Raw genomic sequence first — 48,733 nt, forward strand, 5'->3', positions numbered from 1 at the left:
CGCGGGCGCGAGCGGTGTGGTGAGTGCGCGAGACTCTGGGGGTGGGGGTGCGGGGGGGCGAGCTGGTGGGGGGGCTGCGCGCCGCGACCCCCCCCCCCACGCCGGAGTCATACGCCGCTGACCCGTCCGGCCCGCCTGACCCGCCTGACCCGCCTGACCCGCCGGGCCGGACGGGCCGGACGGAGTCAGTCGCTCGCCAGCAGCTCGTCCGCGTCCATGATCCGGTAGGCGTAGCCCTGTTCGGCCAGGAAGCGCTGGCGGTGCGCGGCGAAGTCCTGGTCGATGGTGTCGCGGGCGACGACCGAGTAGAAGCGGGCCTCGTGGCCGTCCGCCTTCGGGCGCAGGACGCGGCCCAGGCGCTGGGCCTCCTCCTGGCGGGAGCCGAAGGTGCCGGACACCTGGATGGCGACCGTGGCCTCGGGCAGGTCGATGGAGAAGTTCGCGACCTTCGAGACGACGAGCACGCTGATCTCGCCCTCGCGGAAGGCGTTGAAGAGCTTCTCGCGCTGCGCGTTGGAGGTCTCGCCCTTGATGACGGGCGCGTCCAGGTGCTCGCCGAGCTCGTCGAGCTGGTCGATGTACTGCCCGATGACGAGGGTCTGCTCGCCCGCGTGCTTGCGCACGAGCGCCTCGGTGACCTTGCGCTTCGTGGCCGTCGTCGCGCAGAAGCGGTACTTCTCCTCCGTCTCGGCGGTCGCGTACGCGAGCCGCTCCGACTCGGTGAGGTTCACCCGGACCTCGACGCAGTCCGCCGGCGCGATGTAGCCCTGCGCCTCGATCTCCTTCCACGGGGCGTCGAACCGCTTCGGGCCGATCAGCGAGAACACGTCCGACTCGCGCCCGTCCTCGCGCACCAGGGTGGCGGTGAGCCCCAGCCGCCGCCGGGCCTGGAGGTCGGCGGTGAACTTGAACACCGGCGCCGGCAGCAGGTGCACCTCGTCGTAGAGGATCAGGCCCCAGTCCCGGGAGTCGAAGAGCTCCAGGTGCGGGTAGATGCCCTTCCGCTTCGTCGTCAGGACCTGGTACGTGGCGATCGTGACGGGCCGGATCTCCTTGCGCGTGCCGGAGTACTCGCCGATCTCCTCCTCCGTCAGCGAGGTCCGCTTGATCAGCTCGTGCTTCCACTGGCGGGCCGAGACGGTGTTCGTGACCAGGATCAGCGTGGTCGCCTTGGCCTTCGCCATCGCGCCGGCGCCGACCAGCGTCTTGCCCGCGCCACAGGGCAGCACGACCACGCCGGAGCCGCCGTGCCAGAAGCCCTCGACGGCCTGCTGCTGGTAGGGGCGCAGCGCCCAGCCGTCCTCGTGCAGGTCGATCGGGTGCGCCTCGCCGTCCACGTACCCGGCGAGGTCCTCGGCCGGCCAGCCCAGCTTGAGCAGGGTCTGCTTGATCTGCCCGCGCTCGGAGGGGTGCACGGCGACGGTGTCGGCGTCGAGCCGCGCACCGACGAGCGGGGCGATCCGCTTGGACCGCAGGATCTCCTCCAGGACCGGCCGGTCGGTGCTGGTCAGGACCAGCCCGTGGACGGGGTGCTTGGAGAGGGTGAGGCGGCCGTAGCGGGCCATGGTCTCGGCCACGTCGACCAGCAGCGCGTGCGGGACGGGATACCGGGAGAACTCCACGAGCGCGTCCACGACCTGCTCCGCGTCGTGTCCGGCGGCCCGGGCGTTCCACAGGCCGAGCGGGGTGATCCGGTACGTGTGGATGTGCTCGGGAGCGCGCTCCAGCTCGGCGAAGGGCGCGATGGCCCGGCGCGCGGCTCCGGAGAGCTCGTGGTCGATCTCCAGGAGGAGCGTCTTGTCACTCTGGACGATGAGGGGCCCGTTCACGCACGTCCCTTTCCGGCATGGGAGGACCGCCCGGACGCGGACGGCCAAACCTCCAGTCTGCCGTATCGCTCCGCGGGTTTGGTGGTTCTGGGCTGTACGGGGCTCCGGCGCGGGGGCCGAGCCCCGTGGCCCCGGGGTGATCGGGTGCGGCGCCGTTGCCGGGGCTCCGCCCCGGACCCCGCGCCTCAAACTCCCCCAGCTACCGCTGGGAGGGACCCCCGGGCGGGGCTGGATTTCGCGGAGGCGGCGCCCGGGAGGGCCCCGGCCGGCGGCCCGATATCCGGTGGGCGCCGGGGGAGGGGCTGCGTAGGGTCGCCGGATGAGTACTGATCGACAGGGTTTCGTGCCGGCGGCGGACGTGTTCGAGGTGCCCGTCGGGCTCGTTGGGGAGGGGTTCCGGCTGGAGCCCCTCGGGCCGGAGCACAACGAGCGGGACCTCGCCGCCTGGAGCGGGAGCATCGCGCACGTGCGGGCGACCCCCGGTTTCCTGGGGAACTGGCCGCCGCTGGAGGGAATGAGCGCCGAGCAGAACCTCGCCGACCTGGTGCGCCACGCCGGGGACTTCGCGGGCCGGCGGGGATTCACGTACAGCGTCCTGGAGGGGGAGGGGGAGGCGGCCGAGGTCGTCGGGTGCCTCTACATCTATCCGTCGAAGGCGGATCCGGAGCGCGTGCAGGTCAGTTCCTGGGTGCGTGCCGACCGGGTCGCGTTGGACAAGGCCGTGTACGACGCCGTCACGGACTGGCTCGCCGAGTTCTGGCCGTTCGCGGCGGAGCGGATCGACTACGCGGCCCGGTGAGGTGAGACGGGAACACGAAGGCGCGGGGGGGGGGCGCCAGGGGGGGGGGGGGGGGGCGGCTGGGGTTCCGGCCCGGCACATGGTGTGCCGGGCCCCGCGCCGTTCGTTGCGGGGTGGGACTAGCCGCGGACGGCCTTGCGGCGGCGGGCGCCGAGCCAGGCGGCCGCGCCGCCGAGGGCGATCAGGGCGGCGGCCAGTCCGGTGTACAGGCCGGTGTTGGAGTCCGCGCCGGTGTGCGCGAGGGAGCCGGTCGCGGCGGGGGCGTTGGCGGTGGTCGGGGCGGCCGTGGTGGGCGCTGCGCTGGTCGGGGCCGTGGTCGGGGAGGCGGGCGCGGGGGAGGTGGGCGCCGGGGTGGTCGGGGCCGGGGAGGTGGGCGTGGCCTTCGGGACGAAGATGATCTTCTGTACGGCACTCCCGAACAGGTAGTCGTTGCCCTCGGCGAGGCCGATGTTCGTGGTCAGTACGACCGCGAAGGCCTTGTTGGTGGGCGCCTTCGGGCCGAGCTTGACCTGCAGGCGCACGACGCGCTCGCCGGAGGCGGCGCCGAAGCCCTTCGGGATGACCGGCAGCTGGCTCCCGCCGTTGCCGCCCGTCACGTCCTTCCACGTGCCGTCGACCTTGACGCGCGTCTGGATGTTGGCTCCGGCCTGGCTGCCGTCCAGGTTGGTCACGTCGAAGTACGTGGCGAGGGCGCTGGTGAACTCGCCGTCACCGGTGACCTGGTAGTGGAGGTTCATCTCCTGGCAGGCGGAGTCGTCGGTGCCCTGGCAGGCCGTGACGCCGTCGAACCAGTTCTTCAGCTCGCCGGGCTTGGTCTGCGGGCTCGTCTTGAAGGACAGGGAGGACTGGCCGTCCTTGGCGATCTCGTTCGAGCGGGAGGCCGCCCGCAGGGTGAAGTCGCCGTCGACGGTCGGGTAGTTCTTGTCGAGGCCGATCGTGAGCTTCCAGACCATCTTGCCGCCGGCCGGGATCTCGAAGCCCTCGGACAGCTTGCCACCGGCCGGGTAGAACATGCCCTGCCAGCCGCCGTCCTGCGAGCCGACCATGTACTCGGTCGCCGGGGCGCTCACCGCTTCGACCTTGTAGACCACGTCGGTCCGCTGGAGCGGGCTGCCGCCGGTCTGGTCGAGCAGCATCCACGGGTGGTAGGAGGAGACCTTGTCCGTCGTGTTGGTCACCGTCAGCTCGAAGGTCTCCGTCGCCCCGCCCCGGGTCAGCGGGCCGCTCGGCGCCGGGGCGCTCATCGTGGTCTTCAGCGCCTGGTGGTTGCCCTCGTCGGCGGAGGCCGACAGCGGCATCAGGACGGTGCCGGCGATGGCGGCGGCGACGACGGCGGCGGAGGCGTTGCGGAGGGCGGCGGTGCGAGCGGACATGGTGGACTCCCCCAGGAATCAAGCAAGATCAGACGGCAGTGGCGGCCGAGAGGGCCGAGAGGCAGAGCAGAGGTCGAGCGGCCGAGCGAGGTGGCCGGCGCCGAGCGCCTGGCCGGTGGTGCGGGTCTCGCCGGCGGTCCGGTTCATTTCCTCCCGGTCACTGCTGCGATGAGCTGATCTTCACACAGGGTGTATCTGTAATCCATCCTCGGAATGTCACCGCCGTGCAACAGGCCGCGCAGCCCCTTCCGTACGCTCTGACCTGCGATAACGGAACCATCTCGGCCGGTTTCACGGCCCCGACGGGTAGGGGGTTTCCACCGGGAGGAGGGCGCGCGCCGCCTCCGTCTCGCCGGAGCGGAGCAGGCCGTGGATCTCCCTCGCGAGCGGGGTCACATCACGGATGGAGACGGTCCACTCGTCGGCGTAGGCCCGCGAGGCCGGCCCGGACAAACCGAGCTGGAGCGAGCGGTACGGCAGCGGGTCGAGGTGCAGATCGCGCTCCGGGTCCCACTGGACGCGGACGGGGGAGGCGCGCAGGGCCTGCTTCCAGGCCGCCCGGTCCGCGTGCACGGCCGGAGCGTAGTGGGACAGGCAGGCCTCGGCCACCGCCCCGTCGAAGCCGGCGCGGGTGATCTCGATGGCCAGGACCGTCTCCTGGCCGGCCTTCGTGGCCCAGCCGCAGCGGTACATCATCCACAGGAACGAAGGCTTGATCCACGTCATCCGCTCCCGGCTCCAGTCGGGCGGGAAGCGGCCGTCGCGGGCGGCGGGGGGCCCGAGGCGGGGGCCGTAGGCCTGGTAGACGGTGATCGTGGTGTCGGTGTGGGACGCGCGGATCTGGTGCTGCGGGGTCGCCGCGGTCAGGGTTTCGGACATGCGCCCAGGGTGCGGGGCCCGTGGGCCCCGCAGCCAGTGGATTTAGCCCCGCACGCCCTCGGACCCGCCCTCGGACCCGCCCTCAGACCCGCCCTCGGACCCGCCCTCAGACCCGCCCTCAGACCTGGTCCTCCGCCAGTTCCGCGACCCCCGTGATCCGGTGCAGCGCGTACGTCCGTACCTCGTCCGCCGTGTGGTCGTAGCCGGTGACGAAGCCGCCCTCCACCCGGACCGGGGCGATGACCCGCTGGCTCGCCGCCCCGTCGGCGTTGACGTAGCCGATCCACACCGCCGATCCGATCATCGCGGCCGCCTGCACGGTGGCCAGGGTCTCCGCCGCGCTCGTGCGCGGGAGCTCGCCCGGGACTCCGGCGGACGCCGTGGAGGGTTCCTTGCGGACCGCCGTCGCCGCCGCGTCGCCCGCGCGGATGGCCCGTACGGCCGCGCCCAGCAGCGTCGCGTCCGGCACCGGCGGCCCGTCCGGGACCGGTACGGGCGCCGAGCGGGCGGGGGTGCGGTGGGCATGGGCGCGGGCCACGAGGACGTCGCCGGTACGGGATTCCGCGGCCGGGGCGTACCCCATGGCCCGCAACCCGTCGAGCAGCGCGCCCGGTTCGGCCTGCGCCGCCAGCACCGTGGGCGCGAGGCGGCGCAGCCCCAGACCCGCCGAACGCTTGTCGGCCATGATCTCGTTGAGCATGCCGTCGTCGTCGCAGCGCACGTACGAGGAGGCCGAGCCGACCCGGAGGTGCCCGTGGCGCCGGGCGACGTCGTCGATGAGGTACGACAGCGGCTGCGGCACCGGCGTGCGGCTGTGCTCGGTCAGGAAGGCCTGGAGGTCCACGGCGGTGTGCCCGGCGTCCAGCGCCCGGCGCACCGACCCCGGCGTGAACCGGTACACCGTGGCCCCGCCCTTGGACTCCACGTCCGCCAGGACCGCCAGCACCTCGGCGAGCGGGCGGCGCAGCGGCCCCGGGGCAACCGCCGTCAGGTCGGCCTGGAGCAGTACGTGGTCCACCGGCTCGGGCAGCAACGGGGCCAGCAGGGGCGCCGGTTCGCGGCCCTCCAGCAGGGCGCGGCCGTGCGCGGAGAGCGCGCCCCGGCCGGTGACGCCGAGGACCTCGGCCTCGGTCAGGGTCCAGTGCGCGAGGCGGGCGCGCAGCTCGCTCGTACCGCGCACCGGGCGCTCCCAGGCGAGGCGGGCCTGGAGCGCGGCGATGTCCGGGGAGCCGCCTTCGGGGAGGGCGGCGAGGAGGCGCAGGACGCGGCGGCGCACCTCGGGCGCGGCGGAACGGTCCAGGTCGGAGCCGAGGACCGACAACGTACGGCCCTTCGCGTCCTGTTCGCCGGCCAGCCCGGCGGTGCGGGTCGCGGACAGCCAGGCCGCCGCCAGCACCGACCAGCGGTCGGCGGGCGGCAGTTCGCACCAGCCGTCGAAGGCGGGGGTCGGGGCGTACCGTTCGTCGGCCTCGCCGTCGCTGGCCAGCAGTCCGGCCGCGTAGGCGAGTTCGATCCAGAACGCCGCCGACGGCTCGTCGGTGTCCAGGGCCGCCGCGGTCCGCTTCAGATCGCGTACGGAGAGCCCGCCCGCCCGGAGCACCGGCGGGCCGGTGTACTCCCAGGACTTCACCAGCTCCTCGACGGTCGACAGCGCCGCCAGCGCCTGGCCGGCCGCGTTCGCGTCCACAAGCTGTGGACGGTGCTCGCGCAGCGCCGGAACGGCCGGCGGCTGCGGCTCCGTCACCCGGTGCGCGAGCCCGCCGCGCAGGTACAGCGCCACCTCGCGCGGCAGTACGACCGTGCGCGCCGAGGCCGGCAGCAGCAGACCTCGGTCGCGCAGCCAGCGCACCGGAGGCGTCGGATTCGGGGTCACCTCCCCGTACGGCGGCCCCCACACGAGCCGGCCCAGCACCTGGTGCGCCTCCGCCGGAGCCTCGTCGAGCAGCGCGGACATCCGCTCCGGGTCGGTGAACAGGCCCGTCAGCGCGGTCACCGCCGACACCGGGTCGTGCGTGGCCGTCAGCCCGGCCGCCGCCACGATCTCCTGGATCCGGGTCGGGGACATGCCCGCGGTGGCCTCGGCGACGGTCGGGCCCAGCCCGGTGGGGGAGGGCCGGGACGCGGAGGGGGCGAGCAGCTCGCGGGCGGTGCGCACCAGGCGCAGCCGGTCCTCGTCGCCCCAGACGAGGGCCTGGTCGCGCAGGGTGGCCACGGCCCGGGGGAGTTCGGCGCGGGCCCCGTTGTCCTGCCCGGACGTGGTCCCGGTGTCCCCGCTGAGCAGCGCCTCCAGCACCGGGTACGGGCACGGCTCCGGAGCCACCGCGAGGGCCTCGGCCGTCTGCAGCGCGAACCGGTCCAGGCGGTCCAGCGCGCGCACCACCGAAGCGCGGGTCCCGGCCCGCGTCGCCAGCTGCGTCACGTCCCCGGGAACCGGGCTCAGCAGGTCCGGACGGGCGCGCAGCAAGGCTGCGAGGGACTCGTCCTCGCGGGCGCGCAGCGCTTCGGCGAGGGAGCGCGGAGCGCTTCCCGCGGTGCTCGGGTCAGGCACGGTCGTCGCCTCCTGGTCGCGTCGGCCGGTCAGTCGGCCGGTCCCCATCCGGTCAACGGTATCCGCTGCGCCCTCCCCGGCTCCACGGGCGCACGCGCTACCTTCGGGGCAGTGGTCCGGGAGGAGCGCGGGGAGGAGCCGGGGCGTGGGGATCGAGAGCGACCATCTGGTCTACGAATATCTGAGCCGGGTCGGGGACTTGGCGCAGCGCAGGCAGCTTTCCTCGGGCGACCGGATGCGGTTGGTGTCGGGGCTGCGGGACGAAATCGACCGGCGGCGGGCGAAGTACGAGCCGGAGACGCCGGCCGCGGTACGCCGGATCCTGGACCGGATCGGCACCCCGGAGGAAGTCCTCGACACCCTGTCGGCGGCGCCGGCCCGCTGGTCCGGGACCGGGGCCGGTGCCACCGCGGACCCCGGACCGGCCGTCCCCGCCCAGCGGGAGCCGGGCCGGCTGCGCCGCAAGCAGGTGCCGCCGCCGCGCCCGGCGCAGGCCCCGGAGCCGGCGCCGCCGCACCTGGCGGGGCTCGACGAGCTCGGCGGGCCCGGAGCGGGCGAGAAGATGGAACCCGACTGGTGGCGGGTCGCGCCGGGCCTGCCGGGCTCGTCGGTGGAGGGGTTCGCGGGCGGGATCGAGATCCCGGACCTGTTCAAGGACCCGGCCGGGCCGGACCCTGCCGTGGATGCCGATGCCGATGCGGACCCTGCCCCGGAACAGCCTCCGGGGAACCCGACCCTCCTACGGTTCCTGCGCGAGCGGCGGCGCGCCGCGAAGGCCGGGGCCGCCGTCGAGGATCCCCCGGCGGCGGCCCCGGCGCCGGCCCGGCCGAAGCCGCACGCGTTCCTGCTGCTCGCGGCGATCGCGCTGGCCGCGGGGGCCGTCTCCGGCTACTGGCTGCTGCTCGCCGCGGGCTGGCTGCTCGCGTACGCCTCGCGCGTGCTGGGTCCCGCGGAGCGGAAGCTGGTCGTCTTCGGGCTGCCGGGGGCCGTGTTCGCGACGGCCGTGGTGTGGGTGTGGGGGCGGCTGAACGAGAAGTGGGGCGCCCCTCTGACCGACGAGGGCATGGGCGGTGTCTTCCACGACATGTGGCCCTGGCTGGCCCGTGGTGCGGCCGTCGCCTCGGCGCTGTACCTGTTCTGGCGCTCCCGCCGGCGGGGCTGATCCGGTCGGCGGTCGCGCGAAGCCCAACCCGGGCTACGCCCGGGTTGCCGCTGCGCGGAGCCTTCCCCCACCCCGCCCCTTCCCGAAACTGGGGCTCCGCCCCAGACCCCGCGCCTCAAACGCCGGCGAGGCTGGATGTTTCAGCCCGTCCCGGGGGCCCCTCCCAGCGGTAGCTGGGGGAGTTTGAGGGACCGGGTCCGGGCAGCGCCCGGGGAACGGTGGAAGGGTGGGTAGGGGACCACGCCCCGCAGGGCCAAGCTACGGTGCCCAAGGGGCCGACGGGATGATCAGGGGGGAGCCCGTCACCGGGTCGGGGATGACCATCGAGTCGAGGCCGAAGACCTCGCGGACCAGGTCGGCGGTGACGACCTCGGACGGGGGGCCTTCGGCGACCACGCGGCCCGATTTCATCGCCACCAGGTGATCCGCGTACCGGGCGGCCTGGTTGAGGTCGTGGAGGACCGCGACCACCGTGCGGCCACGGTCGTGGTTGAGGCGCCGGACCAGGTCCAGGACCTCCACCTGGTGCGCGATGTCCAGGAAGGTGGTCGGCTCGTCGAGCAGCAGGATGTCCGTGTCCTGGGCGAGAGCCATCGCGATCCAGACCCGCTGGCGCTGACCGCCCGACAGCGCGTCCACCGGACGGTCCGCCAGGTCCGAGACCGAGGTGCGGGCCATCGCGTCCACGACGGCCTTCTCGTCCGCCTCCGACCACTGCTGCCACCAGTGCTGGTGCGGCTGGCGCCCCCGCGCCACCAGGTCCGCGACCGTGATCGCCTCCGGGGCCACCGGCGACTGCGGGAGCAGGCCGATGGTCCGGGCGATCCGCCGGGTGGGGAGGGAGGCGAGGGCCTCGCCGTCCAGCACCACCGCGCCCGCGCGCGGCCTCAGCAGGCGCCCCAGCGCCCGTAGCGTCGTCGACTTGCCGCACGCGTTCGGGCCGACGATCACCATCACCCGGCCGTCCGGCACGGACAGGTCCAGGTCCTCCACGACGACCCGGTCCTCGTACGCGAGGGTCAGCCCGTGGGCGGCCAGCCGGCTCCGGGCCGGGACGGCGGAGGCCCCCGCCACCGGGGCCGGGGCCGGGGCCGGGTCCATGTCCACATCGCGGCTCAAGACTTGCCTCCAGTGCGGCTGCGCATGATCAGCCAGATCAGGTACGGGGCCCCGACGGCGGCCGTCAGGACGCCCACCGGGAGTTCGGTCGGGGACAGGAGCCGGCGGGCGAGCAGGTCGCCGGAGACGACGATCACCGCGCCCGTCAGCGCCGAGCAGAGCAGCGGGATCTGGGCCGTCCGGGTCGTCCGGCGGGCGATCTGCGGGGCGAGGAGGGCGACGAAGTCCACGGGCCCGGCCGCGCCCGTGGCCACCGAGGCCAGGACCACGCCGAGGGCCACGAGGCCGAGGCGGACCCGGCCCAGCCGGACGCCGAGCGCCGTCGCCGTGTCGTCGTCGAGCGAGACCGTGCGCTGGGCGCGGGCCGCCCACAGGATGCCGGGGAGGAGGACGAGCAGGACCCAGGCCAGGGGGGTGGCGACGTCCCAGCCGCGGCCGTTGAGGGAGCCCGTCATCCAGATCTGCGCCTGCTGCGCCACCAGGTAGTCGCCCTTGGTCATCAGCAGGGTCGTCACCGACCGCAGGGCGATGGCGAAGCCGATGCCGATGAGGACGAACCGCGTTGCGTTCAGGCCGCCCCGCCACGCGAAGACGTACACGAGCGCGGCCGCGACGATGCCGCCGAGCACCGAGAGGTACGGGAGCACCGAGTACGAGGTGACGCCGAAGGTCAGCGCCGCCACCGTGACGGCGCTCGCGCCCTGGCTGATGCCGATGATGTCGGGGGAGGCGAGCGGGTTGCGGGCGACGGTCTGGATCAGCGCGCCCGCGACCCCGAAGGCCAGGCCCACCAGCAGGCCCACCGTCATCCGGGGCAGCCGCAGCGTGCCGACGACCAGTTCTTCGGGCGAGGGCTGCCCGAGCAGGACCTTGACCACCTCGCCGGGCCCGACGAAGGACTCGCCGACCGACAGGTACGCGACGCAGACCGCCGCCAGCAGAGCGGCCAGGGACACCGCCACCACGGCCGCCCGGCGGTGCAGGAGGAACGAGCCCCGGCCGGGCCGGACGAGGGCGTAGCCGGAAGGGACCGTAGGGGCCGTGCTCATGCGGCCACCGCCTTGCGGCGGACCAGCGTGACCAGGAACGGCACCCCGATCAGCGCGGTCATCACCCCGGCCGGGACCTCGCCGGGCGGCACCACGACCCGCCCGAGCACGTCGGCGACGAGCAGCATCACCGGGCCGATCAGCGCCGCCATCGGCAGCACCCAACGGTGGTCGCTCCCGACGACGGCCCGCGCGATGTGCGGTACGGCCAGTCCGATGAAGGCGATCGGCCCGGCCGCCGCGACCCCGGCGCCCGTGAGCACGGTGGCTCCGAGACCGCCGACGATCCGGACGGCGGCCACGTTCTGCCCGAGCCCCTTCGCCACGTCCTCGCCGAGCGCGAGCGCGTCCAGGCCGCGCGCCACCGACACCACCAGCACGGCGCCGACGAGGAGGAACGGCCAGATCTGGTGCACGACGGTGAAATCGCGGCCCGCTACCGAGCCGACCTGCCAGAACCTGAACTCGTCCAGCGTCGAGGCCTTCGTCGTGAGGACGCCCATGGTGACCGACACCAACAGGGCGTTGATCGCGGCCCCGGCCAGCGCCAGCTTCACCGGCGTCGCGCCGCCGCGCCCGCTGGAGGCGACGGCGTACACGGCGACCGAGGCGAAGGCGGCGCCCGCGAAGGCGAACCACACGTACCCGCTCAGCGTGTGCACCCCCGCGAACGCGATGGCGCAGACGACCGCGACCCCGGCTCCCTGGCTGATGCCGAGGATGCCGGGGTCGGCGATCGGGTTGCGGGTGATGCCCTGGAGCGCGGTCCCGGCGAGGGCGAGGGCCGCGCCGACCATCAGGGCTATGAGGGTGCGCGGTACGCGCAGGGTGCGGACGACCTCGGCGTTCGGTCCGCCCGCGCCCCGGAAGAGCGCGTCGAAGACCTCGCCCGGCGGGATGGCGCGGGCGCCGACCGCGAGACTGAGGAGCACCGCGCACAGCAGCGCGGCGAAGCCGGCCGCCGTCCACGCGATGCGACGGGCCGTCAGGGCGCGCCGGGCCGCGGCGGGGGCCGTGGGTCCAGGAGCGGGGCCGGGAGCCGTGGGGCCGGGGGCCGTTGAGGCGGTGGCTGACATGTCACCAAATTTCACTGTCTGGTAAGGCGAGGCTAAGTCTACGTTCCCGTCCAGCGCGCCCGTCTCGGCACAATGGCCGTATGAGCTCCCCATCGCTTCTGACCGTCGGCTTCGACCTCGACATGACCCTCATCGACTCCCGTCCGGGCATCAAGGCCGCCTACCAGGCACTTTCGGCCGAGACGGGGACCTTCATCGACGCGGACGAGGCCGTCACGCGCCTCGGTCCGCCGCTCGACGAGGAGCTCGCGTTCTGGTTCCCGGAGGCGGAGATCCCCGCCATGGCCGACCGCTACCGGGAGATCTACCCCACATACGCCATCGCGCCGACCCCGGCGATGCCCGGCGCCCGCGAAGCGGTCCGGGCCGTCCAGGCCCTCGGCGGCCGGGCGATCGTGGTCACGGCCAAGCACGAGCCGAACGCCCGCCTGCACCTGGCCCACCTGGGCATCGAGCCCGACGCGGTCATCGGCTGGCTGTGGGCGGAGGCCAAGGCGGGCGCCCTGCGCGAGTACAACGCCCAGGTCTACGTCGGCGACCACGTCGGCGACGTACGGGGCGCCCGCGCGGCCGGGGCGCTGTCGGTCACGGTTCCGACCGGCCCGTGCCCGGAGGCGGAACTGCGGGAGGCGGGCGCCGACGTGGTCCTGGCGGACCTCACGGAGCTCCCGGCCTGGCTGTCGGAGTACGCCCGCACGCGCACCGCGTAGCCGGGTACGCGGGTAAGGCCGTACGCGGGTACCCGCGTACTACGCCTGCGACGCGCGGGCGGCCCTGCGCTGCGCCGAGGCCGAGCGGACCACGCCCGCCGCCGAGATGGCGAAGCCGACGCCCATGAGCATGCACACCGCCCACGCGTACGAGGGGAACGGCTCGGTGTGCAGGAACAGCGGAGCCATCGTGGCGAGGGTGGCCGCGGCGCCGGCGATGAAGACGATGCCGCCCGCCTTGACGAGCCCGTCGCCGGGGCGGGCCGCGTCGGGGTCGGTGTGTGCGGACCCGGGCTGAGGAGTAACAGTCACTCGACCAGGGTAGTTCCCTGGCCGGAGCGGTCATCCGCGAAGGACCGGGGAACGTCTTGTCACCCCGGTCCTGACTATTAGCCTGAGAGGTGCGGGTCGGTGACCCGCTTCACACCCGACGAGCGCAAGGACAGAGGGCGGACGTGCCTACCGGCAAGGTCAAGTGGTTCAACAGTGAGAAGGGCTTCGGCTTCCTCTCCCGCGACGACGGCGGCGACGTCTTCGTCCACTCGTCGGTCCTGCCCGACGGCGTGGACGCGCTCAAGCCCGGCCAGCGCGTCGAGTTCGGAGTCGTCGCCGGTCAACGCGGTGACCAGGCGCTTTCGGTGATCGTCCTGGATCCGGCACCCTCCGTCGCGGCCGCGCAGCGGCGCAAGCCGGACGAGCTCGCCTCGATCGTGCAGGACCTCACGACCCTGTTGGAGAACGTCACGCAGCAGCTGGAGCGGGGCCGTTACCCCGACCGGGCACACGGTTCGAAGATCGCCGGAATGCTGCGCGCGGTGGCCGACCAGATGGACGTCTGAGCAGCGCGAACGAAGGGTGCCCCGCCTCCCGGAAGGGTGGCGGGGCACCGTCGTTCGCTACGGGAAGACCAGCGCGTCGGAGGCAATGGCCGGAACCAGCCCCTCCGCCGCCGCCCGGGTGAGCAGCCCGCGCACCGCCGCGTAGCCGGCGTCGCCGAGGTCGGCGGTGAACTCGTTGACGTACAGCCCGATGTGCTGGTCGGCGACGGCCGGGTCCAGCTCCTGCGCGTGCGCCCGTACGTACGGGCGGGAGGCCTCCGGGTCGTCCCAGGCCATCCGGACTGAGGTGCGGGCCGACTCGGCGAGCGCGCGCAGGGTGTCCGCGCCCAGCGAGCGCTTGGCGATGATCGCGCCGAGCGGGATCGGCAGTCCGGTCGTGGACTCCCAGTGCTCGCCCATGTCGGCCAGGCAGTGCAGACCGTAGTCCTGATAGGTGAACCGGGCCTCGTGGATGACCAGTCCGGCGTCCACGCGGCCGTCGCGCACGGCCGGCATGATCTCGTGGAACGGCAGCACGACCACCTCGCCCACGCCCTCGGGCGCCAGCACGTCGGCGGCCCACAGCCGGAACAGCAGGTAGGCGGTGGAGCGTTCGCTGGGGACGGCGACCGTCTTGCCCACGAGGTCCACACCGGGCTCACGGGTCAGGACGAGAGGTCCGCAGCCGCGCCCCAGCGCGCCGCCGCAGGGGAGGAGCGCGTACTCCTCCAGCACCCACGGCAGTACGGCGTACGACACCTTCAGCACGTCCAGCTCACCGCGCTCGGCCATGCCGTTGGTGATGTCGATGTCCGCGAAGGTCACGTCGAGGGCGGGCGCCCCGGGGACCCGGCCGTGGGCCCAGGCGTCGAAGACGAAGGTGTCGTTGGGGCAGGGCGAGTACGCGATGCGTACGGGGTCTGCGGGGACTGTGAGGTCTGCGGGGTCTGTGCGGTCCGTGGGATCCGTGGGGTTCACGAGGGTCCTCCCCCAGAGGTGCAGGCGGTGAGCAGTACGGGTTCCAGTGCGCGGAAGCCTCCGGTCAGCGCCGCCAGCGCGTCACCGATGCGCCAGGCGGCGCGGTCGCGGGGACCGACGGCGTTGGAGACGGCACGCACCTCCAGGACGGGCAGCCCGTGCGCGGCGGCCGCCTCCGCGACCCCGAAGCCCTCCATGGCCTCGGCCCCGGCCAGCGGGTGCGCGGCGGTGAGCCCGGCGGCCCGGGCGGCGGTGCCGGTGACGGTGGAGACGGTCAGGATCGGCGCGAGCAGTGCCCCGGTGGCCTCGGCGGCACGGGCGGCGAGCTCCGCGGGAGGCAGGTGCACGCTGCGGCCGAAGCCGAGTTCCGCGACGGGGAGGAATCCTTGCGGGGTTTCGGCGCCCAGGTCGGCGGCGACGATCGCGTCGGCGACGACCAAGGAGCCGAGCGGGGCGGCGGGCGCGAACCCGCCGCCGATGCCGGCGGAGACGACGAGGCCGTGGCCGCCCGGCGCGAGGGCCAGGGCGGTCGCGGTACCGGCCGCCGCGGCGGCCGGGCCGACTCCGGCGACGAGGACGTCGAAGGCTCCCCGGTGGTGGATGAGGTAGCCACCGGGGAGAGTGCGCGGCCCGGGACCGGGGGTGTGGTCCGGATGAGGGGTGGGCCCGGACAGGCCGGCGACGACGGAGTCTGCCTCCGCCGCCACCGCGGTCACGATGAGCACGCGCACGGGGGTACGGGACTAGCTCTTGAGCTTGAGGGTGAACGCCCAGACGGCGAGCGGCTTGCCGTCCTCGCCGACCTGGACGATGTTCAGCTTCTTCGAGGCCGGGGCCTCGCCCTGGCCGCCCGTCGAGAAGACGTCGGCGCCGGGGAAGCTGCGGTAGGTGTTGGCGGAGGGCTCGGTGATGGGCTGCCCGTCCAGGACGGCCTGCCACTTCTTGCCGTCCTTGACGACGTCCGGCTCGACGCCGAGACGGAGGGTGTCGCCACGGGCGTACTCGATGCTCTTGGCGTCCTTGGCCTCGGAGAAGCACTCCTGGACCTTGTCCGTCGTGAGCTCCTTGCCGTCGCCGACGCACGCGGCTTGGGCGGACACCGACGAGCTGCCGACCGTCACGGTCGCCAGCGGCGTCGGCTTGTCACAGGCGGAGAGGAGGAGGAGCCCGGCGGAAACGGCTCCGAGGGCCGCGACGCTGCGGCGGGCCCTACCCGAGAAAAGCGGTGCGGTCATGAGCCGAAGGCTATCGGGCCCGTACGCTGCGCTGCTGCATGGGGGTCCGGTGCGGCGCCGTCGCGCGAGCGTCCCCGGCTGCGCCGGGCTTTCGGGGCTCCGCCCCGGACCCCGCGCCTCAAACGCCGGCGGGGCTGATCTATGCCACCCGGGGTCGGGAGGACGTGGACTGCTGATGGCGGGGGGAAGCCAGGAAGCCGCGGAGGGCCATCGTCGTGCCCAGGGCGACCACCGCGGCGGCTACGGACATGCCCAGGGCGCCGTTCAACGGGAGGGCGATGCCGATCGCGCCGCCCAGCACCCACGCCACCTGGAGCAGGGTCTCCGAGCGGGCGAAGGCCGACGTGCGGACGGCCTCCGGGACGTCCCGCTGGATCATCGCGTCCAGCGAGAGCTTCGCCAGGGCCTGGCAGAAGCCGGCCGTCGCGCCCAGGACGGCCATCAGGATCCCGCTGAAGAACACCGCCGCGACGATCGCGACCCCGAGGGTCAGGCACAGGACGGAGGCGATGATCGCCTCCGGCGCACGGGCCCGGAGCCACGCCCCCACCGCGGTCCCGCACGCGTTGCCGACGCCCGCCGAGACCCCGACGATGCCCAGCGACACCGCCGCGCTCTGCCCGGCCAGCGGGTGCTCGCGCAGCAGGAACGCCAGGAAGAAGATCAGGAACCCGGACAGCCCGCGCATCGAGGCGTTCGCCAGCAGCCCGCACAGCACCGGCCGGCTGACCGTCCGCAGCCCCGGCCGCTTCGAGTGCGCCTCGTGCGTGGACAGCCGGGCGCGGCGTTCGCCCTTGGCCTCGTCCACCTTGTGCGGCAGCGTGAACGCCGCGAAGGTGCCCCAGATGAAGATCGCGCACGCCCCGTAGAGCGGCCACGGCGGCCCGATCGCGTGCAGTCCGGCGCCTACGGGGGCGGCCGCGCCCGTGGCCAGCAGCCCGGCGAGCGTGACCCGGGAGTTCGCCTTGACCAGGGAGAACTTCGGTGGGAGGAGCCTCGGGACCACGGCGCTGCGCACGACCCCGTACGCCTTGGAGGCGACGAGCACGCCCAGCGCGGCCGGGTACAGCTCCAGGCCCCCCGTGGCCACCGCGCCCGACATCATCACCGCCAGCACGGCCCGGGTGAACATCGCGCCGGCCATCGCGGCCCGCCGCCCGTGCGGCAGCCGGTCCAGCAGCGGGCCGATCACCGGGGCCAGGAGGGTGAAGGGGGCCATGGTGATGGCCAGGTACAGGGCCACCCGGCCGCGTGCCTCGTCCGTGGGAACCGAGAAGAAGACGGTGGAGGCGAGCGCGACGGTGATCATCACATCGCCGGCGCCGTTGATCGCGTGCAGCTCGATCAGCTTGCCGAGGCCCGATTCGCCGGCCCCGTGCGCGTGCGTGGCCCGCCGGATCCCGCGCGCCGTACCGGTGAAGGGGAGGTGCAGGGCACGCCCGATGGCCCGGCCGGCCCGCCTGGCCGGTCCCGAGCCGTCATCGGACGACCGTACGGGTGCCACGGGCCCATAGTGCCCCACTCGGCCCCTCGGGACCCTTCCCGGCGCGTCGCGCGGAGATGGCCGGTAGTGGGGTTGTCCGCGAATCGGACCTTGCATGTGGGCCCAGGGCGCCGGAGGAGGTAGCGTGCGTAGCGCGCCACCGGCGGTTGCTCCTGGCCGCGCGCCTCTTCGCGATCCCGCAGAATGGATCGCAGGTAGGTGCGCCCGGGAACCCGATCGGGCGCGGACGTCGACGCGGCCCTCTGGTCCGCTCCGCCCGCGCTACGTAGGGACAGCCGACGGGTCGTTGTGGACGACAAGTACGGACGGCGCACTCGTGAGACGGCGTAGGAGAGAACGAGACCTGTGAGTGCTGCGACGACGCGAAGCCGTACCCCCGACCGCCAGTGCGTCGAGGCGGTAGGCCTCGCCCGAGCGGCGGCCGAAGAAGCCGCCGACCACGGAGTGGTGGGCGAACACCTTGCCGCCGTTTCGGAGGGTGACCGGGTCGTCACGCACTTCTTCGAGTGCAAGGACCCGGCCTACCGGGGCTGGCGCTGGGCCGTGACGGTGACGCGTGCCTCCCGCGCGAAGAACGTCACCCTCGACGAAACGGTGCTGCTGCCCGGCGACGACGCGCTGCTGGCCCCCGAGTGGGTGCCGTGGAGCGACCGCCTGCGCCCGGGCGACATGGGCCCCGGGGACCTGCTCCCCACGGACGCCGAGGACCTGCGGCTGGAGCCGGGCTGGTCGGGCGAGGACGCGCCGCCGCCGAACTCGGTGGTCTCCTCGGAGATGGCCGAGCTCGTCGAGGCGGAGGACGCCGACGTCACGGACCGCGCGGTGGTGCCCGTACGGGGTTCCATCACCTCGGTGGCCGAAGAACTCGGCATGCGGCGTGCGCGCGTCCTGTCCCGCTACGGGCTCCACAGCGCGGCCGACCGCTGGGACGAGTCCTTCGGCGCGAAGACCCCGATGGCACAGGCGGCGCCCGCCTCGTGCGTCTCCTGTGGCTTCCTGGTCGCGATCGGCGGCTCGCTGGGCCAGGCGTTCGGCATCTGCGCGAACGAGTTCGGGCCGGCCGACGGCCGCCTGGTCTCCCTGTCCTACGGCTGCGGCGGCCACTCGGAGGCCGCGGTCATGCCGAAGCCCCTGCGCCCGGCCCCGCCGGTCCTCGACTCCATGGCCGCGGACGAGTTCCCCCTGCGGCCCGCCCCCGACTCGGGCTCGGTCCCGATGGCGGAGGACGACGTCCTGGCGGACCTGGGTCACTCGTAGCGATTTGGTCCCGCCGCACCCCCAGCCCCGCCCAAAATCCAGCCCCGTTGCAACCCCCAGCCCCGCCGGCGTTTGAGGCGCGGGGTCTGGGGCGGAGCCCCAGGGAACGGTGGAAGGGCGGGTAGGGGACAGCCCCGCGCAGCGGAAACCCGCAGCCCTTCCCCCGGATGGGTGACCCGGAGTGTGGGAGCCCCCGCCACATGATCCGCTGGCGGGGATGAAGACCTCCGCGCGCCCGGACACCGCCAAAGGCACAGGCGGCACCGGCAAGGGCAAAGGCCCCCACACCGGCCAGCCGCCCCCCACCCGCACCCGCCTGTCGTGGGTCGACCTCGCCGTGGCCGCGGCCGTCCTCGTACTGGGTTTCCTGATCCTCCAGGTCGGCAAGGGCACCACCGTCAACTTCGACCCCGCCGACGTCCCCGATGTGGACACCGACCCCGCGAAGCTCCCGTACTACGCCGCCCGCAGCGTCCTGCGGATGTTCATCGCGCTCGTCGCCTCGGTCGTCTTCACCTTCGGGTACGCCTACGCCGCCGCCCGCAGCAGGCGCCTGGAGCGCGTGCTCATCCCGCTCCTGGACATCCTCCAGTCGGTCCCCGTCCTCGGGTTCCTCTCCGTCCTCGTGACCTTCTTCGTCGCGCTGTTCCCCGGCTCGCTCCTCGGCCTCGAATGCGCCGTCATCTTCGCGATCTTCACCTCCCAGGCCTGGAACATGACCTTCGGGTTCTACGCCACCCTGACCTCCCTGCCCCGCGAACTGGACGAAGTCTCCCGCTCGTTCGGCTTCACCCGCTGGATGCGGTTCTGGCGCATCGAGGTCCCGGCCGGGGTCATCGACCTGGTCTGGAACGGCATGATGAGCTTCGCCGGGGGCTGGTTCATGCTCGTCGCCTCCGAGGCCGTCTCCGTCTCCGGGCACGACTACGCCGTCCCGGGCCTCGGCTCCTACGCCGGCACGGCGATCGGCGAGGGCGACCTCGGGAAGATCGCCTGGGTCATCCTCGCGATGACCGTCACCATCGTCACCGTCAACTTCCTCTTCTGGCGGCCCCTGACCGCCTGGGCGGAGAAGTTCAAAAACGAGCAGTCCGAGTCCACCGACGTCCAGCGCAGCTACGTACTGGACTTCCTGCGCCGCTCCCACTGGCCCGGCCTCCTCGGCCGCACCACCGCCCCCGCCCGCGAGGCCACCGCGCGCGCGGCCCGCGTACTCGGCCGCGACGACAAGGCGCTCTCCGTCGACCCGGCCCGCCGCCGCACCGGGGACATCGCCTTCGCGGTCGTCGCCGGGGCCGTCATCCTGTGGGGGCTGTACGACCTGCTGCGCTACCTCCAGCGCGAGACCGGCCTCGGGGTCTTCGGCGAACCGCTGCTGCTCGGACTCATCACCTTCCTCCGGGTGGTCGTGCTCGTCGCCGCGGCCACCGTCGTCTGGGTGCCCGTGGGGGTCTGGATCGGCTCCTCGCCCCGGCTCACGAAGATCGCGCAGCCCCTCGTACAGGTGCTGGCGAGCTTCCCCGCGAACCTCCTCTTCCCCGTCGCCGTGTGGTTCTTCCTCAGGACCGGGCTGAACATCAACATCGGCTGCGTCCTGCTGATGGCCCTCGGCGCGCAGTGGTACATCCTCTTCAACGCCATCGCCGGCGCCATGGCCATCCCCTCCGACCTCAAGGAGGCCATGGACGACCTCGGGGTCCGCGGGATCCAGCGGTGGAAGCGGCTGATCGTCCCGGCCGTGTTCCCCTCGTACGTCACCGGCGGCATCACCGCCTCCGGCGGCGCCTGGAACGCCTCGATCGTCGGCGAGGTCGTCACCTTCGCCGGGACGACCCTCTCCGCGACCGGCCTCGGCGCGTACGTCTTCCACGCCACCGAGACCGGGGACTTCCCGAAGCTGATCGCCGGGATCGCCGTCATGAGCCTGTACGTGGTCGGGCTCAACCGGCTGTTCTGGCGGCCGCTGTACCGCCTCGCCGAGCGCCGCTACTCCATCTGAGGAGCCCCCGACCATGACCGAGACGCCATGACCGCGACCACGGCCAAGCCGACCACGGCGACCAGGCCGACCACCATCCTCAAGGCCGCCGCCCTCACCAAGTCCTACGCCGGCGCCGACGGCGAACTGCCCGTGCTCGGCGGCATCGACCTGGAGATCCACGAGGGCGAGATCGTCGCCCTCCTCGGCAAGTCCGGCAGCGGCAAATCCACCCTGCTGCGCTGCCTCGCCGGCCTGATCCCGGCGAGCTCCGGCTCCGTCACCTACCGCGGCGAGGAGCTGCGCGGGGCCAACCCGGGCACGGCCATGGTGTTCCAGACCTTCGCACTGCTGCCCTGGCTGACGGTGCAACAGAACGTGGAACTGGGCCTGGAGGCCAAGGGGGTGGACCGGGAGGAGCGCGCCCGCCAGGCGGTGGAGGCGATCGACCTGATCGGCCTCGACGGCTTCGAGTCGGCCTACCCGAAGGAGCTCAGCGGCGGGATGCGCCAGCGCGTCGGCTTCGCGCGGGCGCTCGTGGTGGAACCGGACGTGTTGATGATGGACGAGCCGTTCTCGGCGCTGGACGTGCTCACCGCCGAGAACCTGCGCGGCGAGCTCATGGAGCTGTGGGCCTCGGACCGCTTCCCCGCGAAGGCGGTGGTGCTGGTCACCCACAACATCGAGGAGGCCGTCCTGATGGCCGACCGGGTGGTCGTCCTGGGCTCCCGCCCCTACGGGACCATCAAGGAGACCTTCGCGGTGGACCTGGCCCGCCCCCGGGACCGGGGCGCCGCCGAGTTCGAGCGGATCGTGGACGCCGTGTACGCGGTGATGACCGGCCGCACCGCCAAGACCCCGGCCGCCGCCCCGCCGGCCAGGCGGACCCCGGCCAACACCCCGCTCCCGGCGGCCAGCGTCGACGGGATGGCGGGCCTCGCCGAGATCGTGCTCCAGCGGGGCGTGGGCGACGGCCGCGAGGACCTCGCCGACCTCGCCGACGAGCTCGGCCTGGAGGTGGACGACGTACTGCCCCTGGTGGACGGGCTGGAACTGCTGGGACTGGCCGAGGTACGGGACCTGCACCTGGTGCTGACCCCGCGCGGCTCCGCCTTCGCGGGCGCCGACGTACAGGAGTCGAAGGAGCTGTTCGCCCAAGGGGCGATGGAGGTCCCGCTGGTCCACCTGATCCACTCCACGCTGCGGCGCTCGCGGGGCGGAACGCAGCGGGCCGGGTTCTTCCGGGACCTGCTCTCGCACCACTACACGAGCGAGCAGGTGGAGCAGCAGCTGGAGACGGCGACGGACTGGGGACGCTACGGGGAGCTGTACGGGTACCTCGCGGACGGCGAGGAGTACCGGCTGGACGAGGACGAGGACGCGGAGGTCCCGTAGGCCTCGTAACGGGACCGGGCGGCCCGTACTGTCGGGACATGGGGGAATCGGACATGGTGGGAATGGACGGCCGGGTCACCGGGACGGTCGGGCCGGGGCTGGTCGGCGAGGTCATCGTGCGGATCAGGGGCGGGGCCGAGCACTTCCTCGCCTACCCGGCGCCGGGGACGGGGGGCGAACGGCTCGTCGTGGGGACGGTGGTGACGGTGGTGGAGTACCTGCCGCCGCGCACGGTGTACGTGATGGCCGCCTACGACCACTGAGGGGGCCCTTCCACCTCCGTGTATCAAGACGGCGACAAGAATCGGCCGACCTCTTCACGCCGTCCTGACACAGGCGCACACTCGCCTGGTCGGTGGCGGACGCCACCGTGAAAAAGGGGGAGTTGCCGATGTCTGTCGGCGTATTGGCGGGCGTTGTCGTCGCCGCGATCGTGGCGTTGATCGGGCTGTTCAAGCTCATGTGGCGGGTGGCCGAGCCCAACGAGGCACTGGTCATCTCCGGTTCCGCGCACAAGACGGAGGGCCTCGGGGAAGGCATGGGGTTCCGGATCGTCACCGGGCGCGGAACCCTCGTGCTCCCCGGCGTGCAGGCCGTGCGGAAGCTGTCCCTGGACCTCAACGAGACGGAACTGCTCGTCGACTGCGTGACCCACCAGGGGATCCCGCTGCGGGTCAAGGGCGTGGTCATCTTCAAGATCGGCGATGACTTCGTGTCCATCGCGAACGCGGCGCGCCGCTTCCTGGACCAGCAGAAGATGATGCCCGAGCGGGTGCACATCGTCTTCGCGGGCCATCTGCGGTCGATCGTGGGCGGGTTGACGGTCGAGGACATGATCCGCGACCGGGAGAAGCTGACCGGGCAGACCCGGGCGGCGTGCGGCAGCGAGATGGAGAAGCTCGGCCTGATCGTGGACTCGCTCCAGATCCACGAGATCGAGGACCCGACGGGTTACATCAAGAACCTGGCGATGCCGCACGCGGCCGCCGTCCAGCGGGACGCGCGGATCGCCCAGGCGGCCGCCAACCTGCTGGCGACGGAGGCCGAACAGGCCGCGTTCGCGCGGATGTCGGAGGCGACGCGGGACAGCGAGATCCTCCAGGCCGGCTACCAGGCGGAGCGCGACAAGGCGGCCGCCACGGCCCGCCAGGCGGGCCCGCTGTCCGAAGCGGCGGCGCGCCAGGAGGTCGTGGTCCAGGAGACCCGGGTCGCGGAACTGGAAGCGCACCGGCGCGAGCAGCAGCTCCAGGCGGACGTGCGCAAGCCCGCGGACGCGGCGGCGTACGAGGTCAGGACCCGGGCCGAGGCGGACCGCGACGCCCGCATCTCGGCGGCGCAGGCCCGCGCGAAGGAGACCGAGCTCGCGGCGGCCGCGGAGGCCACGCGGGTGACCACGGCGGCCGGGGCCGATGCGAAGGCCACGGAGGCCCGGGGTCTGGCGACCGCGACGGCGACCCGCGCGACCGGTGAGGCCGAGGCGGCGGCGACGCAGGCCAGGGGCCTCGCGGAGGCGGCGTCGGCGAAGGCGAAGGGCCTCGCGGAGGCGGAGGCCATCAAGGCGCGGGCCGCCGCGCTGGCGGAGAACCAGGAAGCGGTGGTCGCGCAGCAGCTGGCCGAGAACTGGCCGGCGATCGTGGAAGCGGGCGCGGCCGCCTTCGGCAACGTGGAGCACATGATCCTGCTGAACGGCGCCGAGGGCATGTCGGACATGTTCGCCAAGGCCCTGACCATGGGCGGCACCGGCCTGGGCCTGGCCCGCCAGCTCCTGTCGTCGATGTCCCCACCGGTCCAGCCGGCCGCGCAGGCCCCGGCCACCGCGCCGGTGAACGGAGCCTCGGCGCAGACGTCCCACCAGATCCCGATCCAGGAGTCGTAGGCGTCAGCGCTTCGGCGGGCGGCGGCGCAGGATGCGCTTGGCCGCCAGGGTCAGGCCCGTGGCGGCGACCAGAACGAGGGCACCCTTCGTGAAGTCGCCGCCCTGGGAGGAGGGCGGGGCGGCCGCCCCCGGGGCCGGCGCGGCCCCCGAAGGGGAGGGCGGCGCGGACGCCGACGGCGACGGCGGCCGGGTCACCGGGACCGCCACGACGCGGCTGTTGACGCCCTCCGCGCCGAACATCAGCGTCGAGCCGTCCGGCGTGTACGTGACCGACTCCGCCTGGCCCTGCCACGGCGCGGCCACCGCCTCCCCCTCCCCGGAGGGGCGGCCGTCCTTCCACGGGTACGTCTTCGCCCACAAGTAGCCCCGCAGCGTGAGCCGGCCGCCGTCCGGGGAGAAGGCTCCGTCCGTGACCCACGGGACGTCACCGATCCGCCGGAAGATGTTCGTGCCGGTGGGGGAGAGGGTCTCGGGGCCCTCGTAGAGGGCGCCCGCGCGCTGGTCCTTGCTCGCGATGTACGCCCGTCCCGTGACCGGATGGACCATCAGCGCCTCGGCGTTGCGCGGCCCGTCCTCGTACTTCACCGTGAACTGCTCGGCCTTGAGCGTGACGTCGGCGAGGGTCTTCGGCTCCGGGAAGCGGTAGATCCACACGTGGTCCCAGGTGCCGCCGAGGTTGTCCCCGATGTCGCCGAGGTACAGCTGCCCGTCGGGTCCCAGCGAGATCGCCTCGATGTCCCGGGGCTTGCCGATGCCCGTCATCGTGACCCGCGCGACCGTCTTGCCGGTCGCCGAGTCCACGGCGTAGACGTACGGCCCGTCGTCGCTGTCGTTGTGCGTCCAGTACACCCCCGGATGGATCCGGCTGGCCGCGAGCCCGCTCGACTCGGTGATCCGCGGGTCGGTGATAGTGAACCCGGAGGCTCCCGGACTCTCGGCGGCAACGGCCGCGGACGCCCCCGGGAGCAGGCCGAGAGCGGCGAGGGCAACGGCAACGGCGGCGGTCGAAGGCAGCAGGCGGCGCAGGCGCATGCCCCTACCCTGCCAGCCCGCCCCTGCCAGCCCGCCCCGCGTGTCCGGCATCACAGGGGTCACCACGGTGTGATCCGGGATGATGACCGGATGCGTTTCATGTTTGTCGGCGATTCCATGACGATCGGCCGCGCCGGCGACTACACCTGGCGCTACCGGATGTGGCAGCACCTCAACGCGACCTTCGGCGGCCCGTACAAGATCGTCGGCCCGCGCAGCGAGCTCTACGACACCTTCGCCGGCGCGCCCACCAGCCACGAGTACGCCGACCCCGGCTTCCCCGCCGACGCCCGCCGGCACCTGGCCGGCTGGGGCGAGGGCTGGCAGCACATGGCGCCGCTCATCGGGCCCGCCGCGCGCGCCGCCAAGGCCGACGTGCTGCTCGTCTCCCTCGGCCTCATCGACCTCGGCTTCTACACCGGCGCCGAGGACACCGCCGCCAACGCCCGCCGCTTCATCGCCGAGGCGCGCGCCGCCCGGCCCGCCGTCCGGATGGTCCTGCTCCCCGTCATCCCCAACGTCCGGGCCCAGGACGACGTTCCCTTCGCGGCGGAGGTCCAGCGGTTCAACGAGCTCCTCGCGAAGGCGGTCGCCGATCTGTCGACCCCCGCCTCGCCGATCCTGCTGGCCGCGCGACCGGACGCGTACGAGATCCACCACGACACCTACGACGGCACCCACCCCAACGCCTCCGGCGAGCACCGCCTCGCGGGCGAGTTCGCGGCGGTGCTGCACCAGGCCTGGGGCATCGGCGGCCCGTACCGCCCGCGCGGCGACACGTAACGCGCCCTTCACGGGCGGGTCTTGCTTCGAGCGCACTCCAGGCAGTTGGCTAGTGCCTCATGAAGTACACGCAGCTCGGACGCACCGGTCTCAAGGTCAGCCGACTCGTCCTCGGCACGATGAACTTCGGCCCCCAGACCGGGGAGTCCGAAAGCCACGCGCTCATGGACACGGCCCTCGACGCCGGTATCAACTACTTCGACACCGCCAATGTGTATGGCTGGGGTGAGAACAAGGGCCGGACCGAGGAGATCATCGGGACCTGGTTCGCCCAGGGCGGCGGCCGCCGGGAGAAGACGGTCCTCGCCACCAAGGTCTACGGGAGCATGGCCCCCGAGGGCGACCCGTGGCCCAACTACGACCGGCTGTCGGCGCTGAACATCCGGCGGGCCGTCGACGCCAGCCTCAAGCGGCTGAACACCGACCACATCGACGTCTACCAGTTCCACCACGTCGACCGGCGGACCCCCTTCGAGGAGATCTGGCAGGCCATCGACGTCCTGATCCAGCAGGGCAAGATCCTCTACGCCGGGTCCTCGAACTTCCCCGGCTGGAAGATCGCCCAGGCCAACGAGGCCGCGGCGCGGAGCGGGCGGCTCGGCCTGGTCAGCGAGCAGTGCCTCTACAACCTCGCCGAGCGGCGGGCGGAGCTGGAGATCATCCCGGCCGCCGAGGCGTACGGGCTCGGGGTCATCCCGTGGTCCCCGCTGCACGGGGGCCTGCTGGGCGGGGCGATCCGCAAGTCGGCGCAGTCCGGGCGGACGGCCACGGGCCGCTCGGCGGACGCGCTCGCGAACAGTTCGGTACGGGCGCAGGTGCAGGCGTACGAGGACCTGCTGGACAAGCACGGCCTGGAGCCCGGCGAGGTCGCCCTGGCCTGGCTGCTGACCCGTCCCGGGGTCACCGGGCCGATCGTGGGGCCGCGCACGGCGGAGCAGCTCGCGTCCGCGCTGCGGGCGGTCGAGCTGGAGCTGAGCGAGGAGGTGCTGGCCGGGCTCGACGAGGTCTTCCCCGGGCCGGGGCCCGCGCCGGAGGCGTTCGCCTGGTAGTCGGGGGTCGGGGTCGGGGTCGGGGGCTGGAGGGTGCCGGGTCGGCTACTGGCCGACGACGGCGGCCACGGCGACGACGACGAACATCAGTACGAGCACACCCGCCATGACGCGGTTTCTGGTCTTGGGATCCACCCGTCGAGCCTAACGCGGCCGGGCCCGCCCTTCGTACGGAGGGGCGGGCCCGGCCGCGCCCGGGCTCATCCGCCCAGCTCCCAGGCGCCGACGGTCTCGTAACGGGGCTGCTCGCCGGGTACGCCGCTGACGGGCAGGTGGCTGCGGACGAGGCTGAGAGTGGTGACCTGCCAGGGGGTGCCCTCGAAGGGGGCGAGGCGGTCGACGTACGGGCGTACGTCGTCCGACTCGTCCCGGACCCGCCCGAGGGTGAGGTGGGGCGTGTACCGGTGGTGCTGGTCCATCGGGACCCCGGCCCGCCGGGCGGCGGCGTCGGCCCGCTCGGCGAGCATCCGCAGGGAGTCGAGGTCCCCCGCGGCCCCGGTCCACAGGGCGTGGTGGCCGAAGTGGCCGGCACCGTGGAGCCGGAGCGCGAAGGGCCCGGAGCGGGCGGCGGCCCGGGCGAGGCGGGCGTGCAGCTCGGGGAGCAGCTCGTCCCGTACCTCGCCCATGAAGGCGAGCGTGAAGTGCCAGCCCGCTTCCGCGGTCCAGCGCAGGCGGTCGTCGCGCAGTCCGCGGACGGCTTCCGCCAGCTCGCTGATGGCTGCCTCGGGCGGCAAGACGGCTGCGAACAGTCTCATGAGCCGAGCCTAGCGATCCAGGCCTGGCGCGGCGCCGCTGCCGGGGGCCAGCCCCCGGACCCCCGCGCCTCAAACTCCCCCAGCTACCGCTGGGAGGTGCCCCCGGGCGGGGCTGGATTTGGCTCAGGCCGCCGCGACCAGTTCGCGCTCGCGCGCGGCCGGGACGAACGTCACGCCGTGGCGGTTCACGCTGAGGCGGAGGTTGCCGATGCGGGAGAGGACGAGGCCGATCGTGACCGCCGCGGCCAGCGACACCGCGCCGCCCGCGGCCATGCCGATCCGGGCTCCGTAGGTGTCCGTGATCCAGCCGACCAGCGGTGCGCCGATCGGGGTGCCGCCGGTGAAGACCATCATGAAGAGGGCCATGACGCGGCCCCGCATCTCCGGGTCGGTGGCCATCTGGACGCTGGAGTTCGCCGTCACGTTGACCGTCAGGCCGAACATGCCGATCGGCACGAGCAGCGCCGCGAACAGCCAGAAGCCGGGCACGAAGGCGGTGACGAGGAGCAGCACCGAGAAGAGCGCCGCCGCCGCGACCAGGAGGCGCAGGCGGGAGTGGCCCCTTCGGGCCGCCAGCAGTGCGCCCGCCAGGGAGCCGGCCGCGATGAGGGTGTTGAACAGGCCGTAGGTCCCCGCGTCCCCGTGGAACACGTGGCTGACGAAGGCCGACAGCCAGATCGGGAAGTTGAAGCCGAAGGTGCCGATGAATCCGACGAGCACGATCGGCCAGATCAGCTCGGGGCGGCCGGCGACGTAGCGCAGACCCTCCCGCAGCTGGCCCTTCGCGCGCGGCTGGACCTCGACCGGGTGCAGTTCGTGCGTCCGCATCAGCAGCAGGCCGATGATCGGGGCCGCGAAGGACAGGCCGTTCAGCAGGAAGGCCCAGCCGGAGCCGACGGCGGTGATGAGGACACCGGCCAGCGCCGGGCCCACCAGCCGCGCGGACTGGAAGTTGGCCGAATTCAGACTGACGGCGTTGGCCACCTGGTCCTTGCCGACCATCTCGGAGACGAAGGTCTGCCGGGCCGGGTTGTCGACGACGGTGACCAGTCCGAGCAGGAAGGCGGCCAGGTAGACGTGCCAGACCTGGACGTGTCCGGCGAGGGTGAGGACGGCGAGCGCGATACCGGTGAGGCCCATCGCGGCCTGCGTGCAGAGCAGCAGCGGCCGCTTGGGGAGCCGGTCGGCGAGTACGCCTCCGTAGAGGCCGAAGAGCATCATCGGCAGGAACTGCAGCGCGATGGTGATGCCCACCGCCGAGGCGGAGCCGGTCAGGGAGAGGACGAGCCAGTCCTGGGCGATGCGCTGCATCCAGGTGCCGGTGTTCGAGACGACCTGGCCCGTGGCGAAGAGCCGGTAGTTGCGGATCTTCAGCGAGCTGAACATCGAGTTCCTCGCGGAGCCCGACGTGCGGGCAGTGGTGCCCGACGTGCGCGTAGTGGTGGATGTATGGCCGGGGGCGGAGTCTGCTCCGGGTCCCGTACTCAAAAGGGTTCGCCTCCTGGCGTCGGTCCTATAGGTGCGCGAGCTTGTCCAGGACGGGCGCGGCTTCACGCAGCTTGGCCCATTCGTCCTCGGTCAGCTCGGCCGCGAGCCCGGCCAGGAAGGCGTTGCGCTTGCGACGGCTCTCTTCGAGCATCGCCTCGGCCTCCTCCGTCTGGCGGACCACCTTCTGGCGGCGGTCGTCGGGGTGCGGTTCCAGCGTGACCAGACCCTTGGCCTCCAGCAGCGCCACGATGCGGGTCATCGACGGCGGCTGTACGTGCTCGCGACGGGCCAGCTCACCGGGGGTGGCGTGGCCGCAGCGGGCGAGGGTGCCGAGGACCGACATCTCGGTCGGGCTCAGCGATTCGTCGACGCGCTGGTGCTTGAGGCGCCGGCCCAGCCGCATGACGGCGGAGCGGAGGTCGTTCACGGCGACTGCGTCGTCACCATGGGAAAGGTCAGGCATGTTCTTTAGAGTAACTCATTACTCTCTCTAAAGAACACCGGGTATCCCCCGCCTCAACCGTCCCTCGACCCGCCCCCGTCCCGCCCCCGTCCCGCCCCTCGTCCCGTCACTCGTACGGGTGAGAGCGTTCCGGAAAGTGACACGCGTCCATGCCCTGTGCCCCGACCCTTTCGGCATGGGGACACATGTGTTCAGCATGCGTATAGACGGGGAGCTGCTCGACAGGCTCCGGACTCATGCCGCCAAACGCGGAATGAGCGTCCAGGACTATGTGGTCCGGACGCTCATTCGCGACGATTTCGACGAACGCTTCAAGGCCGCCGTCGACGAGACGGAGAAGTTCTACGGGCTTACGTGAGGCCGAGCGCCGGCATCGCGTAGTAGAAGACGAACACCGCCGACACGATGTACATGGCCACCGGGACCTCACGGCCCCGGCCGGTCGCCAGCCGCAGGACGCAGAAGGTCACGAAGCCGATGCCGATGCCGTTGGTGATCGAGTACGTGAAGGGCATCATCACCATGGCCAGGAAGGCCGGGACGGCGATGGTGAAGTCGTTCCAGTCGATGTCCCTGATCGAGCCGGCCAGGATCAGGAAGCCGACCGCGATGAGGGCGGGGGTGGCGGCCTGGGACGGGACCATGGTGGCGATCGGCGTGAGGAACAGAGACACGCCGAAGAGGCAGCCCGTCACCACGTTCGCCAGGCCGGTACGGGCGCCTTCGCCGACGCCCGCCGTGGACTCCACGAAGCAGGTGGTGGCCGAGGAGGAGGTCGCGCCGCCCGCGGCGACGGCCATGCCGTCCACGAACAGCACCCGGTTGATGCCGGGGAAGGTGCCGTCCGGCTTCGTCAGCTTCGCCTCGTCGCCGACGCCCAGGATGGTCCCCATGGCGTCGAAGAAGCAGGACAGCAGCACGGTGAAGACGAAGAGGATGCCGGTCAGCACGCCGACCTTGCCGAAGCCGCCGAACAGGCTGACCTGACCGACGAGACCGAAGTCGGGCGCGGCCACCGGGTTGCCCGGCCACGCCGGGACGGTCAGGCCCCAGGCCTGGTCCGGGAGCTTGGTGACCAGCTGTACGACCACGGCGGCGACCGTCATGGCCACGATGGAGATCAGGATCGCGCCGGGCGTCTTGCGGATGAGCAGGGTCAGCGTCAGCAGCACGCCGACCACGAAGATCAGTACGGGCCAGCCGTGCAGGTGTCCGTTGCCGCCGAGCTGGAGCGGGACCGTGGTGTGCGCGAGGTCCGGGATGCGGGAGACGAAGCCCGAGTCGACCAGGCCGATCAGCATGATGAACAGGCCGATGCCGATCGCGATGCCCTTGCGCAGGCCGAGCGGGACGGCGTTCATGACCCGCTCGCGCAGGCCGGTGGCGACCAGCAGCATCACCACGAAGCCGGCCAGGACCACCATGCCCATGGCGTCCGGCCAGCTCATGCGGGGGGCGAGCTGGAGGGAGACGACGGTGTTGACGCCGAGGCCGGCCGCCAGCGCGATCGGGACGTTGCCGATGACGCCCATGAGGAGGGTGGAGAAGGCGGCCGTCAGGACGGTGGCCGTGACGAGCTGGCCGCCGTCGAGCTGGTGCCCGTACATGTCCTTCGCGCTGCCCAGGATGATCGGGTTGAGCACGATGATGTAGGCCATCGCGAAGAAGGTCGCGAAGCCGCCGCGCACCTCGCGGCCGAAGGTCGAGCCGCGCTCGGAGATCTTGAAGTAGCGGTCCACGGGGGCCGACGTGCTCATGGGGACCTGGTCCTCGTTGGTGGTTCGGTGGCGATTCATTGGTGGTTCATACGGCGAAATTGGGACATGCCCAAGCCATTTCAGTATGAACACATGAACGAAAGCCCGTCTATCTCCGCGCGTAGATCTTGGGCTGAGCGGCCTAGACTTGTCCCCATGGCGAAATGGACTGCGCAGCACGAGGCCCCCGAGCCCCTGGAGGGCCCGATCGTCGGGACCGTGATGGGCGGCACGATCCTCTGGTTCGCCCTCTTCGTCGTCCAGCTCCCCTTCTACGGGTGGTTCGCCGACCGGGACCTGCTCTGGTGGGTGTGGACCTGCGCGGCCGGCGGCGTCCTCGGCCTGATCGGCCTCTGGTACGTACGGGGCCGCGACGCGGCACTGAAGCGACACGCGGCTGCGCTGGCCGCCGATGCGCTGGCCGCGCGGAACGAGGATGACCAGGCGGGTCCGGCCCCCCAGGCGGGCTAGCTGCCTGTCGCTCGGCCGCGGGCCGGCGGTGGCTGGTCGCGCAGTTCCCCGCGCCCCTGGCATACCCCGGCACCTGCCGAAAATCAGCCCCGGCAGTGGCGGCGCAGGGGCCGTAAGGGCTACCAGCGGAGGATTCGACTCATCCCGGAGTCGGATCTTCGGACCGCTCGGCGGGTGAACCGTTGAATCGCCCTTTACCGTCGAAAGCATGACGCAGCGGGCGAACACCGAATCAGACGCACCGGAGCCGGGTGGTGGCGGCGGCAGCGGCGCGGCTGCCGGGGTCGCCATCGACGCGGGGGCCGAGCTGGACCCCGTACACCCGGTCAAGCCGCCCGCGCCACGGTTCAAGGCCGGCGGGCTGACCACCGCCGAGGTCGCCGAGCGCGTCGCGCGCGGAGAGGTCAACGACGTCCCCGTACGGTCCTCCCGCTCCCTGTCCGAGATCGTCCGGGGCAACGTCTTCACCCGGTTCAACGCCATCATCGGCGTCCTCTGGGCGATCATGCTCTTCGTCGCGCCGATCCAGGACAGCCTCTTCGGCTTCGTGATCATCGCGAACACCGGCATCGGCATCATCCAGGAGCTCCGCGCCAAGAAGACCCTCGACGGCCTCGCCGTCATCGGCGAGGCCAAACCCAGCGTCCGCCGCGACGGCAGGACCGCCGAGATCTCCACCTCCGAGATCGTCCTCGGCGACGTCATCGAGCTCGGCCCCGGCGACAAGGTCGTCGTCGACGGACTCGTGGGCGAGGCCGAGGGCCTGGAGATCGACGAGTCCCTGCTCACCGGCGAGGCCGACCCGGTCCTGAAGAAGCCCGGCGACCCGGTCATGTCCGGCTCGTTCGTCGTCGCCGGCGGCGGCGCCTTCACCGCCACCAAGGTCGGCCGCGAGGCCTACGCCGCCCAGCTGGCCGAAGAGGCCTCCCGGTTCACGCTCGTCCACTCCGAGCTGCGCTCCGGCATCTCCACCATCCTCAAGTACGTCACCTGGATGATGATCCCGACCTCCATCGGCCTCGTCGTCAGCCAGCTGATCGTCAAGGACGACAACTTCAAGGACGCCATCGCCCGGACCGTCGGCGGCATCGTCCCGATGATCCCCGAAGGCCTCGTACTCCTCACCTCCGTGGCCTTCGCCATCGGTGTCATCCGGCTCGGCCGCAAGCAGTGCCTGGTCCAGGAGCTGCCCGCCATCGAGGGGCTCGCCCGTGTGGACGTGGTCTGCCTCGACAAGACCGGCACCCTCACCGAGGGCGGCATGGACGTCACCGAGTGTCGCCCGCTCGGCGGCGCGGACGCCGCGTACGTCAAGAAGGTGCTCGGCGCGCTCGGCGAGAGCGACCCGCGCCCCAACGCCAGCCTCCAGGCGATCATCGACGCCTACCCGGACAGTGCCGAGTGGCGCTGCACCGAGTCCCTCCCCTTCTCCTCCGCCCGCAAGTACAGCGGCGCCAGCTTCAGCGAGGGCGACGGCGAGAACAACACCTGGCTGCTCGGCGCCCCCGACGTGCTGCTCCCGCCCGGGGACCCGGCCCTGGACGAGATCAACGAGCTCAACGAGCAGGGCCTACGGGTGCTCCTGCTGGGCCGCACTGCCCGCGAGCTCGACGACGAGGCCGTGGCCACCGGGGTCAAGCCGACGGCCCTGGTCGTCCTGGAACAGCGGCTGCGCCCCGACGCCGCCGACACGCTGCGCTACTTCGCGGACCAGGGCGTCCAAGCGAAGGTCATCTCCGGGGACAACGCGGTCTCGGTGGGCGCGGTCGCCGGGAAGCTGGGCCTGCCGGGCGCGGAGAACACGGTGGACGCCCGCAAGCTCCCCACCGACCAGGCCGAGATGGCCAGGGTCCTCGACGAGAACTCCGTCTTCGGCCGCGTCACCCCGCAGCAGAAGCGGGACATGGTCGCCGCCCTCCAGTCCAAGGGCCACACGGTCGCCATGACCGGCGACGGGGTCAACGACGTCCTCGCCCTGAAGGACGCCGACATCGGCGTCTCGATGGGCTCGGGCTCGGAGGCCACCCGGGCCGTGGCCCAGATCGTCCTCCTCAACAACAGCTTCTCCACCCTCCCCTCGGTGGTCGCCGAGGGCCGCCGGGTCATCGGCAACATCACCCGCGTGGCCACCCTCTTCCTCACGAAGACGGTCTACTCGGTGCTGCTGGCCGTCCTGGTGGTCTGCTCCCAGGTCGAGTACCCGTTCCTGCCGCGCCACCTGACGCTGCTGTCCACCCTGACCATCGGCATCCCGGCCTTCTTCCTGGCCCTCGCGCCGAACAAGGAGCGGGCCAGGCCGCACTTCGTGAAACGCGTGATGCGGTACGCGATCCCGGGCGGCGCCATCGCGGCCGTCGCCACCTTCGTGACCTACCTGATCGCCCGCCACCACTACACCGGCGCGGACTCCCTCAAGGCCGAGACCAGCGCGGCGACGCTGGCGCTGTTCCTGACCTCCATGTGGGTCCTGGCGATCATCGCCCGCCCGTACACGTGGTGGCGGGTCGGCCTGGTCGGCGCGATGGGCGGGGCCTTCCTGATCGTCCTCGTCGTGCCGTGGCTCCAGGACTTCTTCCAGCTCAAGCTGGAGGGCGCGGTGATGCCGTGGACGGCCGTCGGCGTCGCGGTCCTCGCGGCCGCTCTGATCGAGTTCACCTTCCGGTGGGTGGACCGGAAGTTCCCGGCGTAGTCCGTCGTGGGCCGTCCGGGTTCACCCCCCGGGGGGATGGACGGCCTGTTCGCGCGTTAGTCATACTTGCTATATGGCTACGAAGAAGATCACGATCACCGTGCCTGAGGAACTCCTGGAGTCCATCCGCTCCCGGGTGGACGCGCGCGGGGTGTCGGCGTACATCACGGAAGCCGCGGTGCGGATGGACGCGGTGGACAAGCTGGGTGAGCTGTCGCTCGGCCTCCAGAAGGAGCACGGCGCCCTGACCGACGAGGAACTCCGCGCGGCGGACGAGTGGCTCGCGGCCATCGACGCCAAGCACGACGAGCTCACGGGGAGAGCGAGAGCGGAAGCGGGAGCCGAGGTGAAGCACGAGGCCGGACGGGAGGCGGCATGACTCCGCGTTCCAAGGCCGGCGACCTGCTGAGGCCGAGGCTGTTCGTCTTCGACTCCGAGGCCCTGTCGAGGGTGGTGCGCGGGGACCGGGCCTTCCTCGGCCTGGTGAACAAGGCCTGGGAGCGCCGGGCGCCGGTCGTCACCTCGGGCCTCACGACACTGGAGGCCCGGGATCCGCGGCCGGGCAAGGCGCCGAGGCTCTGGGACTGGGCCCTCTCGCGCGTCGAGGTCGTCCACGCCGACGGCGAGATCGTCGACAGCGCCCGCTCCCTGCTCACCGAAGCCGGTCTGCACGGCCACAAGTACGCCATCGACTCGATCCTGGCCGCCGTCGCGGTGGCCGGGGCCAGGCGGGGCAGCCAGGTGACGGTGTTCACCTCCGACCCGGACGATCTGGAGCGGCTCCTGGCGGGGATCCCGGTGGTGATCGAGCCCATCTGACGCTCCACGCAACGCCCTCACGCCGCCAGGCCGTGGTCCCGCTCCGCGCGGGCGGCGATGCGGGTGCGCAGGGTCAGCGTCGCCGCCGCCGCGAGCAGGCCGCCCAGCAGGGCCGCCCACCACAGGACCGCCGGGCCGACGCCGGTGTAGACGGTGACGCCGAGCGTCAGGGCGGCGAAGCGGGCGACGCCCCAGGTCCAGCTGAAGGCGCCCTGGTAGCGGCCGCGGGCATCCGCCGGAGCCAGGTCGGCGACCACCGAGGCGGCGATCCCGGCGACGACGACCTCGCCGAGCGACCAGACGGCCACCGAGACCACGTACCCGGCGACGGAGTCGGAGATCCCGGTCAGGGCCACCCCGACGGCGATCAGCGCGCTGCCCGCCGCCTGCACCCGCAGCTGCGGCAGAGCGGCCAGCCGGGCGGTGGCGAAGGGCTGGAGGCCCACGACGAGGATGGCGTTGACCGCCGCCAGGACCCCGTAGACGGCCGGCGAGTGGCCGCTGTCGCGGACGGCGAGGGGCAGCGCGACCTCGGTCAGCGAGTACACGAACAGCTGGATGCCGAACAGCGGGAGCAGGGTGAGCAGCAGCCGGTCGCGCAGGACGACCCCGTAGCCCAGGCCCGCGGCCTTCGCCGGCGCGCTGCGGGCCGGCTCGCGCAGCCGGGTCGCGACCACGGCCGCGTAGACGAGCGCCGTGCCGGCGTCGACGGCGAAGAGCAGCCAGTACCCCTGCGCGGCCAGGAAGCCGCCGAGGACACCGGCGACGGCCGTGCCGATGTTGACCCCCCAGCCGAAGAGCGCGTACGCCCGCTGCCGCCATCCGCTGTCCACCGCGTCGGCCATCAGCGCGTACGCGGCGGGGCCGACGACCGCTCCGGCCGCGCTGAGCAGCAGCGCCGCCGCGGCCATCGTCCACACCCCCGGGGCCAGGAACAGCGCGCCCTGCGCGAGCGCCGAGCCGATGAGCCCGATCAGCATCGTCGGGCGGCGGCCGATCCGGTCGGCGAGGAACCCGCCGAGGACGGGCCCGAGCAGGTTGCCCGCCCCCAGCGCGCCGAGGACGTACGAGGTTTCCGTGCCGGTGACTCCGCGGTCGGCCAGCAGGAACACCAGGAACGGGGTGACGAGGTGGCCCAGCCGGTTGACGATCGTTCCGGCGAAGAGGGTCCACACGGTGCGCGGCAGTCCGCGGAAGGAGGAGAACATGCGAGGAGCCTGCGCTCCGGGCACCCCGTGCCCCTATTGATTAAGCTGGGACCGAATCCAACGGGTCTGCGGGGGCGGGGACATGGAAAACACGCTGAGCTTCACGGCGACCGACCTGGCGCAGACCCGGTTCGCGGTGTCCCCGATGTGGGAGGTCGTCACCAGCTTCCGCCTGCTGCGCGAGGAGACCGACCCGCCGATGCACCGCCGCTGGGCCGGGCAGGTGCGCCCCCGGCTGGTGCGCGCGGGCCTGGACCGGGGCTGGCTGGCCGCCCTGATCCCGGGCGACGGCTACCTCGCGGACTTCCTCAACCCGACCCCGGCCGGGCCCTTCCCCGAACTCCCCGCCGAACTGGCGGCGATCCGCCGCAGCACCCCGGAACAGGTGCGCGCCGACCTCGCCGTACTGGTGCGGAACTCCGCCCGCCCCGCTCCGCGGCTCCAGCTGCTCCACGAGGAGCCCGAAGCGGTGCTGGAGAAGGTCACCGCCGAGATCGATACCTACTGGGAGCTCGCGCTCGCCCCGTACTGGCCGCGCATCCGCCAGCTGCTGGAGGCGGACGTGTTCCACCGGGCCCGGCAGGTGGCCGAGCACGGCTCGGCCCACGTCCTGGGCGAACTCCACGAGAACGTCAGCTGGGACGCCGGAACCCTGCGCATGGTCCGCCGCCAGTGCAAGATGAGCCGCGCGGACGCCGGCTCCGGACTGCTGCTGGTGCCCTCGGCCTTCGCCTGGCCGCGCGTACTGACCCGCTCGGTACCCCCCGAGCCGCCCCAACTCGCGTACCCCGCCCGGGGGATCGGCACCCTGTGGGAGCCCCGCGCGGCCGAGGCCCCGGAAGCCGTGGCCGCCGTGCTCGGCCGCTCCCGGGCCCTGCTGCTCGCCGAGCTCGACGTCCCGGCCTCGACCACGCAGCTCGCCCGGCACAGCGGCCTCTCCGCGGCCGGGGTGTCCCAGCACCTCGTGGCCCTGCGCAACGCGGGCCTGGTCACCGCCCACCGCAACGGCCGCTCGGTCCTCTACGCCCGCACGGCCATCGCCGACGCGCTCCTCACACCGGCGACCTAGTCGAACCAGCGGTCCCGGGCCAGTTCCGCCGTGCGGGACGGGTCCTCCAGGAGGGCGGCTACCTCGAAGCGGCGGGGCCACTGGCCCGCGGCCCAGGCGAGGGCCGCGGCGACGCCCTCCAGGGTGGCGGCGTGCAGGGTGCCGTCCGGGGTGCGGCGCCAGTCGAGTTCGATGCCGCCCGCGAGGAGTTCCTCGTGCTCCACGTACCCGGTCGGGGTGGCCGGGCCGAGGAGCTGGAGGACCGACTCGGGGACCTCGTGCTCCTCGCCCTCGGTGGTGACCTCGGCCTCCACCGTCTCCGAGAGGCGGCGTACCTGGAGCAGTTCGGCCAGGTCGGCGGCGCGGGCCGGGGCCACCGGGAGGAGGGGGAGGCCGGCCGTCAGGGGGAGCAGGTCGGGGGCGTCGGCGATCACCGCGTCGGCCGCGTCGACCACGACGACCTCGCCGTCCACGACCGCGCGCAGCTCGTCGGGGAGGGTGACCTGTTCGGGGTCCAGGTCGGCCAGGGCCCCGTAGAGGGCGTGCAGCTGCCGGCCGCCGACCTCGCGCTCCGGGTCGGCGAGCCGGGCCAGGAGCTCGGCCGCGCCGCCGGGCTCGGACAGGAGGGAGGCGACGGTGGTGCGTACGCCGAGTGCCCGCAGGACCTGTTCGTCCTCGAAGCCGGTGGCGTCCGCCGGGGTGTACAGGCCGGCCAGCAGCGGATCCCCGCCCGCCGAACGCAGACCGGCCGGGCGGCGGCCGTCGAGGACCGGGTGGTCGCGCAGCCACCAGGCGGTGTACGGGCGCACGGAGCGCGTGGTGCCGTCGGGGAGGAGGATGCGGACGGGCTGGGTGAGGGCGTCGCGCAGCGGCGGCTGGGCGAGCATGGCCAGGGCCTGGGGCCAGCAGTCGTCGTCGACCAGGTCGAGGTCCCGTACGGCCACGAGTTCCGTGGCCACCGGCGGGACCGGGGTGTCGGGGAGTTGGTCCAGGACGTCCTCGCACCACACGTCGACCGCGTCGAGCAGGCCGGCGTCGTCGGGTTCGGCGAAGTCCCCGTCGCGGGGCTCCAGTTCGTCCGGGTCCAGGACCACGTCGGTGGCGCGGACCAGCTGGAAGGTGGCCAGGACCCCGACGGCGGTGAGGGTCCGCTCGTCCCAGCGGGCCACCAGGTCGGCGTCCACGTACGGGACTTCGTCCTCGCGGATGACGGAGGCCAGCGGGGATCCGGGGAGCAGGAGCTCGCCGGCGGGGGTCGGCTCGCCGTCCTCGTCGGGCAGGGCGAGCGCGCCCAGCCACGGTTCGTCGCCGGGCGACAGCTCGGCGGACCGCACCAGCCCGAGCACGATGTCGGCGAGCTCGTCGGCGTCGAGGGCATCCTCGTCCCAGATCTCCCCGGCGTCCAGGGAGCCCGCGACGGCCGCCCGCACCTGCGGGGTCGTCAGCACGGCGCGCGGGGAGGCCGGGAGCGCGCCGAGCTTCTCCAGCAGCGGGTGCGCGGCGTCGGGGTGCGCCACCTTCAGGCCGAGCCGGGCCAGGCTCGCGCTGCTGACCCCGTCCGGGGTGTCGGCGCCGGGCAGCAGGATGTGCCGGGGCCCGATGGAGGTGCGTCCGTCGGCCAGTGGCACGGGAAGGCCGGAGAGCCGGTCCGGGTCCACGCCGGCGAGGCTGTCGTAGAGCCGGTGCCACCAGTCGGGGGTCCGCTCGATGCCCGCGATCCGCTCGATGGCATCGCCCAGCGGCAGCCGGCCCACCCCGAGGGTGCGCAGCTCGGGGCGGCGCTCCAGCCCGGCCGGGAGCAGGGTCGGGAGCACCTCCGCGAGGACCCGTACGGTGTCGGCGCCCGCGCCCTCCACCACCTCGGCCTCGAAGGGCCGCAGGGCGCTGCGCACGCCGAGCTCCTCCGGGTCCTCGGCGGGGGCGGCCGGGGCGAGGAAGGCCGTACGGGGCAGCCGCTTGAGCACGGCGGCGCGCAGGGCCCCGTCGAGCTCGCCCTTGCCGAGCAGGCCCGGTACGAGGTCCACGAGCGCGGTGGTCACCGGGTCCCAGGAGCCGAGCAGTTCGGCGTACGCGTCGGCCGCGCGCTCCACCAGGAAGTCGGTCAGCGGCCCCGGCGCGGGGTGGCGCCGGGCGGTGTCCAGCGGCAGGGTCGCGATGAGCAGCGCCGGGATGCCGAGCGGCTCGTCGGTCGGGGTCGGCGCGTGCACCACGGGCGCGGTGGCGGGGCGGAGGGGGGCGCCCTCGGAGTCCACGGGCACGGACCAGGACACCGCCCAGGCGGGCCGCAGCCGTTCTTCTACGGGGCGGTCGGCGAGCAGGGCCTTGTCGATGGGGCCGGAGTGCCGGACGGTACGCCAGCGGTTCGTGCCGGAGTCCCCCGAGCCGGAATTGGAGTCCTGGATGACGGTGTACGGGCCTTCGGCGCGGCGCGTCAGCGTCCGCACGCCCCCGGCCGCATCCGCCGACGGGATCTCCACGACGACCTCGGCCAGCCCGGGCAGCGTCAGCAGCAGGGCGTCGTCGATGGCGGCGAGCAGCCGCCGGACCAGGTCCTCGGCGGCGGCGTCGCGCAGCGGGAGCACCACGATGGTGTCGTAGCCCTCGGGCGCGGTTCCCTCGGCGGGCAACGGGAGCCGCAGCAGCGGGACGTGCCCGTCGCGGCGGCGCAGCTCGTCGCCGAGCCCAGGGCTGCCGACGGCCGCGCCGCGGGCCAGCTCGCGGGCCTCGGCCAGTGACCAGCGGACTCCGCCGTGCCGCCCGAGGACGGCGGGCTCGTCGGAGACGGCCAGGACGGCGGCGAAGCCGACGCCGAAGCGGCCGACGCTGCCGGCGGTGTCGTCCCGCTTGGCGGAGGCGCGCAGGGTGGACAGCGACTCCACGCCGGTGGCGTCCAGCGGGGCCCCGGTGTTGGCGGCGGCGAGCACCGCGTGGCCGCCCTCGCCGGAGTGCAGGGTGAGCCGCAGCCGGCCGGGGACCCCCGCGCGGGCGGCCGCGTCGGCGGCGTTCTGCGCGAGCTCGACGACCAGCCGGTCGCGGTAGCCGCCGAGGGCCAGGTCCTCCTCGGCGTTGGCGTCCTCGCGGAACCGGGCCGGGCCCGCGCCCCAGGCGTCGAGCACCCCGCGCCGCAGCCGGGCCGTACCGAAGGGGTCGATGCCACCCTGGGCCGCCGTCACTCGCACGCTCACGCCGCTGCCTCCAAGCCGTACCGCTCTGTCCCGCATTCACGGAATGCCGGATGCGGAGGCCCTGAAGGTATCGCGTGCGGGTAACCCCGACTCCACCAGGCCGTTGGCGTCGCGTTTCAGGCACACTGCATGGGTTGGAACCGGCCTGTCTGCATCGGCGTGTCTGTATCGCCATGTCTATGAGATCTATGAGGTGCTCATGATTACGCTCACCAAGGAAGACGGCCCCGCGGACCTGGGTGGCGTGACCCATCTGTCCATCGGAGTCTCCTGGGACCCCACCGCCGGCAGCAGCGGCGGCCTGATGGGCAAGTTCAAGCGGAAGACCGGTACCGACCTGGACCTGATCGCGATCGTGATGCAGGGTCAGAGCCCGGTCCGCCTCGCGGGCCTCGACTCCCTGGACCCGATGGGCAACGGCTCGCTGCTGCACAGCGGGGACAACCAGACCGGGCACGGCGACGGCGACGACGAGACGGTGACCGTCGAGTTCGCCCGGATACCGGGCAACGTCACGTCCATCGTGTTCGTCGCCGCCGCGTACAAGAAGGGCAGTTCGTTCCAGAACGCGCGCAACATCAGCTTCAAGGTGTACGACGCGACGGGCGGCAGCAGCCAGCAGGTCGCCGACATCTGGCCGAGCCTGCTCGGCACGGACAACGGCTGTGCCGTGGCCAAGGCGGTACGCGACGGCTCCGAATGGAAGCTGCAGGTCATCAACGAGACCGGGAAGATCAAGCAGGGCGACGAGCAGGCCCTCATGCGCTTCGCGATGTCCAAGTAAAAGGAGCCGGGGCGGGCTATTCCTGTCCGGCGAGGTGTGCGAACACCACGACGTTGGCGTCCCAGTGACGGTCCTTGGTGAGGTTGCCGCCGCAGGTGATGAGGCGCAGCTCCGCCTTGCCGTGGGTGTCCCCGTAGACCTTGTCGGTCGGGAACGCGTCCTTCTTGAAGGTGTCGACCGAGTCGACCTCGAAGACGGCGGTGCTGCCGTCGTCGCGGTGGATCTCGATCTTCTCGTCCTTCTTCAGCTTCTTGAGGTTGTAGAAGACGGCCTCGGGCACCTGGGGGGTGTCCATGTGCCCGACGACGGCGGCCGCGCCCTTCTCCCCGGGGGTCGGGCCGTCCTTGTACCAGGCGGCGTCCTTCGGCTTCGCGAAGTCCGGTTCCTGCATGACGCCCTGGGCGTCGAGCCCGACGGTGTCGAGGGTGGCGTCGACCTTGATGTCTGGGATCACGATGCGGTTCGGGACGGAGGCCTTCAGCACCGATGCGGGCTTGGCGTCGGCGGGGCTGTTCTTGACCTCGCCGCCACCGCCGCCGGAGGAGCAGGCGCTCACGAGGACGACGGTGAGGGCCGACGCACCCGCCAGGGCGGCCACGCGCACCGCGCGGCCGCTCCGGCGGGGGGCGAGGTCCGGGGCGGACCGCTCAGCCATTGTCTGCCGCATCCGAGGGGACCCAGCCGAGGGGGGCCTGGCCGGTGTTCACGGAACCCTTGGGGGTCTTGTGCTTGTCCGGGGTCACGGGGGTGACCGGGGCCGGCTTCGGCTTCGGGGTGCCCGTGGCGTCGGTGGAGAACTTGACGGTGTCGAACTCCTTGCCGCCCGCGAAGGCGTGGACGCCGTAGTAGCCGGTCTTGACGTCCTTGGCGACGACCGCGGTACCGGTCCAGACGCCCTTGCCGTCGTTCTTCAGGTTGACCTGGCCGCCGAAGGCGTCGGACTTGATGAACGCGCTCTTCTCGTTCGCCGCCGTCTTGATGGTGACCTGGATCTTGTCACCGGGCTTGCCGCTGTCCTTGGACAGGCTGAGCGTGGACTCCGTCGGCTTCGGGGCGTCGAACTTGACGGTCAGCTGCGCGGTGGCCTGGAGCTTCTCGCCCTTGGGGCCCGTGCCGGTGAGGGAGACGCCGTAGTTGCCGGCGGGGACCTTGGCGACCGTGGCGGTGGCGCCCCGGCCGTCGGTCATCTTGACGTCGTCCAGGGCCTTGGAGGAGATGGAGAGGTGCGTCGAGCCGTCCGGCACCTCCATCGAGAGCTGGACCGAGTCGCCCGGCTTGGCCGAGGAGGCCGACAGCTTCAGGGCCACCGGGGCTTCGGAGGCGGTGCCGTGGCTGCCCGACGCCGTCGGGTTGGCGTCGGCGGCGAACGCGACGGTGGGGACCGCCAGGGCCATCGACGAGGCGAGGGCGATCGCCGAGAGGGTGAGTGCCTTGCGCATGGGGTTCCTCCTGAACGGGCCGGGGTTCGTTCCCGGCACACCAGACATGAGGGACATCCTGGGGCGGTTGGTTGCGGCCCTCCAGTGGACCGCGCAGGGCCCCTGCCATAGGTCCCGCCGCATAAAACCGCAGGCCGCGGGGGCGACCGGGATGCCCCGTTTGCGGACCCTTTGCCGCGATTTTTGGGACCAAAGTCCCGGGGTTCGGGGCGGCTGGCGGGCCGGGGGTCTTCAGGTCCTCTTCAGGGCCTGCTCAGGGCCTCTTCAGGGCGTGGTCCGGGAACGCGGGAGCCCCCGGTGACGAGATGTCACCGGGGGCTCCGGAGAGTGTGGGCCGGTCGTCGGTCAGAGGCCCTCGGTCAGAGGTTCTCGATGACGTAGTCCACGCACGCGGTGAGCGCCTGCACGTCCGCCGGGTCGATCGCCGGGAACATCGCGATACGGAGCTGGTTGCGGCCGAGCTTGCGGTACGGCTCGGTGTCCACGATGCCGTTGGCGCGCAGCACCTTGGCGACCGCGGCCGCGTCGATGTCGTCCGAGAAGTCGATCGTGCCGATGACGGCGGAACGCTTGGCTGCGTCCGTGACGAACGGGTTCGCGTACTTCGACGCCTCCGCCCAGCCGTACAGGTTGGCCGCGCTGGCCGCCGTACGCCCGGTGGTGAACTCCAGGCCGCCCTGGCTGTTCATCCACTCCAGCTGCTGGTTCAGCAGGAAGAGGGTGGAGAGCGCCGGGGTGTTGTAGGTCTGGTTCTTCAGCGAGTTGTCGATCGCCGTCGGCAGCGAGAAGAACTCCGGGATGTGCCGGCCGGAGGCGTGCACGCGGGCCGCGCGCTCCAGGGCCGCCGGGGAGAACGCCGCCAGCCACAGGCCGCCTTCGGAGGCGAAGGACTTCTGCGGGGCGAAGTAGTAGACGTCGGTCTCGGTGATGTCCACCGGCAGGCCGCCGGCGCCCGAGGTCGCGTCCACCAGGACGAGGGAGCCCTCGTCCGCGCCCGCGACGCGCTTGATGGGCGCCGCGACACCGGTGGAGGTCTCGTTGTGGGTGAACGCGTAGACGTCCACGCCCGCCTCCGCCACCGGGTCCGGGTGCGTACCCGGGTCGGAGGAGATCACGGACGGCGCGTCCAGCCACGGCGCGGACTTCGCGGCCGAGGCGAACTTGGAGGAGAACTCACCGAAGGTGAGGTGCTGCGACTTCCGCTCGATGAGACCGGCGGTCGCGATGTCCCAGAAGGCGGTGGAGCCGCCGTTGCCCAGGATCACCTCGTAGCCCTCGGGGAGGGAGAAGAGGTCCCTGAGGCCCTGGCGCACCGAGCCGACCAGGTTCTTGACCGGGGCCTGGCGGTGTGAAGTTCCGAGCAGGGAGGTACCGGTGGCGGCGAGGGCGTCCAGCGCCTCGATCCGCACCTTGGAGGGGCCCGCGCCGAAGCGTCCGTCGGCGGGCTTGATGTCAGCGGGAATCTGGATCTCAGCCACGAGCGGAGCGTATCCGGTCGCGGTCCGCACCTTGGAGGCGCGTCCACCCGATGAGACGCGCGGGAGCGGTGGGAGGGTGTCGGACGTGACGTCACCCGGTGAACGCGAACGAACACACGGACTAGCGAGCGAACGAACGCGCGACGGAACGCTCGAACGGACATTGCGGGCGAACCTGCGCGGAGAGGTCGACTTCGGGGCCGCCGCGCGGGCCCTGACCACCATGGACGCCTCGAACTACCGCCGGGTCCCGGTCGGCGTGGTCTCCCCGCGCGATGCCGACGACGTGGCCGCGGCCCTCGCCGTGTGCGCCGAGGCCGGTGTGCCGGTCGTCCCGCGCGGCGGCGGCACCTCCATCGCGGGCCAGGCCACGGGGGTCGGGGTGGTCCTGGACCTGACCCGCCACATGAACGCCCTCGTATCGCTGGACCCCGCCTCCCGGACCGCCGTGGTCCAGCCCGGCCTGGTCCTCGACCGGCTCCGCGACGCGGCGCGGCCGCACGGGCTGACCTTCGGCCCGGACCCGTCCACGCACTCCCGCTGCACGCTCGGCGGGATGATCGGCAACAACGCCTGCGGGGCGCACTCGGTGGCCTGGGGAACCACCGCCGACAACGTGGCGGAGCTGGCGGTGACGGCGTACGGGGGCACGCGCCACCGCCTCGCGACGGGCTGGGCGGGCACCCCGCCGGGTCTACGGGAACTGGTGGCGGGGAACCTCTCCGTCCTCCGGACGGGCATGGCCGGGGGCCCGGCCGACGGCTTCTCGCGGCGGATCTCCGGCTACGGGGGCCTCGACGCGCTGCTCCCCGAGCGGGGCGTGGAAGCGGCCCGGGCGTTCTGCGGGAGCGAGGGCACGCTCGGGGTGGTGACGGAGGCGGTGGTGCGCCTGGTGGAGGCGCCGCGCGCGCCGGTGCTCGCGGTGCTCGGGTACGTCGACGAGAGCGCGGCGGCGGACGCGGCGGCGGGTCTGCTGCACCACGGGCCGCTGACGGTGGAGGGCATGGCGGCCGACCTGGTGGGCCCGGCCGCGGGCGGGCTGCCCCGGGGCGGGGCGTGGCTGTTCGTGGAGATGCGGGACGAGGGCGCGGCCCGTGCCCTGCTGCGGGGCGCCGACGCGCTCGACTCCCTCCTCGTCACCGACCCGGCGGCGCAGCGGGCGCTGTGGCGGATCCGCGAGGACGCGGCCGGGACGGCGACCCGGATGCCCGACGGCTCGATGGCCTGGCCGGGGTGGGAGGACTGCGCGGTGCCGCCCGTGCGGCTCGGCGCCTACCTGCGGGAATTCCGCGCGCTGCTGGCGGAGCACGGGCTGCGCGGATCCCCGTACGGCCACTTCGGGGAGGGCTGCGTGCACGTCCGGATCGACTTCGACCTGGCGTCGACGGGGGGAATCGCCCGCTTCCGCTCTTTCTCCTCCGAGCTGGCGGACCTGGTCGTGGCGCACGGGGGCTCGCTGTCGGGGGAGCACGGGGACGGCCAGGCGCGGGCGGAACTGCTGCCGCGCATGTACGGGCCGTCGGTGATCGGGCTCTTCAACGCCTACAAGGACGTGTGGGACCCGGCGGGCGGCATGAACCCGGGGATCCTGGTCCGCCCGGCGCGGCTCGACGAGAACCTCCGCTTCGAGGTGCTCCCGTCGTCGTCCTCTTCATCGTCGTCGTCCTTCGCGGGGGAGATCGCCCGCTGCGTCGGCGTCGCGAAATGCCGTTCTACGGAGACCGGCGGGCCGGGGGTGATGTGCCCGTCGTACCGGGCCACGGGGGAGGAACAGCACTCCACGCGCGGCCGGGCCCGGCTGCTGCACGAGATGCTGGCCGGGGAGATCGTGACGGACGGCTGGCGTTCGGCGGAGGTCGCCGAGGCGCTGGACTTGTGCCTGGGCTGCAAGGGCTGCCGCAGCGACTGCCCGGTGGGCGTGGACATGGCCTCGTACAAGGCGGAGTTCCTCCACCACCACTGGTCCGGCCGCCTCCGCCCGCTGTCCCACTACGCACTGGGCGGGCTGCCGGCCTGGCTGCGGGTGATCGCGGCCCTGCGGGTGGCCCGCCTGGTGAACGCGGCGTCCCGCTTCCTCCGGATCCCCGGCCTGGAGCGGGCCCGCGCGCTTCCGGAGCTGGCGCCGATCCCGTTCACGCGTGAGATTCAGCCCCGCCGGCGTTCGAGGCGCGGGGTCTGGGGCGGAGCCCCAGGTCTTCGGGGTCCGGGCGGAGCCCGGGGAACGGTGGAAGGGCGGGTAGGGGAGAGCCGCCCGCAGGGCCCGCCCGCACCCGCGCCCGGGGCGGTGGTCACGGTGTGGCCGGACACCTTCACGGAGTACCTCGCCCCCGAGACCGGTCACGCGGCCGTACGGGTGCTGCGCGCGGCCGGGCTGGAACCCGTACTCCCCGTCGCGGGTCCCGTCTGCTGCGCGCTGACGTACATCTCCACCGGCCGCCTCGACCGGGCCCGCAGGGTCCTGCGCCGCACGCTGGACGCCGTAGACGCCGTAGGAGACCCGCCAGGGCCGGTCCTCGTCCTCGAACCGAGCTGCGCGGCGGCCCTGCGGACCGACCTCCCCGCCCTCCTCCCGGAGGACCCCCGCGCGCACCGCCTCGCCGCCGCCGTCCGGACCTTCGCCGAGACCCTGGAGGAGTACGCCCCGCACTGGCAGCCTCCCCGCCTGGACCGGCAGATCGCCGGCCAGACCCACTGCCACCAGCACGCGGTCCTCGGCGACGCCCCCGACCGCCGGCTGCGCGAGCGCGCCGGGCTGACGGGCGGGCTCAGCGGCGGCTGCTGCGGCCTCGCGGGGAACTTCGGCTTCGAGCCGGGCCACCACGAGGTCTCGGTCGCCTGCGCGGAGGAACAGCTCCTGCCGTCGCTGCGGGCGGCCCCGCCGGGTGCGGAGGTGCTGGCGGACGGGTTCTCCTGCCGGACCCAGATCGCGCAGCTGGCCGGCGGCCGCCGGGCCCGGCACCTGGCGGAGGTCCTGGCGGAAGCGCTGGGGGAAACACCGGGGGAGGAGGAGCCGGAAGCGGAGCCGGAGGTACCGCCGAGCCGGATGTAAGGCAAAACACGCGAGCACGGTCCTTACGAACCCCCTAATCTGGATAAATGCCCGCACCGACGTCCCCCGCCTCCCCGCCCACGGCGCCCGCCGCCGGCCCTCCCCCTGCGTCCGACCTTGCCGCCGGCCCCGCGCCCGGGTCGCTGCGGGACCGGTTCGGCCCGGTCGCCCTGGTGGTCGCGGCGGGCGTCTCCGTGCAGTTCGGTGCCGCCCTCGCAGTCATGATCATGCCCAGGGCGGGCGCGGCGGGCGTGGTCACCCTGCGGCTCGCGGCGGCCGCGCTGGTGCTGCTGCTCGTCTGCCGGCCGAAGGTGCGCGGCTACTCCCGTTCCGACTGGACCACCGTGGTGTGGTTCGGCGTGACCATGGCCGGCATGAACGGCCTCTTCTACCAGGCCATCGACCGCATCCCGCTCGGCCCCGCCGTCACCCTGGAGGTGCTGGGACCGCTGGTGCTGTCCGTCGTGGTCTCCCGGCGCCTGATGAACCTGCTGTGGGCGGGGCTGGCCCTGGCCGGCGTCGTGCTCCTGTCCACCCACGGCGGAGGCGGCTTCGGCGGCCTCGACCCGCTGGGCGCGGCGTTCGCGCTCGGAGCGGGCGGCATGTGGGCGGCGTACATCGTCTTCAGCGCCCGTACGGGCCGCCGGTTCCCGCAGGCGGACGGGCTGGCCCTGGCGATGGCGGTGGCGGCCGTACTGTCCCTCCCCCTCGGAGTGATCGAGGCGGGCGCGGACCTGTTGCGGCCGAGCACGCTGGCGCTGGGGCTGGGCGTGGCCGTGCTGTCCTCGGTGCTGCCCTACACGCTGGAACTGCTGGCCCTGCGAAGGCTGCCGGCGCCGACCTTCGCGATCCTGATGAGCCTGGAACCGGCGATCGCCGCGACGGCGGGCTTCCTGATACTGAACCAGTCGCTGTCCGCGCTCGACGCGGCGGCGATCGCGCTGGTCATCGGCGCGAGCATGGGCGCGGTGCGCTCGCAGACCCGGCGGTGACCTTGTCCGGCCCGTCGGTCGGGGACTACCTGGCGGGAGTCCCCGAGCCCCGGCGGGAAGCGCTGACGCGGCTGCGGGAGCTGTGCGTGGCGGAGCTGACGGGTGCGGGCTTCGAGGAGGTCATCGCGTACGGGATGCCGGCGTACAGGCGGGGCGGGGTCGCGGAGCTCGCGTGGGCGAGCCAGAAGCAGTACGTCTCGGTGTACTTGATGCGCAGCGAGCTCCGGGAGGCCTTCGCGGAGCGGCTCGCGGCGCACGACATGGGCAAGGGCTGCCTGCGGTTCCGCCGGGTGGACGCCATGGACTGGGACCTCTTGCGGGACCTGCTCCGCGCGACGGCAACCCTGCCGGCGGGGCCGGCCTGCGGCTAACTGGTCCCCGGGTCCGTTTCCGCCTGCGGCGCCGCGGCCGCGCCTCAATCGCCGGCGGGGCTTGATTTGGTGCCGCGCCGCTGCCCCGGTGCGGGACCGTGCCTGGGCTACTGCCGCACCGTTGCCAGGTGCGGGGCGGTGCCTGCGCCGCTTCCGTGCCGTTGCCCAGGTGCGGGCCGTGCCTGTGCCGCTGGCGCGCCGTGCCCGTCTGCCGCGCCGTTGCCGGGGGCGCTGCCCCCGGGCCCCCCCCCCCCGACACCCCCGCCGGGCGGGGCCTGCGGGGTAGGG

At 73.0% G+C, this 48,733-nt stretch carries 43 protein-coding genes; 21 read left to right on the forward strand and 22 right to left on the reverse strand.

What is annotated here, in order from left to right; all coding sequences use genetic code 11:
- Positions 1 to 185 precede the first annotated feature (185 nt).
- The gene (locus ACFXDJ_RS33680) at positions 186 to 1,829 is read right to left on the reverse strand and encodes a DNA repair helicase XPB (RefSeq protein WP_384664036.1); all 1,644 of its coding nucleotides are present in this window, start codon (positions 1,827 to 1,829) and stop codon (positions 186 to 188) included.
- A gap of 319 nt (positions 1,830 to 2,148) precedes the next feature.
- Between ACFXDJ_RS33680 and ACFXDJ_RS33685 the strand changes: the two genes are divergently transcribed.
- Positions 2,149 to 2,628 (forward strand): N-acetyltransferase, encoded by a 480-nt coding sequence (locus ACFXDJ_RS33685; protein ID WP_384664035.1) that lies wholly within the window; start codon positions 2,149 to 2,151, stop codon positions 2,626 to 2,628.
- Positions 2,629 to 2,747: 119 nt separating this feature from the next.
- Here the strand turns inward: ACFXDJ_RS33685 and ACFXDJ_RS33690 are convergent, their stop codons facing one another.
- From ACFXDJ_RS33690 to ACFXDJ_RS33700, 3 genes are all read right to left on the reverse strand, one after another.
- Positions 2,748 to 4,001 (reverse strand): LPXTG cell wall anchor domain-containing protein, encoded by a 1,254-nt coding sequence (locus ACFXDJ_RS33690; RefSeq protein WP_384851160.1) that lies wholly within the window; start codon positions 3,999 to 4,001, stop codon positions 2,748 to 2,750.
- A gap of 291 nt (positions 4,002 to 4,292) precedes the next feature.
- Positions 4,293 to 4,880, reverse strand: coding sequence for a DUF4291 domain-containing protein (locus ACFXDJ_RS33695; RefSeq protein ID WP_384663454.1), 588 nt, complete (start codon positions 4,878 to 4,880; stop codon positions 4,293 to 4,295).
- A 118-nt stretch (positions 4,881 to 4,998) separates the two neighbouring features.
- Positions 4,999 to 7,476: a helicase-associated domain-containing protein gene (locus ACFXDJ_RS33700; protein ID WP_384663455.1), complete on the reverse strand. Its 2,478-nt coding sequence runs from the start codon at positions 7,474 to 7,476 to the stop codon at positions 4,999 to 5,001.
- A 97-nt stretch (positions 7,477 to 7,573) separates the two neighbouring features.
- Here ACFXDJ_RS33700 and ACFXDJ_RS33705 point away from each other — a divergent pair, with 97 nt between their 5' ends.
- Complete coding sequence (locus ACFXDJ_RS33705; RefSeq protein WP_384851162.1) at positions 7,574 to 8,590, forward strand: hypothetical protein; 1,017 nt, start codon at positions 7,574 to 7,576, stop codon at positions 8,588 to 8,590.
- 258 nt (positions 8,591 to 8,848) lie between these two features.
- Here ACFXDJ_RS33705 and ACFXDJ_RS33710 read toward each other — a convergent pair whose 3' ends face one another.
- Genes ACFXDJ_RS33710 through ACFXDJ_RS33720 form a run of 3 tightly spaced genes read right to left on the reverse strand, consistent with a single transcriptional unit; the run spans position 8,849 to position 11,834 of the window.
- Positions 8,849 to 9,691: an ABC transporter ATP-binding protein gene (locus tag ACFXDJ_RS33710; protein WP_384851170.1), complete on the reverse strand. Its 843-nt coding sequence runs from the start codon at positions 9,689 to 9,691 to the stop codon at positions 8,849 to 8,851.
- A gap of 14 nt (positions 9,692 to 9,705) precedes the next feature.
- Complete coding sequence (locus ACFXDJ_RS33715) at positions 9,706 to 10,758, reverse strand: FecCD family ABC transporter permease (protein ID WP_384661060.1); 1,053 nt, start codon at positions 10,756 to 10,758, stop codon at positions 9,706 to 9,708.
- Positions 10,755 to 11,834 carry a FecCD family ABC transporter permease gene (locus tag ACFXDJ_RS33720; RefSeq protein WP_384661062.1) on the reverse strand — a complete coding sequence of 360 codons (1,080 nt, stop codon included), beginning with the start codon at positions 11,832 to 11,834 and terminating at the stop codon, positions 10,755 to 10,757. The genes ACFXDJ_RS33715 and ACFXDJ_RS33720 overlap by 4 nt, the downstream gene beginning before the upstream one ends.
- An 80-nt stretch (positions 11,835 to 11,914) precedes the next feature.
- Between ACFXDJ_RS33720 and ACFXDJ_RS33725 the strand changes: the two genes are divergently transcribed.
- Complete coding sequence (locus ACFXDJ_RS33725; RefSeq protein WP_384661065.1) at positions 11,915 to 12,544, forward strand: HAD family hydrolase; 630 nt, start codon at positions 11,915 to 11,917, stop codon at positions 12,542 to 12,544.
- 39 nt (positions 12,545 to 12,583) lie between these two features.
- Here the strand turns inward: ACFXDJ_RS33725 and ACFXDJ_RS33730 are convergent, their stop codons facing one another.
- On the reverse strand, positions 12,584 to 12,856 hold the full coding sequence (locus ACFXDJ_RS33730) for a hypothetical protein (protein WP_384661067.1): 273 nt from the start codon (positions 12,854 to 12,856) through the stop codon (positions 12,584 to 12,586).
- Between the two features lie 143 nt (positions 12,857 to 12,999).
- Between ACFXDJ_RS33730 and ACFXDJ_RS33735 the strand changes: the two genes are divergently transcribed.
- A complete protein-coding gene (locus ACFXDJ_RS33735; RefSeq protein WP_384661070.1) occupies positions 13,000 to 13,383 on the forward strand; it encodes a cold-shock protein in 384 nt (127 codons plus the stop codon).
- 57 nt (positions 13,384 to 13,440) lie between these two features.
- On the opposite strand, the gene ACFXDJ_RS33740 is transcribed toward ACFXDJ_RS33735, so the two are convergent.
- The 4 genes from ACFXDJ_RS33740 to ACFXDJ_RS33755 all read right to left on the reverse strand — a co-directional run bounded on the left by ACFXDJ_RS33740 (position 13,441) and on the right by ACFXDJ_RS33755 (position 17,097).
- Positions 13,441 to 14,271: a 1,4-dihydroxy-6-naphthoate synthase gene (locus ACFXDJ_RS33740; protein WP_384661087.1), complete on the reverse strand. Its 831-nt coding sequence runs from the start codon at positions 14,269 to 14,271 to the stop codon at positions 13,441 to 13,443.
- A gap of 65 nt (positions 14,272 to 14,336) precedes the next feature.
- Positions 14,337 to 15,071: a futalosine hydrolase gene (locus tag ACFXDJ_RS33745; protein WP_384661073.1), complete on the reverse strand. Its 735-nt coding sequence runs from the start codon at positions 15,069 to 15,071 to the stop codon at positions 14,337 to 14,339.
- Positions 15,072 to 15,083: 12 nt separating this feature from the next.
- Entirely contained in the window at positions 15,084 to 15,575 is a 492-nt protein-coding gene (locus ACFXDJ_RS33750) for a DUF2771 domain-containing protein (protein ID WP_384661075.1), read from the reverse strand.
- A gap of 139 nt (positions 15,576 to 15,714) precedes the next feature.
- Complete coding sequence (locus tag ACFXDJ_RS33755) at positions 15,715 to 17,097, reverse strand: MFS transporter (protein ID WP_384661078.1); 1,383 nt, start codon at positions 17,095 to 17,097, stop codon at positions 15,715 to 15,717.
- Positions 17,098 to 17,424: 327 nt separating this feature from the next.
- Here ACFXDJ_RS33755 and ACFXDJ_RS33760 point away from each other — a divergent pair, with 327 nt between their 5' ends.
- The 5 genes from ACFXDJ_RS33760 to ACFXDJ_RS33780 all read left to right on the forward strand — a co-directional run bounded on the left by ACFXDJ_RS33760 (position 17,425) and on the right by ACFXDJ_RS33780 (position 23,585).
- The gene (locus ACFXDJ_RS33760; RefSeq protein ID WP_384661081.1) at positions 17,425 to 18,336 is read left to right on the forward strand and encodes a DUF3027 domain-containing protein; all 912 of its coding nucleotides are present in this window, start codon (positions 17,425 to 17,427) and stop codon (positions 18,334 to 18,336) included.
- Positions 18,337 to 18,553: 217 nt separating this feature from the next.
- Positions 18,554 to 20,335 carry an ABC transporter permease gene (locus ACFXDJ_RS33765; RefSeq protein ID WP_384662406.1) on the forward strand — a complete coding sequence of 594 codons (1,782 nt, stop codon included), beginning with the start codon at positions 18,554 to 18,556 and terminating at the stop codon, positions 20,333 to 20,335.
- A gap of 27 nt (positions 20,336 to 20,362) precedes the next feature.
- Positions 20,363 to 21,709, forward strand: coding sequence for a nitrate/sulfonate/bicarbonate ABC transporter ATP-binding protein (locus tag ACFXDJ_RS33770; RefSeq protein ID WP_384662403.1), 1,347 nt, complete (start codon positions 20,363 to 20,365; stop codon positions 21,707 to 21,709).
- A 38-nt stretch (positions 21,710 to 21,747) separates the two neighbouring features.
- A complete protein-coding gene (locus ACFXDJ_RS33775; RefSeq protein WP_384662400.1) occupies positions 21,748 to 21,972 on the forward strand; it encodes a hypothetical protein in 225 nt (74 codons plus the stop codon).
- Between the two features lie 128 nt (positions 21,973 to 22,100).
- Positions 22,101 to 23,585 (forward strand): SPFH domain-containing protein, encoded by a 1,485-nt coding sequence (locus ACFXDJ_RS33780; RefSeq protein WP_384662397.1) that lies wholly within the window; start codon positions 22,101 to 22,103, stop codon positions 23,583 to 23,585.
- Between the two features lie 3 nt (positions 23,586 to 23,588).
- Here the strand turns inward: ACFXDJ_RS33780 and ACFXDJ_RS33785 are convergent, their stop codons facing one another.
- Positions 23,589 to 24,617, reverse strand: coding sequence for a WD40 repeat domain-containing protein (locus ACFXDJ_RS33785; RefSeq protein WP_384662394.1), 1,029 nt, complete (start codon positions 24,615 to 24,617; stop codon positions 23,589 to 23,591).
- A gap of 90 nt (positions 24,618 to 24,707) precedes the next feature.
- Between ACFXDJ_RS33785 and ACFXDJ_RS33790 the strand changes: the two genes are divergently transcribed.
- Positions 24,708 to 25,400 (forward strand): GDSL-type esterase/lipase family protein, encoded by a 693-nt coding sequence (locus ACFXDJ_RS33790; RefSeq protein WP_384662391.1) that lies wholly within the window; start codon positions 24,708 to 24,710, stop codon positions 25,398 to 25,400.
- A gap of 59 nt (positions 25,401 to 25,459) precedes the next feature.
- Positions 25,460 to 26,449 (forward strand): aldo/keto reductase, encoded by a 990-nt coding sequence (locus ACFXDJ_RS33795; protein ID WP_384662389.1) that lies wholly within the window; start codon positions 25,460 to 25,462, stop codon positions 26,447 to 26,449.
- A 200-nt stretch (positions 26,450 to 26,649) separates the two neighbouring features.
- On the opposite strand, the gene thpR is transcribed toward ACFXDJ_RS33795, so the two are convergent.
- From thpR to ACFXDJ_RS33810, 3 genes are all read right to left on the reverse strand, one after another.
- Complete coding sequence (thpR, locus tag ACFXDJ_RS33800; protein WP_384663051.1) at positions 26,650 to 27,204, reverse strand: RNA 2',3'-cyclic phosphodiesterase; 555 nt, start codon at positions 27,202 to 27,204, stop codon at positions 26,650 to 26,652.
- Positions 27,205 to 27,327: 123 nt separating this feature from the next.
- A complete protein-coding gene (locus tag ACFXDJ_RS33805) occupies positions 27,328 to 28,692 on the reverse strand; it encodes an MFS transporter (protein WP_384663050.1) in 1,365 nt (454 codons plus the stop codon).
- A gap of 25 nt (positions 28,693 to 28,717) precedes the next feature.
- Positions 28,718 to 29,155, reverse strand: a complete 438-nt coding sequence (locus tag ACFXDJ_RS33810) for a MarR family winged helix-turn-helix transcriptional regulator (RefSeq protein ID WP_384663048.1) — start codon at positions 29,153 to 29,155, stop codon at positions 28,718 to 28,720.
- A 175-nt stretch (positions 29,156 to 29,330) separates the two neighbouring features.
- Here ACFXDJ_RS33810 and ACFXDJ_RS33815 point away from each other — a divergent pair, with 175 nt between their 5' ends.
- Entirely contained in the window at positions 29,331 to 29,513 is a 183-nt protein-coding gene (locus ACFXDJ_RS33815) for a ribbon-helix-helix protein, CopG family (protein ID WP_330297093.1), read from the forward strand.
- Here the strand turns inward: ACFXDJ_RS33815 and ACFXDJ_RS33820 are convergent.
- Positions 29,506 to 30,951, reverse strand: a complete 1,446-nt coding sequence (locus ACFXDJ_RS33820) for an NCS2 family permease (protein ID WP_384663046.1) — start codon at positions 30,949 to 30,951, stop codon at positions 29,506 to 29,508. The genes ACFXDJ_RS33815 and ACFXDJ_RS33820 overlap by 8 nt on opposite strands.
- Before the next feature lie 117 nt (positions 30,952 to 31,068).
- Here ACFXDJ_RS33820 and ACFXDJ_RS33825 point away from each other — a divergent pair, with 117 nt between their 5' ends.
- The 4 genes from ACFXDJ_RS33825 to ACFXDJ_RS33840 all read left to right on the forward strand — a co-directional run bounded on the left by ACFXDJ_RS33825 (position 31,069) and on the right by ACFXDJ_RS33840 (position 34,891).
- Entirely contained in the window at positions 31,069 to 31,383 is a 315-nt protein-coding gene (locus ACFXDJ_RS33825; RefSeq protein WP_384663044.1) for a DUF2530 domain-containing protein, read from the forward strand.
- Positions 31,384 to 31,591: 208 nt separating this feature from the next.
- On the forward strand, positions 31,592 to 34,072 hold the full coding sequence (locus ACFXDJ_RS33830) for an HAD-IC family P-type ATPase (protein ID WP_384851164.1): 2,481 nt from the start codon (positions 31,592 to 31,594) through the stop codon (positions 34,070 to 34,072).
- A gap of 73 nt (positions 34,073 to 34,145) precedes the next feature.
- Positions 34,146 to 34,451: a hypothetical protein gene (locus ACFXDJ_RS33835; protein WP_384664201.1), complete on the forward strand. Its 306-nt coding sequence runs from the start codon at positions 34,146 to 34,148 to the stop codon at positions 34,449 to 34,451.
- Positions 34,448 to 34,891, forward strand: a complete 444-nt coding sequence (locus ACFXDJ_RS33840) for a hypothetical protein (protein ID WP_384664200.1) — start codon at positions 34,448 to 34,450, stop codon at positions 34,889 to 34,891. Before ACFXDJ_RS33835 ends, ACFXDJ_RS33840 begins: the two co-directional genes overlap by 4 nt.
- 17 nt (positions 34,892 to 34,908) lie before the next feature.
- Here ACFXDJ_RS33840 and ACFXDJ_RS33845 read toward each other — a convergent pair whose 3' ends face one another.
- Positions 34,909 to 36,099 (reverse strand): MFS transporter, encoded by a 1,191-nt coding sequence (locus ACFXDJ_RS33845; RefSeq protein WP_384851166.1) that lies wholly within the window; start codon positions 36,097 to 36,099, stop codon positions 34,909 to 34,911.
- A gap of 82 nt (positions 36,100 to 36,181) precedes the next feature.
- Here ACFXDJ_RS33845 and ACFXDJ_RS33850 point away from each other — a divergent pair, with 82 nt between their 5' ends.
- Positions 36,182 to 37,168 carry a DUF5937 family protein gene (locus tag ACFXDJ_RS33850; protein ID WP_384654607.1) on the forward strand — a complete coding sequence of 329 codons (987 nt, stop codon included), beginning with the start codon at positions 36,182 to 36,184 and terminating at the stop codon, positions 37,166 to 37,168.
- Here the strand turns inward: ACFXDJ_RS33850 and ACFXDJ_RS33855 are convergent.
- Positions 37,165 to 40,332, reverse strand: a complete 3,168-nt coding sequence (locus tag ACFXDJ_RS33855) for a sacsin N-terminal ATP-binding-like domain-containing protein (protein ID WP_384851168.1) — start codon at positions 40,330 to 40,332, stop codon at positions 37,165 to 37,167. The two genes, ACFXDJ_RS33850 and ACFXDJ_RS33855, sit on opposite strands and share 4 nt — an antisense overlap.
- 199 nt (positions 40,333 to 40,531) lie before the next feature.
- On the opposite strand from ACFXDJ_RS33855, the gene ACFXDJ_RS33860 reads away from it, so the two are divergent.
- Positions 40,532 to 41,116, forward strand: a complete 585-nt coding sequence (locus ACFXDJ_RS33860; protein ID WP_384654613.1) for a TerD family protein — start codon at positions 40,532 to 40,534, stop codon at positions 41,114 to 41,116.
- 16 nt (positions 41,117 to 41,132) lie between these two features.
- Here the strand turns inward: ACFXDJ_RS33860 and ACFXDJ_RS33865 are convergent, their stop codons facing one another.
- The 3 genes from ACFXDJ_RS33865 to serC all read right to left on the reverse strand — a co-directional run bounded on the left by ACFXDJ_RS33865 (position 41,133) and on the right by serC (position 44,033).
- Positions 41,133 to 41,771 carry a class F sortase gene (locus ACFXDJ_RS33865; protein WP_384654616.1) on the reverse strand — a complete coding sequence of 213 codons (639 nt, stop codon included), beginning with the start codon at positions 41,769 to 41,771 and terminating at the stop codon, positions 41,133 to 41,135.
- Entirely contained in the window at positions 41,764 to 42,555 is a 792-nt protein-coding gene (locus ACFXDJ_RS33870) for a hypothetical protein (protein WP_384654619.1), read from the reverse strand. Before ACFXDJ_RS33870 ends, ACFXDJ_RS33865 begins: the two co-directional genes overlap by 8 nt.
- A gap of 359 nt (positions 42,556 to 42,914) precedes the next feature.
- Entirely contained in the window at positions 42,915 to 44,033 is a 1,119-nt protein-coding gene (gene serC / locus ACFXDJ_RS33875) for a phosphoserine transaminase (protein ID WP_384654622.1), read from the reverse strand.
- A gap of 223 nt (positions 44,034 to 44,256) precedes the next feature.
- Here serC and ACFXDJ_RS33880 point away from each other — a divergent pair, with 223 nt between their 5' ends.
- The 3 genes from ACFXDJ_RS33880 to ACFXDJ_RS33890 are packed head-to-tail and all read left to right on the forward strand — an operon-like array spanning position 44,257 to position 48,445.
- Entirely contained in the window at positions 44,257 to 47,082 is a 2,826-nt protein-coding gene (locus ACFXDJ_RS33880) for an FAD-binding and (Fe-S)-binding domain-containing protein (RefSeq protein ID WP_384851172.1), read from the forward strand.
- Between the two features lie 47 nt (positions 47,083 to 47,129).
- The gene (locus ACFXDJ_RS33885) at positions 47,130 to 48,074 is read left to right on the forward strand and encodes a DMT family transporter (protein ID WP_384663969.1); all 945 of its coding nucleotides are present in this window, start codon (positions 47,130 to 47,132) and stop codon (positions 48,072 to 48,074) included.
- Positions 48,071 to 48,445: an iron chaperone gene (locus ACFXDJ_RS33890; protein WP_384663967.1), complete on the forward strand. Its 375-nt coding sequence runs from the start codon at positions 48,071 to 48,073 to the stop codon at positions 48,443 to 48,445. The genes ACFXDJ_RS33885 and ACFXDJ_RS33890 overlap by 4 nt, the downstream gene beginning before the upstream one ends.
- Positions 48,446 to 48,733: the final 288 nt, after the last annotated feature.

Source organism: Streptomyces sp. NPDC059443, from assembly GCF_042750105.1.
Classification (GTDB): domain Bacteria; phylum Actinomycetota; class Actinomycetes; order Streptomycetales; family Streptomycetaceae; genus Streptomyces.

Coding starts and splice junctions, on each gene's coding strand:
- ACFXDJ_RS33685 (WP_384664035.1), top strand. CDS start 2,149: ATGAGTACTGATCGACAGGGTTTCGTGCCGGCGGCGGACGTGTTCGAG.
- ACFXDJ_RS33690 (WP_384851160.1), bottom strand. CDS start 4,001: ATGTCCGCTCGCACCGCCGCCCTCCGCAACGCCTCCGCCGCCGTCGTC.
- ACFXDJ_RS33695 (WP_384663454.1), bottom strand. CDS start 4,880: ATGTCCGAAACCCTGACCGCGGCGACCCCGCAGCACCAGATCCGCGCG.
- ACFXDJ_RS33700 (WP_384663455.1), bottom strand. CDS start 7,476: ATGGGGACCGGCCGACTGACCGGCCGACGCGACCAGGAGGCGACGACC.
- ACFXDJ_RS33710 (WP_384851170.1), bottom strand. CDS start 9,691: ATGGACCCGGCCCCGGCCCCGGCCCCGGTGGCGGGGGCCTCCGCCGTC.
- ACFXDJ_RS33715 (WP_384661060.1), bottom strand. CDS start 10,758: ATGAGCACGGCCCCTACGGTCCCTTCCGGCTACGCCCTCGTCCGGCCC.
- ACFXDJ_RS33720 (WP_384661062.1), bottom strand. CDS start 11,834: ATGTCAGCCACCGCCTCAACGGCCCCCGGCCCCACGGCTCCCGGCCCC.
- ACFXDJ_RS33725 (WP_384661065.1), top strand. CDS start 11,915: ATGAGCTCCCCATCGCTTCTGACCGTCGGCTTCGACCTCGACATGACC.
- ACFXDJ_RS33750 (WP_384661075.1), bottom strand. CDS start 15,575: ATGACCGCACCGCTTTTCTCGGGTAGGGCCCGCCGCAGCGTCGCGGCC.
- ACFXDJ_RS33765 (WP_384662406.1), top strand. CDS start 18,554: ATGAAGACCTCCGCGCGCCCGGACACCGCCAAAGGCACAGGCGGCACC.
- ACFXDJ_RS33770 (WP_384662403.1), top strand. CDS start 20,363: ATGACCGCGACCACGGCCAAGCCGACCACGGCGACCAGGCCGACCACC.
- ACFXDJ_RS33775 (WP_384662400.1), top strand. CDS start 21,748: ATGGGGGAATCGGACATGGTGGGAATGGACGGCCGGGTCACCGGGACG.
- ACFXDJ_RS33780 (WP_384662397.1), top strand. CDS start 22,101: ATGTCTGTCGGCGTATTGGCGGGCGTTGTCGTCGCCGCGATCGTGGCG.
- ACFXDJ_RS33785 (WP_384662394.1), bottom strand. CDS start 24,617: ATGCGCCTGCGCCGCCTGCTGCCTTCGACCGCCGCCGTTGCCGTTGCC.
- ACFXDJ_RS33790 (WP_384662391.1), top strand. CDS start 24,708: ATGCGTTTCATGTTTGTCGGCGATTCCATGACGATCGGCCGCGCCGGC.
- ACFXDJ_RS33795 (WP_384662389.1), top strand. CDS start 25,460: ATGAAGTACACGCAGCTCGGACGCACCGGTCTCAAGGTCAGCCGACTC.
- thpR (WP_384663051.1), bottom strand. CDS start 27,204: ATGAGACTGTTCGCAGCCGTCTTGCCGCCCGAGGCAGCCATCAGCGAG.
- ACFXDJ_RS33810 (WP_384663048.1), bottom strand. CDS start 29,155: ATGCCTGACCTTTCCCATGGTGACGACGCAGTCGCCGTGAACGACCTC.
- ACFXDJ_RS33815 (WP_330297093.1), top strand. CDS start 29,331: ATGGGGACACATGTGTTCAGCATGCGTATAGACGGGGAGCTGCTCGAC.
- ACFXDJ_RS33820 (WP_384663046.1), bottom strand. CDS start 30,951: ATGAATCGCCACCGAACCACCAACGAGGACCAGGTCCCCATGAGCACG.
- ACFXDJ_RS33825 (WP_384663044.1), top strand. CDS start 31,069: ATGGCGAAATGGACTGCGCAGCACGAGGCCCCCGAGCCCCTGGAGGGC.
- ACFXDJ_RS33830 (WP_384851164.1), top strand. CDS start 31,592: ATGACGCAGCGGGCGAACACCGAATCAGACGCACCGGAGCCGGGTGGT.
- ACFXDJ_RS33835 (WP_384664201.1), top strand. CDS start 34,146: ATGGCTACGAAGAAGATCACGATCACCGTGCCTGAGGAACTCCTGGAG.
- ACFXDJ_RS33840 (WP_384664200.1), top strand. CDS start 34,448: ATGACTCCGCGTTCCAAGGCCGGCGACCTGCTGAGGCCGAGGCTGTTC.
- ACFXDJ_RS33845 (WP_384851166.1), bottom strand. CDS start 36,099: ATGTTCTCCTCCTTCCGCGGACTGCCGCGCACCGTGTGGACCCTCTTC.
- ACFXDJ_RS33850 (WP_384654607.1), top strand. CDS start 36,182: ATGGAAAACACGCTGAGCTTCACGGCGACCGACCTGGCGCAGACCCGG.
- ACFXDJ_RS33860 (WP_384654613.1), top strand. CDS start 40,532: ATGATTACGCTCACCAAGGAAGACGGCCCCGCGGACCTGGGTGGCGTG.
- ACFXDJ_RS33865 (WP_384654616.1), bottom strand. CDS start 41,771: ATGGCTGAGCGGTCCGCCCCGGACCTCGCCCCCCGCCGGAGCGGCCGC.
- ACFXDJ_RS33870 (WP_384654619.1), bottom strand. CDS start 42,555: ATGCGCAAGGCACTCACCCTCTCGGCGATCGCCCTCGCCTCGTCGATG.
- ACFXDJ_RS33880 (WP_384851172.1), top strand. CDS start 44,257: ATGGACGCCTCGAACTACCGCCGGGTCCCGGTCGGCGTGGTCTCCCCG.
- ACFXDJ_RS33885 (WP_384663969.1), top strand. CDS start 47,130: ATGCCCGCACCGACGTCCCCCGCCTCCCCGCCCACGGCGCCCGCCGCC.